The 47,032-nt window shown below is 71.6% G+C and carries 36 protein-coding genes (1 of these 36 running past the window's edge); 15 read left to right on the top strand and 21 right to left on the bottom strand.

Going from position 1 to position 47,032, the window contains the following annotated elements; all coding sequences use genetic code 11:
- Positions 1-223 precede the first annotated feature (223 nt).
- Positions 224-3,259 carry a BTAD domain-containing putative transcriptional regulator gene (locus ADK66_RS10275; RefSeq protein WP_231639993.1) on the top strand — a complete coding sequence of 1,012 codons (3,036 nt, stop codon included), beginning with the start codon at positions 224-226 and terminating at the stop codon, positions 3,257-3,259.
- 8 nt (positions 3,260-3,267) lie between these two features.
- Here the strand turns inward: ADK66_RS10275 and ADK66_RS10270 are convergent, their stop codons facing one another.
- The 8 genes from ADK66_RS10270 to ADK66_RS10235 form a co-directional block, all read right to left on the bottom strand.
- Complete coding sequence (locus ADK66_RS10270; RefSeq protein WP_053653837.1) at positions 3,268-3,822, bottom strand: dihydrofolate reductase family protein; 555 nt, start codon at positions 3,820-3,822, stop codon at positions 3,268-3,270.
- Between the two features lie 71 nt (positions 3,823-3,893).
- Complete coding sequence (locus tag ADK66_RS10265) at positions 3,894-4,448, bottom strand: hypothetical protein (protein ID WP_053653834.1); 555 nt, start codon at positions 4,446-4,448, stop codon at positions 3,894-3,896.
- A 100-nt stretch (positions 4,449-4,548) separates the two neighbouring features.
- Entirely contained in the window at positions 4,549-6,393 is a 1,845-nt protein-coding gene (locus ADK66_RS10260) for a prolyl oligopeptidase family serine peptidase (RefSeq protein ID WP_053653832.1), read from the bottom strand.
- Positions 6,394-8,172, bottom strand: a complete 1,779-nt coding sequence (locus ADK66_RS10255) for an N-acetylglutaminylglutamine amidotransferase (protein ID WP_053653830.1) — start codon at positions 8,170-8,172, stop codon at positions 6,394-6,396.
- Between the two features lie 96 nt (positions 8,173-8,268).
- A complete protein-coding gene (locus tag ADK66_RS10250; RefSeq protein ID WP_197281481.1) occupies positions 8,269-10,938 on the bottom strand; it encodes a carboxylate--amine ligase/circularly permuted type 2 ATP-grasp protein in 2,670 nt (889 codons plus the stop codon).
- 297 nt (positions 10,939-11,235) lie between these two features.
- Positions 11,236-12,621, bottom strand: a complete 1,386-nt coding sequence (locus ADK66_RS10245) for a cellulase family glycosylhydrolase (RefSeq protein WP_053653828.1) — start codon at positions 12,619-12,621, stop codon at positions 11,236-11,238.
- 137 nt (positions 12,622-12,758) lie between these two features.
- Positions 12,759-13,241: an SRPBCC family protein gene (locus ADK66_RS10240; RefSeq protein ID WP_053653826.1), complete on the bottom strand. Its 483-nt coding sequence runs from the start codon at positions 13,239-13,241 to the stop codon at positions 12,759-12,761.
- Entirely contained in the window at positions 13,238-13,588 is a 351-nt protein-coding gene (locus ADK66_RS10235) for a helix-turn-helix transcriptional regulator (protein ID WP_053653824.1), read from the bottom strand. The genes ADK66_RS10240 and ADK66_RS10235 overlap by 4 nt, the downstream gene beginning before the upstream one ends.
- 106 nt (positions 13,589-13,694) lie before the next feature.
- Here ADK66_RS10235 and ADK66_RS10230 point away from each other — a divergent pair, with 106 nt between their 5' ends.
- The gene (locus ADK66_RS10230; RefSeq protein ID WP_053653822.1) at positions 13,695-14,672 is read left to right on the top strand and encodes an aldo/keto reductase; all 978 of its coding nucleotides are present in this window, start codon (positions 13,695-13,697) and stop codon (positions 14,670-14,672) included.
- Positions 14,673-14,740: 68 nt separating this feature from the next.
- On the opposite strand, the gene ADK66_RS10225 is transcribed toward ADK66_RS10230, so the two are convergent.
- Positions 14,741-15,487, bottom strand: a complete 747-nt coding sequence (locus tag ADK66_RS10225; RefSeq protein ID WP_053653820.1) for a YqjF family protein — start codon at positions 15,485-15,487, stop codon at positions 14,741-14,743.
- A gap of 37 nt (positions 15,488-15,524) precedes the next feature.
- Positions 15,525-16,685 (bottom strand): winged helix DNA-binding domain-containing protein, encoded by a 1,161-nt coding sequence (locus tag ADK66_RS10220; protein WP_053653818.1) that lies wholly within the window; start codon positions 16,683-16,685, stop codon positions 15,525-15,527.
- A gap of 193 nt (positions 16,686-16,878) precedes the next feature.
- Here ADK66_RS10220 and ADK66_RS10215 point away from each other — a divergent pair, with 193 nt between their 5' ends.
- Together ADK66_RS10215 and ADK66_RS10210 are read left to right on the top strand one after the other, a co-directional pair.
- On the top strand, positions 16,879-17,823 hold the full coding sequence (locus ADK66_RS10215) for an RNA polymerase sigma factor (protein ID WP_053653817.1): 945 nt from the start codon (positions 16,879-16,881) through the stop codon (positions 17,821-17,823).
- A gap of 113 nt (positions 17,824-17,936) precedes the next feature.
- Entirely contained in the window at positions 17,937-18,815 is an 879-nt protein-coding gene (locus tag ADK66_RS10210; RefSeq protein ID WP_053653814.1) for an alpha/beta fold hydrolase, read from the top strand.
- A gap of 58 nt (positions 18,816-18,873) precedes the next feature.
- Here ADK66_RS10210 and ADK66_RS10205 read toward each other — a convergent pair whose 3' ends face one another.
- Positions 18,874-20,448, bottom strand: coding sequence for a DHA2 family efflux MFS transporter permease subunit (locus ADK66_RS10205; RefSeq protein WP_053653812.1), 1,575 nt, complete (start codon positions 20,446-20,448; stop codon positions 18,874-18,876).
- A gap of 340 nt (positions 20,449-20,788) precedes the next feature.
- Between ADK66_RS10205 and ADK66_RS10200 the strand changes: the two genes are divergently transcribed.
- Complete coding sequence (locus tag ADK66_RS10200) at positions 20,789-22,189, top strand: aldehyde dehydrogenase family protein (RefSeq protein WP_157552383.1); 1,401 nt, start codon at positions 20,789-20,791, stop codon at positions 22,187-22,189.
- Here ADK66_RS10200 and ADK66_RS10195 read toward each other — a convergent pair.
- Positions 22,147-22,950 (bottom strand): AraC family transcriptional regulator, encoded by an 804-nt coding sequence (locus tag ADK66_RS10195; protein ID WP_053653853.1) that lies wholly within the window; start codon positions 22,948-22,950, stop codon positions 22,147-22,149. The genes ADK66_RS10200 and ADK66_RS10195 overlap by 43 nt on opposite strands.
- Before the next feature lie 49 nt (positions 22,951-22,999).
- Between ADK66_RS10195 and ADK66_RS10190 the strand changes: the two genes are divergently transcribed.
- Entirely contained in the window at positions 23,000-23,422 is a 423-nt protein-coding gene (locus ADK66_RS10190) for a DUF2000 domain-containing protein (RefSeq protein ID WP_053653810.1), read from the top strand.
- 55 nt (positions 23,423-23,477) lie between these two features.
- Here ADK66_RS10190 and ADK66_RS10185 read toward each other — a convergent pair whose 3' ends face one another.
- Positions 23,478-26,009: an FtsX-like permease family protein gene (locus tag ADK66_RS10185; protein WP_053653808.1), complete on the bottom strand. Its 2,532-nt coding sequence runs from the start codon at positions 26,007-26,009 to the stop codon at positions 23,478-23,480.
- Complete coding sequence (locus ADK66_RS10180) at positions 26,006-26,764, bottom strand: ABC transporter ATP-binding protein (protein ID WP_053653806.1); 759 nt, start codon at positions 26,762-26,764, stop codon at positions 26,006-26,008. Before ADK66_RS10180 ends, ADK66_RS10185 begins: the two co-directional genes overlap by 4 nt.
- A 146-nt stretch (positions 26,765-26,910) precedes the next feature.
- Between ADK66_RS10180 and ADK66_RS10175 the strand changes: the two genes are divergently transcribed.
- The 8 genes from ADK66_RS10175 (at position 26,911) to ADK66_RS10140 (ending at position 36,059) form a co-directional block, all read left to right on the top strand.
- Positions 26,911-28,110: a sensor histidine kinase gene (locus ADK66_RS10175; RefSeq protein WP_053653804.1), complete on the top strand. Its 1,200-nt coding sequence runs from the start codon at positions 26,911-26,913 to the stop codon at positions 28,108-28,110.
- Entirely contained in the window at positions 28,107-28,745 is a 639-nt protein-coding gene (locus tag ADK66_RS10170; protein WP_053653802.1) for a response regulator transcription factor, read from the top strand. The genes ADK66_RS10175 and ADK66_RS10170 overlap by 4 nt, the downstream gene beginning before the upstream one ends.
- A 107-nt stretch (positions 28,746-28,852) precedes the next feature.
- Positions 28,853-30,256, top strand: a complete 1,404-nt coding sequence (gene sthA, locus ADK66_RS10165; RefSeq protein ID WP_053653800.1) for a Si-specific NAD(P)(+) transhydrogenase — start codon at positions 28,853-28,855, stop codon at positions 30,254-30,256.
- 88 nt (positions 30,257-30,344) lie between these two features.
- A complete protein-coding gene (locus tag ADK66_RS10160) occupies positions 30,345-33,092 on the top strand; it encodes an AAA family ATPase (protein ID WP_053653798.1) in 2,748 nt (915 codons plus the stop codon).
- A gap of 46 nt (positions 33,093-33,138) precedes the next feature.
- Complete coding sequence (locus ADK66_RS10155; RefSeq protein WP_053653796.1) at positions 33,139-33,423, top strand: hypothetical protein; 285 nt, start codon at positions 33,139-33,141, stop codon at positions 33,421-33,423.
- Complete coding sequence (locus tag ADK66_RS10150; RefSeq protein ID WP_053653794.1) at positions 33,420-33,941, top strand: hypothetical protein; 522 nt, start codon at positions 33,420-33,422, stop codon at positions 33,939-33,941. The genes ADK66_RS10155 and ADK66_RS10150 overlap by 4 nt, the downstream gene beginning before the upstream one ends.
- Positions 33,942-33,987: 46 nt before the next feature.
- Positions 33,988-34,572 carry a DUF3558 domain-containing protein gene (locus tag ADK66_RS10145; RefSeq protein WP_053653793.1) on the top strand — a complete coding sequence of 195 codons (585 nt, stop codon included), beginning with the start codon at positions 33,988-33,990 and terminating at the stop codon, positions 34,570-34,572.
- Positions 34,573-34,589: 17 nt separating this feature from the next.
- Complete coding sequence (locus ADK66_RS10140; RefSeq protein ID WP_157552381.1) at positions 34,590-36,059, top strand: hypothetical protein; 1,470 nt, start codon at positions 34,590-34,592, stop codon at positions 36,057-36,059.
- A gap of 53 nt (positions 36,060-36,112) precedes the next feature.
- Here ADK66_RS10140 and ADK66_RS10135 read toward each other — a convergent pair whose 3' ends face one another.
- Both ADK66_RS10135 and ADK66_RS10130 read right to left on the bottom strand, forming a co-directional pair.
- Positions 36,113-37,522, bottom strand: coding sequence for an endo-1,4-beta-xylanase (locus ADK66_RS10135; RefSeq protein WP_053653789.1), 1,410 nt, complete (start codon positions 37,520-37,522; stop codon positions 36,113-36,115).
- A 42-nt stretch (positions 37,523-37,564) separates the two neighbouring features.
- Positions 37,565-38,911 (bottom strand): PHB depolymerase family esterase, encoded by a 1,347-nt coding sequence (locus ADK66_RS10130; protein WP_053653787.1) that lies wholly within the window; start codon positions 38,909-38,911, stop codon positions 37,565-37,567.
- 314 nt (positions 38,912-39,225) lie between these two features.
- On the opposite strand from ADK66_RS10130, the gene manD reads away from it, so the two are divergent.
- Positions 39,226-40,434: a D-mannonate dehydratase ManD gene (gene manD / locus ADK66_RS10125; protein WP_053653785.1), complete on the top strand. Its 1,209-nt coding sequence runs from the start codon at positions 39,226-39,228 to the stop codon at positions 40,432-40,434.
- A gap of 13 nt (positions 40,435-40,447) precedes the next feature.
- Here manD and ADK66_RS10120 read toward each other — a convergent pair whose 3' ends face one another.
- From ADK66_RS10120 to ADK66_RS10100, 5 genes are all read right to left on the bottom strand, one after another.
- The gene (locus ADK66_RS10120) at positions 40,448-42,544 is read right to left on the bottom strand and encodes an alpha-glucuronidase (protein ID WP_053653851.1); all 2,097 of its coding nucleotides are present in this window, start codon (positions 42,542-42,544) and stop codon (positions 40,448-40,450) included.
- 32 nt (positions 42,545-42,576) lie between these two features.
- The gene (locus ADK66_RS10115) at positions 42,577-43,263 is read right to left on the bottom strand and encodes a DUF624 domain-containing protein (protein ID WP_053653783.1); all 687 of its coding nucleotides are present in this window, start codon (positions 43,261-43,263) and stop codon (positions 42,577-42,579) included.
- The gene (locus ADK66_RS10110) at positions 43,260-44,801 is read right to left on the bottom strand and encodes a xylan 1,4-beta-xylosidase (protein WP_053653781.1); all 1,542 of its coding nucleotides are present in this window, start codon (positions 44,799-44,801) and stop codon (positions 43,260-43,262) included. Before ADK66_RS10110 ends, ADK66_RS10115 begins: the two co-directional genes overlap by 4 nt.
- Positions 44,802-44,910: 109 nt before the next feature.
- On the bottom strand, positions 44,911-46,548 hold the full coding sequence (locus ADK66_RS10105) for an extracellular solute-binding protein (protein WP_053653779.1): 1,638 nt from the start codon (positions 46,546-46,548) through the stop codon (positions 44,911-44,913).
- 39 nt (positions 46,549-46,587) lie between these two features.
- Positions 46,588-47,032, bottom strand: the final stretch of a protein-coding gene (locus ADK66_RS10100) for a carbohydrate ABC transporter permease (RefSeq protein WP_231639991.1). It continues 464 nt past the right edge of the window; the window shows 445 of its 909 coding nt (coding positions 465-909); its start codon lies off the right edge, out of view; its stop codon occupies positions 46,588-46,590.

Below are 47,032 nucleotides of genomic sequence, written 5' to 3'. Positions count from 1 at the left end.
CCTCACCCCCGTCGCCCCGCCCCGTCCCGCTCCGCCCCGCTCCGCCCCGCCCCGCTCGTCGATCATGGAGTTGTGGTGGGGGACTTAGTGGATTTCTGCCGGTATTTCGACCACCACAACTCCATGATCGACGGGGTCGGAGGGGGTCGGAGGGGGCCGGGAGGGGTCGGGAGCGGGTCGGAGGGGGTTGGGAGCGCTTTTGGGGCCGCGGGGCGACGTTACGATGACCGCCGTGCAGTTCGGGGTGCTCGGGCCGCTCGCCGTCACCACCGACGCCGGCGAGCCGGTGGTGGTACCCGGCACCAAGGTGCGCGCCCTGCTGGCCGACCTGCTGACCAACCGCAACCGGGTCGTGTCCGCGGACCGGCTCATCGACGACCTGTGGGGCGAGGACTCCCCCGCCAACCCCGCCGGCGCCCTCCAGGTACGGGTGTCCCAGCTGCGCAAGGCGCTCAACGACGCCGAGCCCGGCGCCCGCGACCTTGTCGAGTCCCGACCACCGGGCTACCTGCTGCGGGTCGACGCGATCGACGCCGACAGGTTCGGCGAACTTGCCAGGTGCACCGACGTCGACCGGCTCACCGAGGCCCTCGCGCTGTGGCGCGGCGACGCCTACGCGGACGTGGCCGACGCCGAGTTCGTCCGGGCGGAAGCGACCCGTCTCGCCGAGCAGCGCCTCGCCGTGCACGAGCGGCGGGCCGAGGCCCGGCTGGCGCGCGGCGAGCACGACCTGGTCGCCGCCGACCTCGCCGAACTGGTCGCCCGGCACCCGCTGCGCGAGGGCCTGCGGGCTGTGCAGCTACGGGCGCTGTACGCGACCGGCCGCCAGTCCGAGGCGCTGGACAGCTACACCGACCTGCGCGACCGGCTCGCCGACGAGCTGGGTCTGGACCCTGCCCCGGAGCTTGTCGCCCTGCACCGTCGCATCCTCGAACAGGACGCCGACCTGAGCGCGCCACCGACGGCGACGACCACCCGCGACAACCTCCCCGCCCAGCTCGACGAGCTGATCGGACGGGCCGAGGCGCTGTCCGAGCTGAGGACCCTGCTGCCCCGGCAACGGTTGGTCACGCTGGTCGGGCCCGGCGGGGTGGGCAAGACGCGACTCGCCATCGAGGCGGCCCGTACCGTTCCCGGCGGCGTCCGCATGGTCGAGCTGGCGCCACTGCTCGCGGGGGACCTCGGCATCGCCGAACGGGTGCTCGGCGCGCTTGACGTGCGCGAGTCCCCCGGCACCAACCTCTCCGCCGTCGACAGGCTCGTCGCGGCGTTGCGGCAACGGCACCTGCTGCTCGTGCTGGACAACTGCGAACACGTCATCGAGCCGGTCGCCGAGCTGGTGGCCCGGCTGCTGCGCGACGTACCCGGGCTGAGCGTGCTGGCCACCAGCCGAGAGCCGCTCGGGCTGACCGGGGAGCTGCTCTGGGACGTACCCCCGCTGTCCGTGCCCGGCGACGGTGACCTGGACACGGTCCGGCGCTCGGCGGCGGCCCGGTTGTTCGCCGCCCGCGCCGCCGCGCAGCAGCGCGGATTCCGGCTCGACGCGCGCACGGCGCCGGCGGTGGCCCAGCTCTGCCGCCGTCTCGACGGCCTGCCGCTGGCGCTTGAGCTGGCCGCGACCCGGGTACGGGCGCTCGGCGTGCGGGGCGTGGTGCAGCGGCTCGACGATCGGTTCCGGCTGCTCGCCACACAGCAGCGGGACGTGCCGCCGCGGCAGCGGACGCTGACCGCCGTCATCGGCTGGAGCTGGGACCTCCTGGACGAGGCGGACCGGCTCGCCCTGGCCCGGCTCGCCGTGTTCGGCGACGGCTGCACGCCGGAGGCCGCCGAGCGGGTCTGCGGGAGCGACCTGGACACGCTGGCGCGACTCGTGGACCGGTCGCTCGTGGTGCTCGACGATGCGGGTGCGGCACCGCGCTACCGGCTGCTCGAATCGGTGGCCGCGTTCTGTCTGGACCGCCTCGCCGACGCCGACGCGGTCCGGGCACGGCACGCCGCCTATTACACCGGGTTGGCCGAACGCGCCGACCCAGGGCTTCGCGGTGCCGAGCAGCAGCGATGGCTTGCGGTGCTGGACGCCGAGACTGCGAACCTGCGCGCGGCGCTGGACAACGGCGGCGGGCTGCGCCTCGCTGTCGCGTTGAGCTGGTACTGGTACCTGCGCGGCCGGTTCACCGAGGCACGGCGGGCGCTCGCCACACGCGGCGACGAAGAGCAGGCGGCGCGCTCGGCACCCTGGCGGGTCGGCTTCGCGCTGTTGCAGGGCGACGAGATCCGACCAGCCGACGTACACGCCGCGGTGGCCGGTGGGACAGACGAACGGGCCGCCTGGTTCGCGGCGAACGCGGTGATCGACCACAGTGACCTGACCCTCGCGGCGGAGCTGCTGCCCACCACCGTCGCCGATCCGTGGACCGAGGCAGCGGTGCTCAGCTCCCGGGCCAGGATCGCGCACGCGATGGGTGACCAGGGCGCACTGGAGAGCGCCGCGACCCGCAGCGCCGCACTGTTCGCGAAGCTCGGCGACCGGTGGGGACGGCTCGTTGCGACCGAGTGGGTGGGTGGGCTCGCGGACATGCGCGGCGAGCACGAACGCGCCGCAGCCCTGTACCGGGAAGGGTTGCGCTGGGCCGAGGAGCTGGCACTGTGGCCGCAGGTGGGCAGCACGCTGTCCTGGCTGGCCTGGCTCGCGGTGCAGACCCGCGACTACGCGCAGGGCCGCGAACTCGCCGAACGCGCGTACCAGTTGGCGCTGGAGCAGGCCACGCCCAGCGCCATCGTCTTCGCGCAGATGAGCCTCGCTCTGGCGGCCCGCCGCGACGGCAAGCTCGACGTCGCCGTCACCCACCTGAGCCACCTCGTCGAGCAGGGCCGCGCCGAGCCCTGCCCGGCGTTGTACCTGCCGCTGGTCCTTGTCGAGCTGGGCTACGCGGTCGAACAGGACGGCGACCCGGACGCCGCGCTCGCCCTGCACGTCGAGGCGTTCGCGGCCGCCGAGGCGATCGCGTCGACACGGGACACGATCGGTCCCCTGGAGGGGATGGCGTCGGCGGTCCGCTCACCGGAGGCCGCCGCCCGGCTCCTCGGCGCGGCGGCCGCCGCCCGGCTGGTCACCCGGTCTCCCGCCTCTCCCACCGAACGGGACGAGATCGACCGGGTGGCCGAACGCCTTCTGGCAGTCCTGGGGCGGGAACGCTTCGACGCCCTGGTCGCCGACGGCATGGAGCTGAGCCCGAGCGAGGCTCGCGCTCAGCTCTGACCAGCCGGTCAGGCGGCAGTCCCCGGTCGGTACGTGGCGATGATGACGCCGCTCCTGTGCACCCGGGTGCCGATCAGCTCGAAGGACACCGGGACGTCCTTCAGTGGGGCGGTGAGGCTGGCGCCTCCCTGGAGCACCGGGCAGATCCAGAACCGGACCTCGTCCACCAGCCCTGCGTGGACCAGCTGCGCGGTGACCGAGCCGTAGCCGTACTGGATGATGTCGCCCCCGTCCTGGGCCTTGAGCCGGGTGACCTCCTGCACCAGATCACCCTGGAGCACCTCCGTGTTGTTCCAGGTGGGGTTGGTGAGGGTGGTCGAGGCGACGTACTTCTTGACGTTGTTGAAGTAGGCGGCACCCGTGCTCGGGTCGCTCTCGTCCCGCTGCGGCCAGGCGGCGGACATGCCGTCGTAGGTGACCCGGCCCATCAGCATCGCGTCGGCCTCGTCCGTCTGCGAACCGGCGAAGGCGGCTGCCTCCTCGTCGAAGTACGGCATGGTCCACGTCGGGTTCTCGATGACGCCGTCGAGGGTGATGTAGGTCGAGTTGATGAGTTTGCGCATCGGATTCTCCTGGCTGTCGGTCGTGCTCCGGTGACATCCAGGAGCCTGCCGGCCCGCGCTTACGATTCGCTTCAGGTGCCCTTACCGGCGTCGGCGACCGGATCGGTGAGCGGGATCGGCAGCGCCTGGGTGTCCGCCGTGCCGCCGCCAGCGGAGTGGGCCGGCGCGGGACGGTCGCTGGTGCGGCTGTGCAGGCGTCCCCGCCCGGCCGGCCCGGCACGCCGGGTCACCTCGACTGTCACCATCCGCACCGGCGGTGGCGGTGCGGTGAAGCGTCCGACCCCCCAGCGCACCCAGATGGGGATCCGCCCGGCGTCCGCCTCCGCCCGCAGCTTCTGCACCGTCCGCGCCCGGTCGGTGTGATCGACCTCCACGACGACCGGCGGGCCGTCCGGGCGGGCGCACGCCACGTCGAGTACGGAGTGCCGCTCCTGCATGGGCGGCGGCAGCGGCACCACGCTTGGCGCCCGCCGGTAGACCCGCCAACCCTGCGCCTGCGCCCAGCGCACCACCGCGTCGATGACCCGTGCGGTGACCTCGTCGGTGTCCAGGTCGACGAACGTCAGATCGGCAAGCTGACGGCCCAGGTCCGCGGCCAGCCGCTCGCCCTGCGCCGTGTCGTCCACCGGCGCAGGATAACGCCTCGACCGAGTGCGGCCACGGCCGCGGCGAGGTGCTGGGACGCCTCAGCCCACCGTCGCGATGGCGGCGAGGTGCCCGGACGTCTCAGCCGACAGCGGTCGCGGTGACGGCGAGGTGCTGGGCCAGCCACGCGGTGGTGGCCGTGCGGGCGGCCTCGGCCTTGTCGCGGGCCAGGAAGTCGTGGCCCTCGCCGGCCAGGACCAGATGCCCGTACGGGACGCCGCGAGCGGCGAGGGCCTGCGCCACCTGGGCCGACTCGCCGGCCGGCACGTTCGTGTCGTTGGCGCCGTGGATGAGCAGCACCGGCACGTCGAGGCGGTCCAGGTGGGTCATCGGCGACAGGTCCCGCAGCAGCTCGGCGTCGCGCACCGGGTCGCCGTACTTGCTGACGGCGGCGGCGGCGATCCACGGCTCCGTGCCGGCGAAGAACGTCCGGAAGTCGGAGATGCCACACTCGGCCACCCCGGCGGCGAACAGGCCGGGAAAGTTCACAAGCACCGCGAGGACCAGGTAGCCACCGTAGGAGCGCCCCAGGCAGCCCAGCTGACCCGGCCGGGCCACGCCGCTGTCGAGCAGGAAGTCCGCGCACGCCGCCACGTCGGCGATCGCGCCGTACCGGCCGGCGAGGTTGTCGGCGGCCACGAAGGTACGCCCGAAGCCGGACGAGCCGCGCACGTTCGGCGCGAAGACCGCGACGCCCTGCGCGACGAGGGCCTGGAACAGCGGGTTGTAGCAGGGGCGTTCCTGCGCCTCCGGGCCACCGTGCAGGCTGATCGCCGTCGGCCAGGGGCCGGGGCCGGGCGGCCGGTACAGCCAGCCGGACAGCGGCATTCCGTCGCGCGCCCGCAGGTCCACCAACTGCGGCGCGACTCCACCACCGCCGGCGCGTGTGGCGGCGGCGTCCGGCCGCAGCGGACGCGGCGCGGCTGTCGCCGGGTCGACGAGCCAGACCTCCCGGGGCTGCACCGGCCCCTGCGCGGTGAGGCAGAGCAGGTCGCCTCCGGCGGCGAAGACCGCGCCGTCGAGCACCTCCCCCGGCGCCGCGACGGCCCGCTGCACACCGCCGGGAAGGTCGAACAGGCTCAGCTCGCTGCGCCCGCCGTAGGTGTTCCACAACAGCGCTGCGCGACGCCTGTCGGCGCTGACCGCGACGTACTCCAGCTCGGCGTCCGGTCGTCCGGCGAGCCGCACCGGCGCCGGCTCGTCCCGGGTCAGGTCGACCCGCACCAGCGCGGCCAGTTCGCTGAACACGTCGGTGCGGGCCAGCACGCTCGTCCCGTCCGGGCCGAACCAGCCCTGGTCGGTGCTGCCCCGGCCGGTGTCCGGCAGCAGCCGCCGCCGCTCGCCGGTCGCCACGTCCAGCATCTCCAGCCAGCGGGCGTTGCGCGGGCCACGGCGCAGCAGGGCGGCGCCGGCATCCGCTGTGACGTCCAGCAGGCTGAGCAGGTCGTCCTCGACAAGCACCCGCCGCTGCCCGGTCCCCGCGTCGATCAGCAGCGCCGTACCCCGCTCTGCGGTCTCGGTGACCGCCATCAGCGCGCCGCCGGGCAGCCACCCGGACAGGGACGCCGAGTGGCGGCCGAAGCCGGCGACCTGCCGGCGGCGCGTACCGTCGGGGCGCAGCACCCACAGCTCGGTGCGGGGCGCTCCGCCGGGCGCGACGACGCACGCAAGCCACTGCCCGTCCGGCGACCAGCTCACCGCCAGGACCGGCTCGTCGCCGGTCGGCACCGCGACGGCTTCGGAGGCGTCCACGTCGCGGACCCAGACGCCGGGCGTCCCTGCCCGGTCGGACAGGAACGCCACCCGCAGGCCGTCCGGGGAGGGCGCGGGTGCGAAGTCCTCGCCGACCGGTGGCGACGGCAGCAGCCGGCGACCGGTCGGGCGGCCCCGGCGGGTGGTACGCGGCGCCTCGGTCCGTGCCCTCATCTAAACCCCGATCCGCTGCAACCAGAGCTCCAGCAGCCCGAGCTGCCAGAGCGCGTTCGAACCCAACGTGGTCCGCCGGGCGTTCGGCGCGTCCAGCAACTCCTCCAGGTAGTCCTTGCGGAACAGGCCCCGCTCGCGTGCCTGTCGCGCGGTCAGCGCGTCGCGGACGTCGTCGAGCAGCGGGCCGGAGAGGTGCCGGATCGCGGGGACCGGAAAGTAGCCCTTCGGGCGGTCGATCACCTCGTCCGGGACGATGCCCCGGCTCGCCGCCTTCAGCACGCCCTTGCCGCCGTGCGCCAGCTTCAACGCCGGCGGGCAGGCGGCGGCCAGCTCGACCACCTCGTGGTCGAGGAACGGCACCCGCGCCTCCAGCCCCCAGGCCATCGTCATGTTGTCCACCCGCTTGACCGGGTCGTCGACGAGCATCACCAGGCTGTCCTGGCGCAGCGCCGCGTCCAGCGCGGTGTCCGCGCCCGGCGCGGCGAAGTGCGCGGTGACGAACTCCAGGCTGGCGTCGTGGTCGAGCATCCACTCGGGCGCCAGCTGGTCGGCGAGCGCGTCGTGGCGACGGTCGAAGAACACCCTGACGTACGCCTCGACGGCGTCCTCGCGGGCCACGTTCGCCATCGGTGGGTACCAGTCGTAGCCGGCGAAGATCTCGTCGGCGCCCTGACCGGACTGCACCACAGTGATCCGCTGCGACACCTCCTCGGAGAGCAGGTGGAACGCCACGCAGTCGTGGCTGACCATCGGCTCGCTCATCGCCCCGATGGCCGCGTGCACGGCCGGCACGAACCGGTCGCCGCCGATGCGGATCTGCTGGTGGTCGGTGCCGAACTCGCGGGCCACCAGGTCGGAGTAGTGGAACTCGTCGCCGCTCTCCCCCGCCTTCGCCTCGAACCCGATGCTGAAGGTGGCCAGCCCGGTCTGGCCCTGCTCGGCCAGCAGGGCGACGATCAGGCTGGAGTCGATGCCGCCGGAGAGGAGCACGCCGACAGGCACGTCGGCGACCATCCGGCGACGTACGGCGGTGCGCAGCGCGGACATGATCCGCTCCTGCCACTCGTCCGCGGACATCGGCGGCGCGGCCGCGCGGGTGAACTCCGGCCGCCAGTAGACGGTGTCGGTGCTGCGACCGTCGCCGGTGATCACGCGTACGGTCGCCGGGGGCAGTTTGCGGACGCCGGCAAGGATGGTGCGCGGCGGCGGCACCACCGAGTGGAAGCTCATGTAGTGGTGCAGTGCCACCGGGTCGAGGTCGGTGTCCACGCCACCGGCGGCCAGCAGCGCCGGCACTGTCGAGGCGAAGCGGATCCGGCCCGGCGTCTCGGCGAGGTAGAGCGGCTTGATGCCGAGCCGGTCGCGGGCCAGCACCAGCGTGGACGTGGTCAGCTCGACCAGGGCGAAGGCGAACATCCCAAAAAACCGCTCGACGCACGCCGTCCCCCACCGGTGGTACGCCTTGAGGATCACCTCGGTGTCCGAGGTGGACCGGAAGGAGTAGCCGGCGGCGGTCAGCTCGTCACGCAGCTCCTGGTAGTTGTAGATGCAGCCGTTGAAGACCAGGGCCAGGCCCAGCTCGGAGTCGACCATCGGTTGGGCGCCGGCGTCGGACAGGTCGATGATGCGCAGCCGGCGGTGCACGAGCGCCGCCGGCCCGTGCCGCCACCGCCCCTCGCCGTCCGGCCCCCGGGAGGCGAGGGCGGGGAGCATCCGCTCGACGGCCGCCATGTCCGGCGGCGCCCCGTCGAGGCGGAACTCGCCTCCGATACCGCACATGGCTCACCTCTCATCGGCTCGGGTCGCTCGGGCCGCTGACCGGTCCAGGGTTGGCTGGCCGGGTTGCGTCCCGATGACATCAAGGTCAAGCGTGGGTTACGCGGGTGGTTGATCGGCTCCGCCGAGCAGCCAGGTGTCCTTCGACCCACCGCCACGGGACGAGTTGACGATCATGCTGCCGGCCGGCGCGACCCGGGTCAGCGCCACCGGCGCCACCTCGGCCGTGTCACCGAGGAAGACGAACGCCCGCAGGTCGACGTGCCGGGGTGCGAGGGCGGTGCCGTCGAACACCGGGTGGGTGGTCAGCGAGATCACCTCCTGGGCGATCCACCGGTGCGGCGCGGCGAGGATCTGCTCCCGGACGGCGTCCAACTCCTCCGCCTCGGCGCGCGGACCGATCACCACGCGGTCCCCGCCGTACCCGTCGACGGGCTTGAGCACCAACTCGTCCAGCCGGCCCAGCACGTCGGCGCGCTGCTCGGGCAGCCCGCACAGGTACGTCGGCACGTCCGCGAGCAGCGCCTTCTCCCCCAGGTAGTACTCGATGAGCCGCGGCACGTACGCGTACAGGGCCTTGTCGTCGCCGACGCCGTTGCCGAGCGCGTTGGCCAGGGTGAGCCGCCCCGCGTGCACGGCGGCGAGCAGTGGCCAGCCCAGCGGCACCCCGTCGGCGCCCGGCGCGTGCAGCAGCGCCTCCTCGTCCATCCGCAGGTAGATCACGTCGACCTGGCTGCGGCGGCCCTCGCGCACCAGGCACACCCGGCCGTCCTCCACCAGCAGGTCGCTGCTCCCGATCAGCGGCACGCCCATCTCGTCGGCGAGCAGCCGGTGCTCGAACCACGCCGGGTCGCCGGGGCCGCTGCTGAGCACCACCACGGCGGGGTCGTCGGCGGCGGCTGGCGCGGCGGCGAGCAGCGCCCGGTGCAGCATCGCAGGTGTCTCGTCGGCGGGCAGCAGGTCGTCGGGCACCGGCAGCTCCGGCAACACCGCCCGGGTCAGCCTGCGGTTCTGCACCGCGTAGCCGAGACCCGAGGGAACCCGCAGGTTGTCCTCCAGCACGTACCAGCCGCCGTCGGGGTCGCGCACCAGATCCGTGCCGGACACCTGGGCGCGGGTGCGGCGGCGACCCATCAGCGCGCCGGTGGGTCGCAGGCCGGGTGAGGACTCCACCACCCAGGCCGGCACCACGCCGTCGGCCACGACGGCCCGCTCGCCGTAGACGTCGCGGAGGAAGGCGTCGAGCGCGCGGGCGCGCTGCACCAGGCCGGCGCGCAGCGCATTCCAGTCGGCGGCGGGCACGACCCGGGGCACCAGGTCGAACGGGAAGAGCCGGGTGCTCGCCTCACCGGCCACGCTGAAGGTCACGCCCCGGGCACGCTGCTCCTCGTCGCGGTCGTGCTCGCGTTGGCGCAGACCGACGGTGCCCAGGCCGCGCAGGGCGGCGAGCAGCGGCCGGTACGCCGGCTCCGGTCCGTCCGGGCCGAAGACCTCGTCGCCGGCGTCGACGTACGTGGGCAGGGCCGGCGGTGGCGGTGCACCCGGGCCGGGGGCGCCGGTCCGGCCCCGGGTCTCGTCGAGCAGCAGGTCGACCACGTCGGCCAGTCGGCCGCGCCGCTCGTAGGCCCGTCGCTGCCTGGCGGCGGAGCTGCCGCGCGCCAGCGCGTAGCGGGTCAGCTCGCTTATCTGTTCCCAATCTCCCGTCGCCTCCAGCTGCGGGCGCAGGTCGGTCACCAGGCGGCGTAGCGCCTCGGCGGCCGGCACCGGCCGGGCCGAGCGGGGCAGGTCCAGCAGGTCGCCCTCCAGCCCGGAGCGGGCGGCCCGCCACACGGCGGCGCGCAGCACCGGCGGGCGTACGGCGGTGCGCTCCACGCCGGCGCGAAGCGCGGCGACCTCCCGGCGGACCAACGCCCGGAACAGGCCGGTGAGCAGGACGATGATGTCCACGTCGGAGTTGGCGTCGGTGATCCGCAGCTCCACCGTCGGCACGTGCGCCGACGGCCGCACGTCGAAGTAGATCATGGCGGGGTCGGTGATGGTCTCCGAGGAGATCAGCTCGGCGACAAGCGCCTCGTGGTCGGCAGCGCTTGTCACCTCGCCCGGGTCGCCGGCCGTGGGCCAGCGTTGCCACACCAGCGAGCGGACGCTTGCGTAGCCGCTGTCCTGACCCATCCAGTACGGCGAACTGGTGGACAGCGCGAGCAGCAGCGGCAGCCACGGCTGGACCCGGCGGGTGACGGCGACCGCCAGATCCCGGTCGGACACCCCGACGTGCACCTGCGCGCCGCAGATCAACTGCTCCCGGGCGAGCATCTGGTACTCGTCGAGCATCCGCCGGTAGCGGGAGGTGGGGGTGACACTCGGGTCGCCGTCGGCGCGCAGCGGCACCGTACCTGCCGCCACGATTCCCAGCCCGGCCCGGTCGGCTACCTGGACGGCCGACTGGCGCAGCCGGGTCAGCTCGGTACGGATCTCGTCCAGGGTGCGGCAGACGGCGGTGTTGGTCTCCACCACGCTGCGGTGCAGTTCGGCGGTGAACGACGTGGCCGGCAGCCGGTCGAGCAGTTCCCCGGCCCGGGGCACCAACTCGCGGGTGTGCAGGTCGACGACGTGGAACTCCTCCTCCACACCGATGGTGGCGAGGTCCGCCGGATCGGCGTCGTCGACCGGCGTGACCGGCTGGGCGCGGGATGCGGGCACCGCCCGGCCGTTGCCGGACCGGCCCAGCGGCCCGTCGAACGTCGCCGCGTTCGTGGTGTTCTCGACCATGGTCACCCCGGTTCGCGTATCGGTGTGTCGACTTGTCCGACGAGCGTTCCCAGGATTGGTACCGGGAGTGTTTCCGGCGCGTTAAGGTGACGCACCGTTCTGCCCGGGCCGCTCTGCCGCGCGGGCCATCGGGTGTCACCCGCGCGCGGGCCATCGGGTGTCACCCGCGCGCGGGCCATCGGGTGTCACCCGGGTCGACGCCTGCTATGTCCAAAGGACATGCCGGTGAGTCAGCACTCTGACTCACCGGCATGTCGCACGATTCCTGCCGTCGATCGCGATTGATCGCGACCGAGGTCACCTCATGTTGGCGACCACGAACGGCGCGTGGCCGTGCAGGTAGTTGTCCCATCCGCCGGTGACCGGCGCACCCGGGCTGAGCAGGTTCGTGGTGTCGGTGCCGACGTCGAGCTTCCAGGCCGTCCAGGAGATGCCGTTCGCCTTCATCCAGTCCATCCAGGACTGCGCCTCCGGCAGGCAGGCCCGGCCGTCGAGACCACCGTCGGCGTGGCTGGCACCCCACTCGGTGACGAACAGCGCCAGGCCGGCCCGGATCGCCGCGTCACCCTTGGCGCGCAGCGACGCGCCGTGGGTGCACGAGTAGAAGTGCAGCGTGTACATCAGGTTGGTGCCGGACACCGGGCTGGCCGCCGCGACGTCCACGTCCTGCGACCAGGTCGGGGTGCCGAGCACCACGATGTTGTCCGGGTCGGCGGCGCGGATCGCCGCGACAACCGCCTGGTGGTACGGCTTGATGACGTTCGTCCAGCTCACCTGCAACGGCTCGTTGTAGGGCTCCCAGATGACGTTCGGCAGGTGGCCGTAGCGGCGGGCCAGGTCACCGAAGAAGGCCACCGCCTGCGACTGGTTGTTCTGCGCCTCGTGCGCGTGCCAGTCGACGATCACGTACACCCCGGCGGTGACCGCGTTGTTGATGATGGTCTCCACCTGGTTGCGCGCCCTGGTCGGGTCGCTGAGGTACGCGCCGGCCGGCTCCACACCCATCGCCGCGCGGATCACCTGAAGCTTCCAGTTGTCGCGCATCCAGGTCAGCGCGGACAGGTTCTCGGCGTACGGGGCAGTCTCCCAGTTGAGCCACATGCTGCTGATGCCCCGCAACTGCACACGCGCGCCGGACTTGTCGCACATCGTCGTGCCGCACACCCGCAGCTGCCCGTGCCGCTCGACGGGCGTGCCGGTCGTCGGCGGCGGACTCGTGGGCGGCGGGGTGGTCGGTGGCGGTGTCGTGGGCGCCGGAGTGGTCGGCGCGGGAGTGGTGGGCGTCGGAGGCGGGCCGCCGGCGCAGGCCGCGCCGTTGACAGTGCAGTTGACGGGGGTGCCGGAGCCGTCGACGAGGAAGCCGAACGCCGTCGACGCCCCGGCGGCCAGGGTGCCGTTCCAGGACAGGTTGGTGAAGGTGTAGCGGCTGCCGGAGGTCGTCTGCTGCGCGTTCCACGACTGGCTGATGCTGGAGGAGGCCGGCAGGTCGAACTCGACGCGCCAGCTGGTGATCTGTGCCGACGTGTTGTTGGTGACAGTGACCTGACCCTGGTAGCCACTGCCCCAACTGTTCGTCACGGAGAACACGGCGGTCGCCGCACTCGCCGGCGTGGCCGCGATCGCCACCGCGCCGGCTATCAGGCCGGCGACGGCCAGCGACGTGACAAGTCTCAGTGTGCGCATGCTGAACCCGCTTCGGATCGACGGTGATGGTCTGAGGCGGGGCGGCGCCAGAGCCGACAATATCGATCTTCCACGATGTGTTCAAGGCGTGCGGCCGGTCTTCCGCTCGCCGGGGACAGCTGAGCGGTGTGCGCCGCTCAGCGCACCTTCATGAGATCGACAAGTTGGTCCAGCGCAGCGCCCCATCCCTCGTGGAAGCCCATCTCGTCGTGCGACTTCTTCGCCGACTCGTCGGCGTGGATCGCGACGGCTGTGTACTTCGTGCCCGCGCCGTCCGGCTCGATCCGCACCACAGCGGTGAACGGGAAGCCGTCCTGGGCGATCTGCGGACGGAAGCCGGGCCCCAGGCCGGAGGTGAAGACCAGCGTCGAACCCTCGTCGACCACCAGGATGCAGCCGCTGTTCGGGTACTCCTCGCCCTCGGGCGAGCGCATTGTCGTGTCGAATCTGCCGCCGGGCCGCAGGTCAATCTCGCAGGCGACTGTCGACCAGGGCTTCGGGGTGAACCACTGCATGATCAGCTCGGGCGTGGTCCAGGCCCGCCAGACCAGCTCCGGCGGCACGTCGACGGTGCGCTCCAGGACGAGATCGAGGTCGGGATTCACTGTGTAGACGGTCATCGTTCTTGCTCCTTCAGGTCGTAGAGAAGCGAATCGAGTTGGTCGAGGCGTCGGGTCCATCGCGCGCGCTGCGCGGCGAGCCAGGTGTCGAGGTGCTCCAGCGGCTGGGGCGCGAGCCGGTAGGTGCGAACTCGGCCCGTCTTCTCCGACGTCACCAGACCGGACTGTTCGAGGACGTGCAGGTGCTGCGTGAACGACGGCAGCGCCATGTCGAACGGACGAGCCAGGTCACTGGTCGTGGCCGGCCCTTGGGTGAGGCGCTCGACGACCTGGCGGCGGGTGGGGTCGGCCAACGCCTGGAACACGCTGTCGAGAACGCTGCCGCCCTCCCCCGCATACTTAGCCATGCGCCTAACTATGCACCGAGACATTACTTAGGTCAAGGCCTAAGTATTGCGACCTGGGGCGGGTCACGGATCGCCGGACGCCGGCACCGGTCGTAGCGTAGGGCGTATGCGAACCACCACGCTGGGCAGTGCGGGACCCGAGGTCGGCGTCATCGGCCTCGGGTGCATGGGCATGAGCCACGGATACGACATCACCGGTCCCCGCGACGACGACACGTCGATCGCCGTGATCCGACAGGCGCTGGACCTGGGTGCCACGCTTATCGACACGTCCGACGTGTACGGGCCGTACACGAACGAGGATCTGGTGGGGCGGGCGCTGGCCGGCGGCCACCGGGAGCGGGCCGTCCTGGCGACCAAGGTCGGCCTGGTGACCACCTCCCCCACCGGCGGCCCCGGCAACTCACCGAAGATCGGCAACGACGGCCGGCCGGAGCACATCCGCGTGGCGATCGACGCCAGCCTGCGCCGGCTCGGCACCGACCACGTCGACCTCTACCAGCTGCACCGCGTCGACCCGCAGGTGCCCATCGAGGAGTCCTGGGGTGCGATGGCGGAGGTCGTCGCGGCGGGCAAGGCGCGGCAGATCGGCCTGTCCGAGGTGACTGTGGAGCAGATCGTGCGGGCTCAGACGGTCCACCCGGTGGCGTCGGTGCAGTCGGAATTGTCGCTGTGGACCCGTGACCCGTTGACCGAGGTGCTGCCGTACTGCGCGCAGCAGGGCATCGCGTTCCTGCCGTTCTCGCCGCTGGGCAGGGGTTTCCTCACCGGCCGGTTCACGTCCTTCGACGACCTGCCCGCCGACGACTTCCGCCGTGGCCTGCCGCGTTTCCAACAGGACGCGCTGCGCGCCAACCTGGCCATCGTCGCCCGGGTCCGCGAGATCGCCGACCGGGCCGGGCTCAGCCCCGCGCAGGTCGCTCTCGCGTGGGTGGTCGCCCAGGGCGAGCAGGTCATTCCGATCCCCGGCACGAAGACCCCGAAGTACCTTGTGGACAACTGCGCGGCCGGCGACGTGCGGCTCAGCGCCGAGGACCTGGCCGACCTCGACGCCCTGCCCGCGCCCGAGGGTGGACGCTACTGACCATCGCCGCCCTGACGCCGGGCTGGTCGCGGACCACACTGGTCCGCGACCAGCCCGACCCGCCGTGGTCAGGCGGGCCGGGCGTCGGCGTCCACCGGTGGGCCGAACCGCACGCCGACGCCTGGGGAATACAGCACGCTGACCGGAGGCCCGGCCGGTGTCGGCAGCCCGGCGGCGGTGACCAGTTCGTCGTCAAGGTGCAGCAGTTCGGCGCGGTGCAGTGGCCAGCGCGGATGCCAGTTCGGCAGGTGCAGCGTGCGCCCGTACGCCCGGGTGTGCAGCCCCCAACGGGCCGTGACGAAATGCTCAAGCGGCGTCGGTTCGGCGATCGCCTCCCCCACCCGAACCACCATCCGGCTCGTCGTGCCTGCCGGGCCGGGCCAACGTCGCCGGCACCGGTAGGTGAGCCGGTCACCGTCGCGGTCCACCCCCATCGAGGACCAGAGGTACGGCAGGCGCAGCGTCGCCTGGGCGACAAGCACGGGAACGAGGCGGGACGCGTCAAGCGACCGGAACACCACAGCACGCCGTCCGTTGGCGTCGACCGAGTAGAGCCGGACGTTCGTCTCCCAGAACGTGCCGAAGTACGGCACCGCCGGCCCACGGCCGAAGCCCAGCCCCACCATCCGAAAGCCGATCAGACCGACGTAGGTGACGCCGTCGATGGTGTCCGGCCGGGTCCCGACGGGCAGCAGCGGCGCGACGGTCTCCGGGGTGACCGCCCAGTGCAGGAACGTGAGGTCCTCCCAGCGCTGCCGTAGGACCGCCCACGGGAACGACTGTCGGGGCGCGATGTCGACCGGCTCGATGTCCACGCTTCCATCCTGACTCAGGGCTCGGGCGGGACCGGCATCAGGCGTGCGGGCCGACGCTCACCGTGCCAATGGTCAGCGCCGCCCTGCCCTCCAGGATCTGGCCGACCCGATCGACCTCGTCCTCCAACTCCCGCCGCCGACCCGGGTCGAGTGCCTGCAACGGCTCGACAGTGACGTGGATCGCGCGGCCGGAGCGGCGTTGGTGCCACACGCCCGAGACCACCCCGTCGACAAGCAGCACCGGAAAGTTGCCGGCCTGGCCACGAGCCAGCGCCCGCTCGGCCGCGACGCCCGGATAGAGCCGCTCGCGCGGATGGCAGCCAACCGCGTACGCGTCGAAGTAGGGCAGGAGCCGCAACCCGGACGGCGGGTCGGTCGGGAAGTCGGTGTCGTTGGCGGCCACCCATGCCTGCGCGCCCTCCACTGTCACCTCGGCCAGGTCGATGGAGTCGAACAGCGACGTCGCCCACCGCACCGGCGCCGCGAGCCACTTGGCGAACTGCGCCGGGGTGGCTGGCCCGTAGGCGAACAGATATCGGCGGGCGAGATCGGTCAGGGCGGCGTGGCCGGCCATCGGTGCGAAGCCGGGGAGCCAGCGCGTCGGGCTGGTGTAGGTGATGGCGCGACCCCGTGTCGGGCCGAAGCAGATCACCCCTGCCCGGCTGGCGGTCGCCATCGCCGCCATCCACCGCGGCCACAGGTCCTGGAATGCCTCCATGACCCGCTCACCGGCCCACGGGCCGGTGCGGGCGACGATCTCCTCGGTCAACTCGGCGGTGGTCAACTCGGCCTCGGCCAACGCGTCACCGATGGCGGCGAGGACCTGCCCGGTCTGCTCGGGCGTCAACAGGTGGCGGCTCTGCTCCCACGACGGAGGCGGTATCGCGGTGAGCGCGCCGATCCACATCGGCAGGTCCGCGGCGGCCAGCAGGTGCACAGTCCCGCGCGGTCCACGGGTCTTGACCAGGGTGCGGTCCGTCCAGAGCGCCTGTCGCACAAGGGCGCGGGTGGCACCAGGCACCCGGAGCCCGATCGACAGCTCGGCGGCGGAGGCGACCTGGGCGTGCGCGCCGCACATCGCGGACACCACATCGGCGACGCCCTCGGCGCCCGGTGGCGACTCGGGTGACGTCCGCGCCGAGAGCCCGTGCCGGGCGAGACGCCGGGCCGACACCTGCGCCCAGCTCAGGTCGGTCATCGCAGGCTCCCGCGGTGGGCGTGGCTGTCGGCGCGGATCCCCATGACGCCCACGCTATGGCCGGGGTACGTCAGTTTCCGGCCGGCACCAGCTGACCCGGACCGCGCACCATCACCCGCCGTACGCTGGTACGGGCGATGCGGCCGACCAAAACGCCCAGAACGCCACAAGCGGAACGCCAGGGGGCGCGATCGTGACACAGGGTGACGCGGAGCTGGTCCTGCTCGCGCAGGCGGGCGACGCGGCGGCGCTCGGCGCGCTGCTGGCCCGGCACGAAGCAGCCATGCGGGCCGTGGCGGTGAGCGTGCTCGGCTACGGTCCGGACGCCGAGGACGCGGTCCAGGACGCCGTCGTCGTCGCGCTACGTCGCATCGGTGACGTCCGCGACCCGGCCGCCGTCGGCCCGTGGCTGCGCATGATCGTCCGCAACAACAGTCGGACGGCACTGCATCGGCCCCGCCCGGTCCCGGTGGCCGAGCCGGAGTGGTTCGCCGGTCCCGCCGACACGCCCACCCCGGAGCAGGCACTCGACCGGGGAGCGATGCGCGACTGGGTGTGGCACGCCATCGGGCAGTTGTCCGAAACTGATCGACTCGTCACCCTCCTGCGGTATTTCAGCGACGCGTCCTCGTACGAGCAGATCGCCGCTGTCTGCGGCGTGCCCGTCGGCACCGTCCGCAGCCGCCTCAACCACGCGCGCCGGGCGCTCGCCGGCGGTCTACGAACGGCGGCGACCGCGGCGCATGCCGACGTCACCGCCGCGAACGAGGCCCGGTGGCGCGACGGCCGCGACGTGATCGCCACGGCGATGCGCGGCGACTTCGACAAGGTGGTCCGGGACAGTTGGTGGCCGGACGCCGAGATGATCGTGCCGGGTGGCCGGCGCGGCGGCCGTGACCTCGCGGTCGCCGGCATGACCCGCGACCTGACCGCCGGGGTACGCCAGCGGCTGCGCAACGTGGTGGCCAGCGGTGACGTGCTGATCTGGGAGACCGACCTGATCAGCCCGCCGGACGACCCGGAGCACTGCCCTCCCGGTGCGCTGTGGCTGCAGGTGCTGCGTGCGGGCCGGGTGCGCCGGCTCACCCTCTTCCACCCCGTCCCGGCGCGCGGGGCCCGCCCACCGGCGCTTGTCTGAGGAAGTTTTCCCGACCGGGCGAACTTTCCGCCCGACCCCCGCATCTGGTCTGCGACCAGTCATCACCTGCCGCGTCGGCACGGCCGCGCGGCTCATCGATCGGGGAAAACTCCATGGGTTCCACAGGCCACGACGTCGGCGCGCTCACACGCCACGAGATCAGCGTCGGTGGCGTCCGGCAGGTCTACCACGTCGCCGGCACCGGCCCGATCTGCGTGGCGCACTCCGGCGGCCCCGGCATCGAGTGGGCCTACCTGCGGATGCCGCGCCTGGAAGAGCACTTCACGATGGTGTACGTCGAGCCGGTCGGCACGGGCGCCTCCGGGCGGCTCGACGACGCGTCCGACTACCGTCTCGACACGTACGTCCGGTTCCTCGCCGCCGTCGTCGACGACCTCGGCGAGCCCAGGGTGCACCTACTCGGGCACTCACACGGCGGCTTCGTCGTCCAGCGGTACGCGCTGGCGCACCCGGACCGGGTCGCCGGTCTCGCCCTGTACGACACCTCGCCGGTCACCGGCGCCGAGTTCTGGGGCGAGGCGATGGCCAACCTCGGCGCGTACCCGCTGCGGCACCCGCACCGGCCGGAGGCGGCGGCGATCCCGGCTGCCTTCGGGCAGATCGGCGGCGCCACCGACGACGAGACGTTGGGCGCCGCGCTGCGTGCCGCCGTGCCTGCCTACTTCGCGGACTTCTGGGGCCGGCAGGACGAGTTCGCCCCGTTCCAGGCCGCCGTGCGGATCTCGGCGGCGCCTGCGGACGCGCAGGACCCCACGCCCTTCGACGTACGCGACAGGCTCGGTGAGATCACCGTGCCCGTCGTGGTGATCGTCGGCGCGTACGACTTCATCTGCGGGCCACGCTGGGCCGAGCAGTTGCACGACGGGCTCAAGGATTCGCGTCTGGTGCTGCTGGAGCGCAGCGGGCACTTCGGGCACATCGAGCAGCCGGCGGAGTTCGCTCAGGCTGTGGTGGAGCTGCTGCACCGCTGAAACGGCGCACCGCCGCGCCCGACACCGTGATGGGCGTCGCGCGCGGCGGTGCTGTCGCTCAGTGGATGATGACAGGCGTCTTGACCTGCTCCCCCTGCTCGTCGTCGAGTTGCGCCCGCTGACGCCGACGCGGCAGCAGGGCGGCCGGGATGAACGTGAGCACCACAAGCCCGAACGCCACCCAGAACGTGTGGGCGAACGACTTCGCGGCGAAGTCGAGCCCGCGCTCGATGATGGACGGGTCGACCTGCTGGAGCAGCTCCGGCCGCTGCTGGGCGGCGATGGCCAGCCCCGCCTCGGTGAGCGGAGCGCCGCTCGGGTCCACCGCCCCGGGGATCGGCCGGGAGCCGTTCAGCTCGTTGGTGAGGATCACCGACATGACGGCGGCGCCGACCGAGCCGCCGATCTGCTGGAGGATGTTGACGAGCGTCGAGCCACGCGCCACCTCCTGCGCCTGCAACGTCCGCAACGCCGACGTCATGATCGGCATCATGGTGCCGCCCATGCCCAGACCCATCACGAACAGCGACGCGCCGAGCACCCAGTACGAGGTCTGCGCGTCGACCTGCGTGAAGCTGAAGAACCCGATCACGATCAGCGCCAGCGCGAACGGCACGGTACGGCCGATGGGCACCCGGTCGGCGAGCGTCCCGGCGATCGGCATCGTGATCATCGCGCCGAGCCCCTGGGGTGCGATGAGCAGACCGGCGGCCAGCGTCGACTCGCCGCGCACCTGGAGGAAGTAGCTCGGGAACAACAGGCCGGCGCCCATGAACGCGATGATGAACACGAACAGGGTCACCGAGGCGATCGTCAGGTTGCGGTTGCGGAACAGCCGCAGGTCCAGCAGCGGGTGCCGGGGCCTGAAGGAGTAGAGCACGAACGCCACCACAAGCGCGCCGCCGACGAGCATCGGCGCCCACACCTTGGTTTCGGCGAACGTGCCCGTCTCCGGCAGCGACGAGACGCCGTAGAGGAACAGGGCGAGGCCGGGCGAGAGCATCAGCATGCCGAGGAAGTCGAACGACTCCGACGGCTCGGGCGCGTCCTTCGGCAGGGCCATCTGCGCATAGATCAGGGCGACGACACCGATCGGCAGGTTGATCAGGAAGATCCAGTGCCAGCTCGCCACGTCGATCAGCCAGCCGCCGAGGATCGGGCCACCGATCGGCCCGAGCAGCATCGGGATGCCGAGGACTGCCATAAGGCGGCCGATCCGGTGCGGGCCGGCCGCCCGGGTCATGATGGTCATGCCCAACGGCATGAGCATGCCGCCGCCGAGACCCTGCAGCACGCGGTAGGCGATCAGTTCGCCGATCGAGTCGGCGGTGGCGCACAGCCCGGACCCGATGGTGAACAGCGCGAGCGCCACCATGTAGAGGCGTTTGGTGCCGAACCGGTCGGCTGCCCACCCGCTGAGCGGGATCACAGTGGCCAGCGCCAGCGTGTAGCCGGTCATCGTCCACGCGACGCGCGCGTAGGTCGCGTCGAACTCGCTCTGGAACGTGGGCAGCGCCACGCTGACCACCGTCACGTCGAGGATCGACATGATCGCGCCAAGGACGACGACGCCTGCCACCTTGAGAACTGCGGCGTCGAGCTTGTCCGAGGTCGCGACGGATTGCTGTGTCACAAACTCTCCTGAGGTCGGTTGAACACGCGTTGGTCGGCGGTGGCGGTGCCGCGCCTACCAGGCGCAGGGCGCGGCGTAACAGGACGACGACGCGCGCAGGCAGACTATCCGCCGGTTGTGACGTCGCGCCGCTGGGTTTCGTGACGCCGAGCGGTGACGGATCCGTTCGGCCGTTCGATTACGGCCGGTTGTCGGGGTGTCAATCAGTTGGCGAGGCGATCGAGCCGTCTGCCAGCACCGAACGGCAGGCGACCCGAGGCCCAAGCGCTCAGCCAGGGACCGCGAATCCGTGGATCAACCGCACCTGGTTGGGGGTTCAGGCCGGTGTCACGGTCGGTGCATGACCACTTCCACCCACACCGTCACCGGCCACTGGATCGGTGGCGAGACACTCGCCGGCTCGGCCGGCACCCTTCCCGTCGTGAACCCGGCGACCGGCGACGTCGTCGCCGAAACCCCGGCCGGCACCGCCGCCGACGTCGACCGGGCCGTCGCCGCCGCCCGGGCGGCCTTCCCCGACTGGGCGGCGACCGCCCCGGCGCAGCGGGCCGAGGTGCTGCGCCGCCTGGGCGCCGGCCTCGCCGCCCGCCAGGAGGAGATCGCGGCGGTGATCACCGCCGAGATGGGCTCCCCGATCGGGATGTCCCGGACCGCTCAGGTCGCCTTCCCCGCCGCGGTGATCGAGTCCGTGGCCGGCCTGGCCGACGACTTCGCCTGGACCGAGGAGGTCGGCAACTCGCTGATCGTCCGCGAGCCGATCGGCGTGGTCGGCGCGATCACCCCGTGGAACTTCCCGCTGCAGCAGATCGTCTCCAAGCTGGCGCCGGCGCTGCTCGGGGGCAACACGATGGTCTTCAAGCCGTCCGAGAACGCCCCGTTGACCGCGCGGATCCTCGCCGAGGTGGCCGCGGAGGCGGGCGTACCGGCGGGCGTGTTCAACGTGGTGTACGGCACCGGGGCGGTTGTCGGTGAGGCGATCTCCGCCCACCCGGACATCGACATGATCTCCTTCACCGGCTCCACCCGGGCCGGACGACGCATCTCCGAGGTGGCGGCGCAGACCGTCAAGCGGGTCACGCTGGAACTGGGCGGCAAGGGCGCGACCATCATCCTCGACGACGCCGACCTGCCCTCGGCGGTCACCACGGGCATGCTGATGGCGTTCGCCAACGGCGGGCAGGTCTGCGGCGCGTGGCCCCGGATGCTGGTGCCCGCCTCCCGGCAGGACGAGGTCGTCGCACTGGCCGTCGAGGCGGCCCGGCAGCACACCGTCGGCGACCCGACCGACGAGACCACCCGAATCGGGCCGATGGCGTCCGAGGCGCACCGCCAGAAGGTGCTCGGGTACATCGAACGGGGCATCGCCGACGGTGCCCGCCTCGTGCTCGGTGGCCCGGACCGGCCCGCCGGCCTGCCGAACGGCGCCTACGTCCAGCCGACGATCTTCGCCGACGTCGACCCGACGTCCGCGATCGCCCAGGAGGAGATCTTCGGCCCGGTGCTGACGATCATCCCGTATGCCGACGAGGACGAGGCCGTGGCTATCGCCAACGGCACGCTGTACGGGCTGACCAGCGGCGTCTTCGGAGAGCCGGAGCACGCGCTGGCGGTCGCCCGGCGGCTACGCGTGGGCCAGGTCGACGTCAACGCCGGCCACTGGGCCACGACGCGCCGGACGGTCGCCGTGCGCGCGGCCGTTCACCGGGGCGGCCCGTACCGGGCCGGGCTGACGCCCAGGTGACGCCGGAAGTGCCGGGTGAGGTGAGCCTGGTCGAAGAACCCGGTCGCGGCGGCGACCTCGGCCGGCCGCTGCCCCGCGAGGAGCAGCCGACGCGCCAGCTCGACCCGGCGACCGGTCAGGTACGAGTGCGGCGGCAGCCCGTGCACGTGGGTGAACGTACGGACCAGGTGGGTCGGGTGGGCGTGCAGCAGCTCGGCGGCCTCCCGCAGGGTGACGCCCTCGACCGTCCGGGCGTCCAGCAGCTCACGCAGCCGCGTCGCGAGGCTACGCGCCGCCGGCTGCGCGCCGGCCGGAGAGTTCAGCCGTAACCGTTGGCGCAGCCGGTCCAGGATGAGCGCCAGCCGGCTGTCGGCCTCGAACTCGTCGCCCGGAGCGGCGAGCACCTCGTGCAGGCGGTGGACGCGGTGCCGTAGCTGCGGATCGGCGAGGTCCGGACGGTCGACCGCCCGGCCGACCAGCTCGGCGTCGAGCGCCGTGGTGTCGAGGTACAGGACCCGCTTGCGAAAGCCGTCCGGTGTGGCGGAGCGGCCGTCGTGCGCCACGTACGGCGGGAGCAGGGTGACCGACGTCCGCAGCGCGCCGTGGTGGTGCCGGTCCAGGTCGAAGTGGACCGCGCCGTCGTCGACGATCAGCAGCGTCCACACGTCGTGGGTGTGCAGCGGGTACGCGTGGTCCACGAAGTGGGCGTGGAAGACCTCGGTGACCCCGGCGACGGCGGGTCGCCACGCGCTGACGTGGGAGCCTGCCGCCCGGGTGGCCACGCTAAGAACGTACAAGACCCGGCGGTGCCGGGCGGGCAGGCTCGACGTCATGACCGAACCGATCCGCTTTCCCACGAAGATCGCTGTGCTGCTCCGCGACGACCTGGCCGGCTGGCAGCGGCTGAACGTCACCGCCTTCCTGGTCAGCGGCGTCGCGAACGCCGAGCCGGAGTTGCTCGGCGAGGGGTACCGCGACGCGGACGACACCCGGTACCTGCCGATGTTCCGTCAGCCCGTGCTGGTCTTCGCCGGTGACCGGGCCACGCTTACCAGTGCACACTCTCGCGCGCTCACCCGCGGGCTACGCCTGTCGATCTTCACGCACGAGCTCTTCACCACCGGGAACGACCGGGACAACCGGGCCGCGGTGCAGGCGGTCGGCCGCGAGAAGCTCGACCTGGTGGGGCTGGCCCTGCACGGGCCGCGCACCGTGGTCGACAAGGTGCTCAAGGGCGCGACCATGCATCCCTGACCACACCCCGCCGCGGGCCGGCGCCGAGTCCCCGGCGCCGGCCCGCGGGGCGGGCTCAGCCGTCGGCCCCCAGCGCCACCACCGGGCTGACCCGCGACGCACGCCGGGCCGGCAGGACCCCGGCCAGCGCGGTCAGCCCGACAAGCGTCACGAACAGCCCGACCAGGGGCAGCACCGGTACGGTCAGCGGCGCGTTGATCCCCAGGGACTGGACCGCTATCCAGGCGTACGGGACGCCGAGCAGCAGGCCGATAGTCGCACCGATCACCCCGTAGAGTCCGGACTCCACTGTCAGCATCGTGCGCAGACCGGCGCGGGACAGGCCGATCGCGCGGAGCAGCCCGGATTCGCGTACCCGTTCGACCACCGAGAGCGCGGTCGTGGAGCCCACGCCGACGACAGCGATCAGCACGGTCAGGCTGACCAGGCCGACAGCGATCCCGACCAGGGTGCGCACCACCTCGTCGTTGCGGTCCCGCTCGTCGGCGAGCACCACGAGGCCCACGCTGTCGCTGTCGCCGATCGCTGCCCGCAGCGCCCGTACGCCGGCCGTGCGACCGTCCTCACCGGACCCGGCCGCGTCGGCCAGCAGACCGGTGTACGCGGTCGGCACGCCGAGCCGGTCCAGATCGGCCGGGTCGATGAGAACACCTGCGTGCAGCGGGCCGTCGCCGGGCAGGACCGCCGCCACCCGTACGTCGAGTCTGCGCGCCGCGAGGGCGAGGGTGACGGTGTCGCCGGCCCGCAGACCGGAGTCCCGGGCAACCCACTTGTTGAGCACGATCCTGCCGGGGCCGCGATCGGCGAGACTGCCCTCGGCGACGTCCAGGTCACCGCTTGTCGGCAACCCCGTCAGGTCCAGGTCGGTGGCCGGGTATCCGGACTCGGTTTCGCCCAGCTTGTCGGTGCCACGCATCAGTGTGACGTCATCGACCTGCCGGTACGGCACCACCCGCGCCAGCGCGCCGCCAGCCGCCTCGGCCCGGGTCACGACGTCCGCCGGCAGCGCCGCCCCGCCGCCGTTGACCTCGAAGTCTGCGGGCGCCGACAGCGCCATCTCGCGGTCGGCGAGGACCTGCAACGACGCGCCGCCGATCACCACTCCGGAGATCAGTGTCACGCCGAGCGCTACCACGACGGAGACCGCTGCCGCCCGGCGCGGCGCACCACCGATCCCGCCTACCGCCATCCGCCCGAGCGGCCCGAGTTGGCGCAACGGCCAGCCCACCACGGCCAGCACCGGGCGCACCAGCAGCGGCCCGAGGGCCACGAGCGCGAAGAACGCGAACGTGCCGGACCCGACAAGCAGGAGCAGTGGCAGAAGCGGGTCGTACGTCGTCTGCTCCGGCTTCGGCAACTGGCTGATCGTCGCGACGGCTGCCACTACCGCACCGACGGCCAGGAGCAGCCCGAGCACCAGGCGCAGGACGCCGATACCGCGCCGGCCGGCGGTGGTGCTCGCCGCCCGCAGCGCCTCCAGCGGGGAGACACGGGCGGCCGACAGCGCCGGCGCCAGGACGGCAAGGACTGTGAGCAGGACGGCGCCGAGCACCACCGCGGCAGCAGCCACCAGTGGTGGGGGCGGCGACGAGACGTCGTGGCCGGCGGAGCGCAGGATCGCCGGCACCGCGTACCCGAGGGCGAGGGCACTGCCGACTCCGACGACGCCGGCGACGAACCCGGTCAGGGCTCCCTCGGCGGTCATCGCCCTGACCAGGGTGCCTCGACTCGCGCCGACAGCGCGTAGCAGCGCGAGCTGCCGCATCCGCTGGGCGAAGACGATGCGGAAGGTGGAGGTGACCACAAGCGCTGCCGCGACGACGGCGATCGCGACGAACACGCCGACCAGGATGAAGATCGTCGCAACCTCGTCGACCGCCGCGTTGACCTCCGCCTGGCGTACCTCGTCGCCGGTGCGGATCGGCTGGCCGGGGACCGCCGCGGTCACCCGCTGGTGGACGGCCTCGGTCGACTCCCCGGGAGCGACCCGCACGTCGACGCGGTCCACCGCGCTCAGGCGTCCCCACGAGGTCACGGCGCCCTCCGGGGCGTACGCGTCGTAGCCGGAGTCGGCGTTGGTGTCCACGATGCCGGTCACGACGAGGCGGGCGGGCGCGGTGAGTTCGCCGCCCTCGCCACTGACGGTGCTGCCGACGGAGAGCCCGGCCCGCTGGGCGGTACGGGGGGTGATCGCGATCTCGCCGGGCTGGTCCGGGTAGCTGCCCTCGACGACTGTGACGATGCTCAGCGGGCCGCCGCCCGGGTCGGCCTGGAGGTTGAGGTACGCCTTGTCGACGGCCACCCCGATCGACACCCGGCCCACCGCCTCGGCAACACCGGGCACGGCGCGGATCCGCGTCAGGTCCGCGACGGTGGGTGGAGTCTGGTTCACGCTGCCGATCACCAGGTCGGTGACGGCCGGGGTACCGCTCAGGTTGTCCCGCACTGTCCGTTCGCTGATCCCCTGCACCAGCACGGTGCCGAAGACGACGAACGACGCGACAAGGATCGCCAGGCCGGTCAGGATCAGCCGGCCGGGCCGCCGGGCGGCGGCGCTCGTCTGGGTACGCAGCACTGTCGCCCTCATGCGCGGGCCGCCAGATCACGCAGCGCGTCGGTGACCGAGTCGTGGTTCGGCTTGTCGATCTCACCGGCGAGCCGGCCGTCGGCGAGCAGCACCACCCGGTCCGCGTACGCGGCGGCGACCGGGTCGTGCGTGACCATCACGACTGTCTGTCCGAGGTCGCGGACGGAGTCACGCAGGACGGCGAGCACCTCCGCTCCGGATCGGGAGTCGAGGTTGCCGGTCGGCTCGTCGGCGAACACCACCTCGGGGCGTGCGACGAGTGCACGGGCCAGTGCCACCCGCTGCTGCTGGCCGCCGGACAGTTCGCTGGGTCGGTGGCCGAGCCTGTCGCCAAGACCCAACACCCCCACCAGGTGCGCGAAGAGCTGACGGTCGGGCTCCCGGCCGGCGAGGTCCAGAGGGAGGGTGATGTTCTGCGCGGCAGTGAGCTGCGGCAGCAGGTTGAACGCCTGGAAGACGAACCCGATCCGGTCGCGGCGTACCCGGGTCAGCGTACGGTCGGACTGCCTGGTGAGGTCGGTGCCGCCGAGCAGGACCCGGCCGGAGGTTGCCGTGTCCAGGCCGGCGAGGCAGTGCATGAGCGTCGACTTGCCGGACCCGGACGCGCCCATGATCGCGGTGAACTCGGCCCGGCCGAAGCCCACTGACACCCCGTCCAGGGCGCGGACGGCGGTGTCGCCGCTGCCGTACACCTTCACCAGGTTGACGGCGGCGACCGCGGCGTGGCTGGTCTCCGGTAGGGCGTGGGTTGTCATCGTTCCTCCAGTGGCTGCAATGTGACACCGGAAGCGTCGCCGTCACGGGCGGGTGGGCGCATCGGCCCGCAGCCGGGTATCGGCGGCGTCGGGTCTACCTTTCGGCTGATCTGTCATCTCCTTCCGACTGGCTACGCTGGGTCATCATGAGCGCCCCGGATCTTCGACGTTTGTGGGTACGCCTGGCCCAAGCCACCGGGCTCCTGGTCTTCGGGCTGCTCGCTCTCTTCGACCTCACGGCCACCATGTCGGATGCCTTCGGAGCGGCCGCTCTCCTCGTCATGCTGGTGCCGACGGGGTTGGCGGTCGCGACGGTGCCGCTCTGGCTTCCGGTGCACCGGCTGGGCTCCCGCCGGTTGCCGCTGGCCGCCCTGGCAGTCGCCGCCGCCTCACTGGCAGTGACCGCAGGGGGTGTGGTCCTCACCGGCGGTGGCGTCCTGTTTCCCCGCACCTGGGGGCTGGCCGAGTCGGCCGGGCTGATCGGTGTGGTCTTCGTGGTGAGCCGCTGGGGCGCGCCCCGGTTCGCCGTGTGGGCGGCGGTGGCCGCCGGGCTCGCCGTCGCGGCGATGCCACTGCGTGCCGGCACCGACAACCTGCTCGTGATCTTCGGACTGCTCCAGGCGCTCGCGGCGGTCGGTGCCGCCGGGGTGGGACTCTATCTACGGGTGATCGCCGCCGGTCGGGCCCGGGCGATCGCCCTGGTCAGGGCCGAACAGCGTGCGGAGTTCGCCCGTGACCTGCACGACTTCATCGCCCACCACGTGACAGGCATCGTGGTGCAGGCGCAGGGTGCGCGGTTCGTCGCCGAGCAGGACCCGCGTCGGGTGATCGTCGCCCTGGAGCAGATCGAGCAGGCCGGTGCCGAGACGATGGCCTCGATGCGGAGGATGGTGGGGATCCTGCGCAACCCGGACGCACCGCCGGACGCACCGCTGGCCCCGCTGGCCGGCGTGACCGACCTGGCGCCTCTGCTGTCCGGTTTCAACGGCACGGCGAGCGCGCCGGCACGGCTACACGTCGACGGGGACCTGGAGGGACTGCCGGTGGAGGTGTCGACATCGGCGTACCGGGTGGTGATGGAGGGGCTGACAAACACCCGCCAACACGCCCCGGACGCGCGATCGGTGGACGTGTCGGTGCGCCGTACACCGGACTGGTTGCTGGTCCGGGTGGCCGACGACGGCGCGACCCCACGCACCGCGCCGGCCCGTGGGCACGGCTTCGGGCTGCTCGGCCTCACCGAGCGGGTACGCGCCCTCGGCGGCACGATCACCGCCGGGCCCGGTGTCGCCGGTGGCTGGGTGCTCGACGCCGCGTTCCCGCTGCGCCCGGCGGTGACCAGGTGATCCGCGTGCTCATCGCCGACGACCAGGCGATGGTGCGGACCGGCTTCGGCATGATCATCGGGGCGCAGTCGGACATGGCTGTGGTCGGCGAGGCCGCCGACGGGGTCGAGGCTGTCGAGTTGGCCCGACGGCTGCGCCCGGACGTGGTGCTGCTGGACATCCGGATGCCCCGCCTCGACGGCCTCGAAGCCCTGCGGCTGCTCGCCGGGCCGGGCGTCGCCGATCCGATCCGGGTCGTCGTGGTGACGACCTTCGACCTCGACGAGTACGTGCACACAGCGCTCTCCAACGGCGCCTGCGGCTTCCTGCTCAAGGACTCCGGCCCGGCGCTGCTCGTGGAGGCGGTCCGCGCGGCGGTGTCCGGTGACGCGCTGATCAGCCCGTCCATCACGGTACGTCTGCTGGAGCACCTCAGCCCGCCCGCGTTCCCGCACGACGACGCCGGGCTGTCACCTCGGGAACTCGACGTCGTGAAACTCGTCGCCCGAGGCCTGACGAACGCCGAGATCGCCGCACAGCTCTTCATCGCCGTCGGCACTGTCAAGACCCACCTGGCGAGCGTCCAGATGAAACTCCCGGCCCGCAACCGGGTCGAGATCGCCGCCTGGGCCTGGGAGCGCCGCCTCGTCAGCTGAGGACCTTGACCGCCGAGCGTGCCGGGACCATCGGATCCGACGCGCGTCGGCGGATGAGTGGCGCTCGGCTCTGGCGCGGTCGACGACATCTTGGGACGCTAGCGATCGTGTATGACTACGACCTGTTGGTGCTGGGTTCCGGACCCAGCGGTCAGAAGGCCGCGATCGCCGCCGCCAAGCTCGGCAGGCGGGTCGGCATCGTGGACCGCCGCGACATGATCGGTGGGGTGTGCATCAACACCGGCACCGTGCCGTCCAAGACACTGCGCGAGGCCGTGCTCTATCTGACCGGCCTGAGCCAGCGGGATCTCTACGGCAGCAGCTACCGGGTCAAGGAGGAGATCACGGTAAGCGACCTGGCCGCCCGGACCCAGCACGTGATCACCAGGCAGACCGACGTCATCCGCAACCAGCTCGCCCGCAACCGCGTCGCGATGATCACCGGAACGGGGCGTTTCGCGGACGCCCACTCCATCTGGGTGGACGCCGGGTCGGGCCGCGAGTCCAAGGTGACCTTCGACAAAGCCATCATCGCCGCGGGCACCCGCCCGGCACGCCCGGACAGCGTCGACTTCGACGACCGCACCATCGTGGACTCCGACGGCGTCATCAACCTCCAGGCCGTACCCCGCAGCATGGTGGTGGTCGGCGCCGGCGTGATCGGCATGGAGTACGCGTCGATGTTCGCCGCGCTCGGCACGAAGGTGACAGTCGTGGAGCGCCGCGACCGGATGCTCGACTTCTGCGACGAGGAGGTCGTCGAGTCGCTCAAATACCACCTGCGGGACCTGTCCGTGGCGTTCCGCTTCGGCGAGGAGGTCGCCGCTGTGGAAAAGCACCAGACGGCCGCGCTGTGCATCCTCAAGAGCGGCAAGAAGATCGTCGCCGACACGGTGATGTACTCGGCCGGCCGGCAGGGCCAGACCGACGACCTGGCCCTGGAGGCGGCCGGCTTGGAGGCGGACCGACGCGGCCGGATCGCTGTCGACGCCAACTACCGCACCCCCGTCGACAACATCTACGCGGTCGGCGACGTGATCGGCTTCCCGGCGCTTGCGTCCACCTCGATGGAGCAGGGCAGGCTGGCCGCGCAGCACGCCTGCGGCGAGCCGATCCGAGAGATGCACGGCCTGCAACCCATCGGCATCTACACCATCCCCGAGATCAGCTTCGTCGGGCAGACCGAGGCGCAGCTCACCGACGCCTCGACGCCGTTCGAGGTGGGCATCGCCCGCTACCGCGAGCTGGCCCGGGGCCAGATCGTCGGTGACTCGTACGGGATGTTGAAGCTGCTCGTCTCCCCCGACGACGGACGGCTGCTCGGGGTGCACGTGTTCGGCACCGCCGCCACCGAGATCGTCCACATCGGGCAGGCCGTGATCGGGTGCGGTGGCACTATCGACTACCTGGTGGACGCGGTGTTCAACTATCCCACCTTGGCCGAGGCGTACAAGGTGGCCGCTCTGGACGCGTCCAACAAGATCCGCAACATCACCCGTATCGACGGCTAGTCTCCACCCTCGACCTGGCCTGCGGGCCATCCCCGGTCACCCGTTGGCGGGATGCCCCGGCGGCTGTCCCCGATGCCAGAATTTCCCCATGCGACACGCCATCGTCGGGCGGGACGAGGTGTTCGACCGGGCCTGGCGGCAGCTGGGCCGCCCCGGGCCGGTGCTGGTGGAGGGGCCAGCCGGCATCGGCAAATCCGAACTCTGGCGGGCGCTCGTCGCGCAGGCCAGGCAGGCGGGTTGGCTGGTGCTGAGCTGCGCGCCCACCGAGGCCGAAGCGGAGCTTCCGTACGCCGCCCTGGCCGACCTGCTGCGCCCGCTCGCCGACCGGGTCGCCGCGCTGCCCGAGCCACAAAGGACCGCAGCCGAGGTCGTGCTCCTCGCCGGCGACGTCCGGGAGGCCGTCGACGTGCGAGTGGTCGGGGCCGCGACCCGCTCACTGCTGGAAGCGACGGCGCCGGAGGCCCACCCGGCGGTACTGGTGGCCGTGGACGACGCGCCCTGGCTGGACCGGCCGAGCGAACGCGCGTTGCGGTACGCGCTGCGGCGCGTGGCGGGCCTGAGCGTGTTGGTGAGTCGCCGACGCGGGCAGGGCGATCCCGAGGACGTGCCGCTCGGGCTCGACGAGGGCCGCGACGGCAGCCGGCTCGAACGGGTGGAGCTGCCGCCGCTCGACGTCGGCGCGCTGCACCACGTCCTGCGCGACCAGTTGGGCGTCACGCTCTCCCGACCCATGCTGGTGCGGGTGGCGCGGGAGGCCGGCGGCAATCCGCTGCTGACCATCGAGGTCGTACGCGCCATGCAACGCCTGCCGCGCCAACCCTCGCCCGGCGACGACCTGCCGGTGGCCGCGTCCATGCATCACCTGCTCGCGGACGTCGTCGCCGGGTTGTCCCCCGCCAGTCGTGACGCGGTACGGCTGGCCGCGCTGCTGACAGTGCCCACGCTTGTCGACCTGACGACGGCGGGGGTGCCCGCCGCCGCGCTGGACGCCCCCGAGGAGGCCGGGCTGGTCGTCGTGACACCGACGGGCGTGCGGTTCACCCACCCGGTGCACGCCGCCGCCGTACGCGCCGGCATCCCGCCGGGCGTCCGTCGCCGGCTGCACCGCAGGCTGGCCGACCTGGTGGCCGACCCGGACGAGCGGGCCCGGCACCTGGCGCTGTGCACGACGGAACCGGACCCGGCGGTCGCTGACACACTCGCCGCCGCTGCCGACCGGTGGCACAGCCGGGGCGCGCCCGACCTCGCCGCCGACCTGCACGACCGCGCCGGCCAGCTCACTCCCGTCGACGATCGGGTACGGCTGGGCCAGCGGCGGCTCGCCGCGGCCCGCTGCAGGCTCGACAGCGGTGACCTGCCGGCAGCCCGGCAGGCGGCCGAGGCGGTGGCGGCCGACTTCTCCGGTGACCTGCGCGCCGAGTCGCTGCTGCTGCGTGCCATCGTCGCCTGGTCCACCGGCGAGGCCGGACAGGCGGCCGTGGAGTTTGGCACCCGGGCACTGGCGGCGGCCCGGCCCGACTCGGCACTGGCCGGCCGCATCCACGCCCACCTGGCCGTCTTCAACGACCACACCGAGCCGGCACGGGCGCACGCCGAGGCCGCCGCCGCGCTGTTGGACGGCCGCGACGACGAACACGACCTGCTCGCCGCCGCGCTGGTCCTGCTCTTCTTCCAGGAGGTACGCCTCGGGCGGGCGCCGCGCACCGACCTGTTGGAGCGGGCTCTCGCCCTGGAGGGCGACAAACCGTCGTGGCTGGCGAGCACGGTGCCGGCGATCTGGTGGAAGTCGATGGACGACGCGGAGCGTGCCCGCAGTCGACTGCGCCAGATGCTCGGTCGGGCCGAGGCCCGCGGCGACGAGCCCCTGCAACACGAGTTGCTGTCGCACCTGGGTGAGGCCGAGTTGCTGGCCGGGCGGTGGGACGAGGCCCAACGGCACATCGCCGCCGCACGGGATCTCGGTGACCAGCTCGGCAGCGGTCTGGTCGCCGAGACCTGGCTGGCCGCCCTGCTGGACGCTCACCGTGGCCGGCTGGCCGAGGCGGCCCGGGTGGCCGAGTCCGGTCTGCGGCTCGCCGAGGAACTGGACGACGACTGGTGCCGGCGCATCCACCAGCAGTTGGCCGGGTTCGTGGCCCTGTCGGCAGGCCGGATGGCGGAGGCCGCCGCCGCGTACACCGCCCTGGCCGCCACTATCGACGCGCAGGGCCTGGTGGAGCCGCTCGCGATGCGCTTCGAACCGGACTGGATCGAGGCGTGTGTCGGGGCCGGCGAACTCGACCGCGCTACGGCGGTGCTGCACCGGCTGGACGCCCGGCACCGCCGGCTGCCGCGGCCCTGGACGATCCTGGGCACCGCACGGGCCCGCGTACTGCTGGACAGCGCCACCGGCCGTGACCCCGGGCCGGCGCTCGAGGAGTTGACGGCAGCGCGGAACGCCGTACCTCCGGATGTTCTCCCGCTGGATCGTGCCCGCTGCCTGTTCGTGGCCGGGATGGCGTACCGGCGGTGCCGCCGCAAGCTGCCGGCGCGGCAGGCGCTGGAGGTGGCGGTGGCGGAGTTCAGCGCGATCGGCGCTGCGGCGTTCGCCGAGCGGGCCCGGGCGGAGCTGGCTCGCGTCGGAGGTCGCGCGCCGACACCCCGGCACCTCACCCCCACCGAGGAGCGGGTGGCCCGCCTGGCGGCGCGCGGCCGGACCAACCGCGCCATCGCCGACGAGCTGTTCGTCAGCCCGAAGACCGTCGAGGCCAATCTGGCCCGCGTGTACCGCAAGCTCGGCATCTCCACGCGCGCCGAGCTGGGTGCGGCGATGACCAGGGCAGACGCGCAAACATAGGGAAACGCCCGATTCCTCGCCGGCCGCCGCGACCTAGCGTCAGCTCATGGCCAATCACCTGTTCGTCCTGGAGCAGTACGACAGCTCCTCCGAGGCGGGCACGGCCGCACCGCAGATCACCACACCGGGCTGTCGGCTGGTCGCCGCCATCCGGTTGCCCACAGACAACGTCGTGATCGCCCTGGTCGAGGGCCCCGACGCGGAGGTGGTGGCCGCGGCCGCCGCCGACGGCGCGTGGCGGGTCGACCGGCTGATTCCGGCCCGGTGGATCCGTCCACCTCAGCTCAGCTCCACCAACCCGGACCTCCCACGACAGGTGAAGGAAGCATGACTGTGCGCCGACTGATCGCACCCCTGTGGTGCTCGCTGCTGCTGATTCCGCTCGTCGCCTGCGGCCCCGACGACACCGGCGACGCCGATCCCGCCGCCGGGGCCGGCGTCGAGGTCGACGGCGGCGCCGACCTGCCCAACGTGTCCCGGCCCGCGTGCCCGTTCAGCGCGGCCCAGGTCTCCGACCTCGTCGGACAACCGATGGAGGACCAGGGCAACTGCCTGTTCGGCGACGGCAAGGGCGTCGCCTCGCTCACCATCACCACCGCCTCGCCGCTCGCCGGTGAGAGCACCTACGACTACCAGCGCAAGAACGCCACCGAGGTCTACCGGGAGGTGAAGGACGTCAACAAGGGCCGCAAGGCGTACCTCGCCGTGAAGGACATCGAAGGTGAGGCCGTCGTGGTCAGCGACAAGGGCAGCTACACCGTGATCCTCAGCAGCTTCCAGGCGATCAGTGCCAGCCCCGGCGGGTACGAGCCGACGCTGCGCAAGGTGCTCGACGCCCTCCCGCTGTGACGCGCAGCCACGACCGGCCGACCCCGCGACAGGAAGTGGAGCCACGATGACTCACCTCGGAACCGGCACGCGGCGGCGTGTCCAACTCCTGGCCACCGTGGCCGCCGTGTCGACGCTCACCGCGCTCGGCGGCTGCGGGATGCTCGACGGCACTGACGACGGTGGTACCCCGGCGGCCGGCGCGGAACAGAGCGTGGCGGCCACCCCCGAGGACGACCCGGCCGCGGCGCCGTCGGCGGAGGCGCCGCCGGCTGCGGCAAAGATCGACGCCTGCGCACTGGTCACGAAGGGGGAGGCGGAGAAGCTGGCGGGCACTCCCCTTCAGGACCCACCGGAGAAGCCGGAGGATCGGGACACCTGCACCTACACGGGGGCGCCGAACGGCCCGACCGCGCAGGTCGAGGTGTACGTCGGTGACGGTGCGAAGAAGTTCCTCGACATCGACCGCGAACTCGGGCACAAGTTCACTGCGATCAGCGGTGCGGGCGATGAGGCGTACGCCGAGGACGGCACGGTCTTCGTCAGCAAGGGCGGGGTGTGGGCCTGCATCCGGCTGGTCCGCAGCGAGGACCCGGCGACGTACCGCACGGCTCTGGAGACCGCGGCGCGCACGGCCGCCGGCCGCCTTTGAACGGCGAGGGAGGCGACGTGGTGGCACCGGGGTCGCGGCGTCGCCGGGCGGTGGCCGTGCTGCTCACCGTGACCCTGGTGCCTCTCGCAGCCTGCCAGCGGGGTGACGCCGGCCCGAAACCACCCCGCCCGCCGGCCGGCGTCGCCGCTGAGGACCAGCGGTACGGGGCGGCGCCCGCGCCCGACCCGAAGGTGACCTACCAGCCCGACGTGGTGTTCGTGGGCGGCGGTGGCGGGTCGGTGCGCGGGCTCTCCGAGGACGCGTTGACCTGGCGCATCGACCCCGGCGCCAGTGGCGCCGACAAGCTCGCCCGGGGGAAGGTCATGTTCCTCACCGGGCGGGCGGTGGGCCGGGTGCTCGACGTGCGCCGCGACGCCGACGACCTGGCGGTGACCCTCGGGCCGGTGAACATCACCGACGTGATCCGGGACGGGACCTTCGCCAGTGACGGCCCGGTCTCCCTGGAAAAACCGGTACGGCACGACGCTGGCACGCCCTTCTGGGCCGAGTACGACGCAGCGGATGGCGGGTCGGGTGGCGGAGCGGCTGTGCCCGCGGCGTCGACGCCGTCCTCCTCGACGTTTCGGGTGCGACCGGTCGGCAGTGGTGTCGGCATGTCCCCTGCGGGTCTCTCGGGCGTTCGGCGGATCGGCGGATTCGACGTCACGTCGATCTGTTGCGTGAACGCGGTAGGCGCGCGCTTCAGCTATCACGGCGGCGGGATCCGCATCGTGGGCTTGGCGACATTGCTGATGAAGAGCCCGACGGCCCAGTTCTACCTCGAAATTCGCGGCGCCACGATCCGGAGGGCGGAGCTACGGGTCAGCGGGATGGTCGGGCTGCGGATCGAGATCAAGGGGGCAACCGACAGAGGTCAGAACATCAACAAGCGCATCCCGATCCCGCTGGATTTCAGCGTGCCGGTGGGCAAGATCCTCGGGGTGCCGTTCTCCGTCACCGCCAACCAGGTCATCGGGATACAGACGGCCTTCAGCGCCAAGGACGGCAACATCAAGGCGGCCGGCGAGTGGTCGCTGGGGGGCTCCGTCGGTTTCGGTTACGCCGACGGCGCGTTCGGCGTCACAAAGCCCTGGAACCTCACCGTCCACAACAGCATCACCGACTCGATCAGCGGACCGTCGGTCGGCGTGAACGGAATCATCATCTACTACCAGGCGGCATTCCGGGCTGGCCTCGGTATGTTCGGTCTCACGGCCGGGTTGTACGCGATCGTCACCGCCTCTGCGGGGCTGACTGTCGGTTCCGCTCTGGGAGCGCCGCTCGCGCTGTGCCGCAGCACGCAACTCGGCCTGACCCTGGACTACGGCGTCGGCTACACAATCCCCGGCGGCCTGGCGAGGGTGATCAACAAGTTCCTGGACCTGTTCAACGCGGGGCCGATCGCGGCAAGTGCCGGCATCGGACGAGTCGACAATGTGTTCGACAAGCTTGACGTCCAGCCCGACAAGAAGATCTGCAAAGGCTGACCGGTGGCCGGTGCGGAGGACGACCCTCCGCACCGGCCGGTGTCACGTCAGCCTCACGCGCAGGTCGCGCTCAGGTTGCCGGCGGTGCCGGTGCCCTGGAAGCCGAACTCGATGGTCTGCCCAGCGCCGACCTGACTGTTGTAGTCGACGTTCGTGAAGCGGACCGTGCCGCTGTTACCACTGCGGTTGGCGCTCCAGGCGTTGGTGACCGCGGCGCCCGACGGCAACGTGATCGTCGTCGCCCAGGAGTTGAGTGCCGAGGATCCCGCAGTCACCCGGACGTTGGCCACGAAACCGCCCTGCCACTGGTTCACCGACACCGTCGCGGTGCAGGAACCGGTCGGCGGCGGGGTCGTCGGCGGCGGAGTGGTGGGCGGCGGGGTCGTGGGCGGCGGAGTGGTGGGCGGCGGGGTCGTCGGCGGCGGAGTGGTCGGCGGCGGGGTGGTGCCACCGGCGTTCAGCGCGGCGAGCACCGCGTCGTACGCCGCCTTCTTCGCACCACCGCTTGTGAACAGCAGCGGGCTCTGCTCGGAGCGCCACGAGTCACTGTCGCGGATACCCCACACCGTGATCCCGTTGCAGCGGGGAACGGCCAGGCAGTCCTCGACCACTGCCCGGTAGGTGTTCGCCGGAGCGTTCTGGATGTCCAGCTCGGTGATCTGCACGTCCACACCGAGCGCCGCGAAACTCGACAGCGTGGTGCGGTAGTTGCTCACGTAGGGCGAGTCGTTGTTGAAGTGCGACTGGAAGCCCACGCAGTCGATCGGCACACCACGGGACTTGAAGTCGCGCACCATGTTGTAGACGGCCTGGGTCTTGGCCCAGGTCCAGTTGTCGGTGTTGTAGTCGTTGTAGCAGAGCTTCGCGCCCGGGTCGGCGGCGCGGGCGGCCCGGAACGCGGCCTCGATCCAGTCGTTTCCGGTGCGCTGGAGGTTGGAGTCGCGGCGGGCACCTGAGTTGCCGTCGGCGAACGCCTCGTTCACGACGTCCCAGGCCACCACCTTGCCCCGGTAGTACGTCGCCACCTGGGTGACGTGGTTGAGCATCGCCTGCCGCAACGCGCTGCCACTCATGCTCGACATCCAGCCCGGCTGCTGCTGGTGCCAGGCCAACGTGTGCCCACGCACGCTCATGCCCTGGCTGCGGGCGTGGTTGACGATCCGGTCGGCGTTTGTGAAGTTGAACTGACCCTGCTGCGGCTCAGTCGCGTCGATCTTCATCTCGTTCTCGGGCGTCACCGAGTTGAACTCACGATTGAGGATCGTCGTGTACGCGCCGTCGGAGAGCCGGTTGGCGGCCACCGCCGTACCGAAGTACCGGCCCTTCTCGGCGGCGGAGGCACCCAACGTGGTGCCCGCGCTCGCCGTGCCGGGCAGGATCATCGCCATGCTGGCGGCGAGGGCGCCCGCGCCGGTAAGCGCGAGGGCGGCCTTCGTTGCCGCCCTCCATTTCGGTTTTCTCATCGTGCCACTCCGTTTCTGTGCTGGTGGTGTGGGAGAGGTGGGTCAGGAGACCGAACAGGTCGCCCCGTTGAGGGCGAAGGACGTGGGCTTGCCGGTGCCGCCGTTGTGGGTGGCCTGGAAGCCGATGTCGACCGAGGTGTTCGGCGCGATGGTGGCGTTGTAGGAGACGTTGCGGGCGGTCACCGCTCCGCTGGTCGGGGTGTACTGCGCGTTCCAGCCGTTGGTGATGGCTTGGCCGGCGGGCAGCGTGAAGGTCAACGCCCATCCGTTCACCGCTGCGGTCCCGGTGTTGGTGATGGTCACGCTGGCGGTGAGACCGCTGTTCCAGGCGTTTACCGTGTAGCCGACCCGACAGGAGCCTTCCGATGGCGGCGGCGTGGTCGGGGGCGGCGTGGTCGGCGGAGGCGTGGTCGGGGGTGGCGTCGTCGGAGGCGGGGTGGTCGGAGGCGGCGTCGTCGGAGGCGGCGTGGCGGTTCCGTCCAGGCCGAAGAAGCGGATCACCTGGGCGGCGTCGACAGGCAGGTTGTGCGAGACGCCCTGCATGCTTATCGCCTCGACCGGCGCCATCGGCCCGCTGCTGCCGTACCGGGTCCTTGTGTAACCGGACTGCGGCGAGTCGGTGTACGTCGGGGTCTGGCTCAGCCCGTGCACGTTCGTCCACTGCTTGACCTGCTCACCGAAGTTCGGGTAGCGCAGCGTCTCGTCGTTTGTGCCGTGCCAGATCTGCATCCGTGGTCGCGGCCCGGTGTAGCCGGGGTACGCCCCGCGTACCAGGTCCCCCCACTGCTGCGGAGTCCTGATGAGCTGGCCGTTGGCGCACTCGCTGTTCCACTCCGAACTGCCGCCGGTGGCGAAGCAGCCGAAGGGCACCCCGGCGAAGGACGCGCCCGCCGCGAACACGTCGGGGTAGTCACCGAGCATGACGTTGGTCATCATCGCGCCCGACGACGTGCCGGTGACGAAGATCCGGGCCGGGTCGGCGGCGTACCGCTGCCGCACGTAGTCGACCATCGACATGAGCCCGACCGGGTCGCTGCCGCCGCCTCGACGCAGCGCCTGCGGCGAGGCCACGTCCCAGCACTTGCTGCTGCGGGTCGCGGACGGGTAGATCACGATGAACCCGTACCTGTCGGCGAGGGACGCGTACTGGGTGCCGGAGTGGAACGCCGGGCCTGTTCCCGTGCAGTAGTGCAGGGCCAGCAGGACCGCCGGTCGGGACGCCACCCGGTCCGGGACGTACAGGTGCATCTGGAGGTTTGTGGGGTTGGTGCCGAAGCCGGTCACCTGGGTGAGCGTCGCCGCGGACGCGGGGGCGGCGAACGTCAGAGCGGCTGCGGCCAGTGTCACGACCGCCATGACGACGCCGAGCATCCTTGTCTTCAGTGTCATCGTTCGCGATTCCTCGGGAAATGACGCATGGAAGGGGGGTTAGTCGAGGACTGCCCTTCGCCCGACCATGACCGCGGCTCGCGTGACCAAGTCAGCTTCAATCGAGCGCACTCGATTGTCAAGGATTCCGGAAACCTTTCGGTGCAACGGATTGCGGGCGACCTGCGTACGAAGGCGGCGCCGCCGCATTGGCCATCGTCGACAGGCGGCGGGCTATTATCGGGAGGTTCCCGATAAGCACATCGCGCTTCTCCCGCCCCTCGCGCCACCCCCTGCGGCGTCCACAGCCGACCCGTGGGCCCGAAGGAGATCGAGTGAAGATCGTCGACGCCCGGGTCATCGTGACCTGTCCGGGCCGAAACTTCGTCACCCTCAAGATCGTCACGGATGAGGGCGTCACCGGCGTCGGAGACGCCACCCTCAACGGCCGGGAACTGGCCGTCGCGTCGTACCTGCGCGACCACGTGGCACCGCTGCTGATCGGCCGGGACCCGGCGCGCATCGAGGACACCTGGCAGTACCTGTACCAGGGCGCGTACTGGAGGCGCGGCCCGGTCACCATGAGCGCGATCGCGGCGGTGGACACCGCCCTGTGGGACATCAAGGGCAAGGTCGCCGGCCTCCCGGTCTACCAACTGCTGGGTGGCCGGTCCCGCGAGGGCGTCACCGTGTATGGCCACGCCAACGGCGAGTCCGTCGAGGAGGTGCTGGTGGAGGTTGCCCGCTACCTCGACCTCGGCTACCGGGCGGTGCGGGTCCAGTGCGGCGTGCCGGGCCTGCCGAAGACGTACGGGGTCAGCGCCGACAAGCTCTTCTACGAGCCGGCCGACGCGGCGCTGCCCAGCGAGGCGACCTGGTCCACGGCCCGCTACCTGACGCACGTGCCGACGGTGTTCGCCCGTGTCCGCGACGAGTTCGGCCCCACCCTGCGGCTGCTGCACGACGTGCACCACCGGCTCACCCCGATCGAGGCGGCCCGGCTCGGCCGCAGCCTGGAGCCGTACGCGCTGACCTGGATGGAGGACCCGGTCCCGGCCGACCTCCAGGAGGGCTTCCGGCTGATCCGGCAGCACACCACCACGCCGATCGCCGTGGGCGAGGTCTTCAACAGCATCCACGACGCCGCCCAGCTCATCCGGGAACAGCTCATCGACTACGTCCGGGCCACAGTCGTGCACGCCGGCGGGATCACCCACCTGCGTCGCATCTTCGACCTGGCGGCGCTGCACCACGTACGCAGCGGCTCGCACGGCGCCACCGACCTCTCGCCGGTCTGCATGGCCGCCGCGCTCCACCTCGACATCTCGATCCCCAACTTCGGCCTCCAGGAGTACATGCGGCACACGGCCGAGACCGACGAGGTGTTCCCCCACGGCTACCACTACGCCGACGGCTACCTGCACCCCGCCGAGACCCCGGGTCTCGGGGTGGACATCGACGAGGAGGCGGCGGCCCGCTACCCGTACGCCCCGGCGTACCTGCCGGTGAACCGGCTGGAGGACGGCACCGTGCACCCCTGGTGAGCGGGCAGCGGGGTCAGTAGATGCGCCGGCCGTGCGCGTCCGGCACCCCGGACTTGCGCAGGAAGTACGTGTTGATCTGATCGCGCCACTCGATTGCCGAGCGCACCTGCTCGTCGAGGCGCTCGGCCACCCGCACGTACACGGCCGGGTCGATCATCCCGTTCAGCGTCTGCCAGCGCCGCCGCATCGCCTCCACCTCCTCGACCCCCGCGAAGTGGGTGTCGTAGATGTGCTGGATGACCGTGGATCCGCTGTGCAGCACGTGGGTGTACGACACGTGGTGGAAGAACAGCAGCAGCTCGTCCGGGCAACGCTCGGGCGACTCGTACACGTCCGCCCAGTACGGCGGGTACTGGCCTGCGAAGCCGGTGCCGGACGCCCGGCTGCGGTCCACGCCGACGCCGTCACGGTCGGCGAAGTGGTAGGTGCCCCACCGCGAATACTCGTACCCGTCGACGTCGGGGCCGTAGTGGTCACCCGGGTGGACCATGAAACCGACGCCCAGCGGGGCGGTGTACCGCTCGTAGGTGCGCCAGGAGTCGTCCATGATCTCGTGCAGGGTGCGCCGCACCAGCTCCGGGTCGGCGGTCGCCGACGGCGGGAAGGTAAGCGTCATCCACTCGTCGAGGACGGCCCGGGGATCGAGCCGGGGATCCCAGGCGAGCCGACCGAACGTGTACAGGTTGGCCTGCGCCAACGGGTGCCCGGTCCAGAACGGGTCGTCGCCGGTGTTGGCAACGGCGACCAGGCCGCCGCCCTCCCCCTTCTCGCCCGTGGCCACGTCGGCGATCGTCCGCCCGCCGGGCCCCCACGGCGCGAACCGCAGCACCTCGCTCCACCACGGGCCGAGGTGACAGATGTGCCGCTGCTGGCCCGTGTACTCCTGGGTGACCTGGAACTCCACGGCGACCCGCGTGGCGGGCAGCGCGGCGAGCACCGGTGAGACGGGCTCGCGCACCTGGAAGTCCACCGGGCCGAACTTCACCTGGAGGACGACGTTGGTGCGGAACCGCCCGTCGAGCGGCGTGAAGTGGTCGTAGGCGGCGCGCGCCCGGTCGGTGGATCGGTCCCGCCAGTCCTGGTGGTGGTCGTAGACGAACGCCCGCCAGTGCACCACTCCCCCGTGCGGGGCGAGGGCCTCGGCGAGCAGGTTCGCCCCGTCGGCGTGGTCACGGCCGTAGGTGAACGGGCCGGGTTGCCCCTCGGAGTCCGCCTTCACCACGTAGCCGCCGAAATCGGGGATGCGCTCGTACACCGCCCGGGTCGTGGCGGCCCACCACGCCCGCACCGCCTCGTCGGCCGGGTCCGCGGTGCTCAGGCCGCCGAGGGCCACCGGCGCGGCGAAGGTGACCGACAGGTGCACCCGGATGCCGTACAGGCGCAGGACGTCAGCGATCTCGGCGACGTCGCCGAGCCGGTCGGTGAGCAGCCGCGCCTCGGCCCGTGCCACGTTGACGTTGTTCACCGATATCGCGTTGATCCCGCTGGCCGCCAGCAGCCGCCCGTACGCCCGCAGTCGGGCCAGGTCCCCACGCGGACGGCCGTCGCGCCAGAAGATCGAGCCGCCCGCGTATCCCCGCTCGACCTGGCCCATCACCGGGTGCACCGCCACGTTGTCCCAGTGGTTCAGCATCCGGCGGCGCAGTGCGGGCCGGTGCAGCTCCGGTGGGCGGGCCGGATCGAACGCCGCTGCGCAGAGCCGGACCACGTGGAACAGCCCGTACAGCAGGCCGGCGGGAGCGTCGGCCAGCACGACAGTCACGTCGCCGGCCCGCACCAGCAGGAATCCTTCGTCGCCGAGCGTCCGGCCGTCGTCGATCAGCGCCGCCTCGCCCGCCGCCCGCGCCGCCTGTGCCGTCGAACTCGGCAGCGCGTCCGCCCGGCGCAACGTCAGCACCAGGTCGACGTCGACGTCCCAGGACGGTGAGTGCCACATCCGCCCGCCGTAGCGTGCGCACGCGCGGGCCACCTCGTCGAGGACGGTGTCGACGAGCGGCCCGTCGCCGTGCACGAGAACGCGGCGCGCGCCCAGCGACCGGAACGCCTCCGGCGGCAGCCAGGCGGCGTGCACCTGTGGTTCCTCGACGTCAAACGGATCCGCCACGAACATCGGCCCCTCCACGTCCACGAACTCCGGCGTGCTCACGGTGTGAACTCCTCACGGATCATCCGGACCATCGGGTCGCCGACGCGCAGCAGCGCCAGGGCCGCGATCGACCCCAGCATCGCGAGGACCACCTCGGAGAAGACCGCTGTGATCCCGGCCGCCGCGGCCAGCAGCAGGGCGTTGCCGACGGCAACCCCGGGGGTACGCACGAGGAAGTGCACTGCCAACCGGAGCACGTCGCGGGTGCGGAAGTCGAACAGCGAGGTGATCACCAGGGCGTTCGCCGCGCAGAGCGTCACCGCCGCACCGATCAGGAGCAGCGGCACCGTCCACCAGGTGGCCAGGCCTACCGCGTCCCGGTAGGAGAGGTTCACGGCGAGCACTGTCAGCCACAGCAGCGTCGGCACCCAGACGCGCAGCACGGCACGCAGGTTGGCCCGGTAGCCGCGCCAGAACAGCGCTGCGGGTCGCAGGTCGGTCAGGTCGCAGCGCTGGTGGCGCAGGGCGTACAGGGCTGCCGAGAGGGCGGGACCGACAGGCACCAGGAGGGCCGCCACCAGCGGCAGGTTGCTGGGGTCGCGGCCCAGCAGCACCAACGGCAGCAGGCCGGGCAGTGTGGTGAGCAGGAACAGCAACTCGACGACGAGCAGGATGTAGACGCGGGAGGTGATCCGCGACAGTGGCCCGTCGCCGAACTGTCGCAGGGCTTGTGTGCTGCTCACTGCTGCTCCTTCCGGTCGGCCGCGACCGGGTGCCCGAGCAGACGGTCGGCGTTCCACCACTGTGGGGTCTCGTCCTCGACCGCGCTGAGTTCGAGGAGGGTGACCTCGTGCCGGCCGAGGGTGAGGTCCACCTCGACCCGGCCGGCGGCGACCGGCAGCGCGCGGTGCGTACGCGCCGGCTCGGCCGCCTCCCGCAGGGCGTGGAGCTGCCGTAGGGACGGCGAGCGGGGACAACCCATCTCGGTCCACGCCGCCCATGCGTTGCCAGCCTCCTCGCCTACCGACGAGCGCAGCAGGAACGCCGACGTCGTTCCGGGCGGGCCGAGTGGGATGGACAGCGCCAGCGGGTGCCGGTCGGGTGCAGGTGACCGGCCTGTGACGTCCACGGGCGCCCACGCCAGCACGGCGATCCGCCCGTCGCGGTGCCGGGTGACCAGGTGGTCGTCGCCGCGGGCGAGCACGTCGCCGCCGAGGCGGGCCATGAACGCGTACAGGTGGTAGGTGGGTTTCTTGATCTGGCGGTGGGTGAGCAGGCCGAACCCGCCGTGGAACAGCGCGGTCGGCACCCCCACCTCCTCGAACATGTCGCTGAACGTCCAGTACGAGAACGAGTCGACAAGGTCGCCGCCGGTGGCGAGCACGGGTGCCAGGTACGCGGCGTGGAAAGCGGTGTCGTGGATCGGGTTGTCCGGTCGGTAGGACGAGTTGAACTCGGTGATGTGCACCGGCAGGTCCGCCAACGGGGTGCCGGCAAGGTGCTGGCGCGGAGCGGCGAACTGGGTCAGCAGGTCCGCCGCCGGGGCGAGGGTCTGGTGGGTGCCGAACGGCACGTGCTGGGCCGGCCCGGAGGTGTACGCGTGCCTGCTGACGAAGTCGACGGGCACCTGCCTGTCGGTGACGAACTCGGCGAACGACGCCAGCCAGTCGTCAGCGCCCGGGGAGATCGCCGGCCCGCCGACCTGCAACGACGCGTCGACGTCCTTGACGGCGTGCGCGCTGGCCTCGTACAGGCGGTGGTAGGCGTCGCGGTCCGCGCCCTGCCAGAACGGCTCCAGGTTCGGCTCGTTCCACACCTCGATGGGCCAGCCGCGCACCTCGTTGAGGCCGTACCTGTCGACCAGGTGTGCCACTGTGGCGCGGACCAGGTCGGCCCACTCGGACAGGGACGCGGGTGGCGTGACGTTGCCCTTCCACCAGAACACTGTCTGGTCGCCGGAGGCGAGGCCCGACGGCATGAACCCGAGCTCCACGAACGGCCGGATGCCCAGGTCGAGGTACACGTCGACGACCTGGTCGACGTACGTGAAGGAGTGGTGCACGCGACGCTTGCCGTCGTGCTCGTACGGGCGGTGCACGCCGACGCCGTCGCTGAGCAGACCGTGCCCACGGATGTGCCGGAACCCGATGTCGGCCTGGACGAGGGCCAGCGAGTCCTGGTAGTCGCGACGCAGGGCCAGCTCGAAACGGCTGGTGCCGACGCAGCGTCGCCAGGCGTCCGTGAGCCGGCCGGCGGGCTGGTCGGGAACGGTGATGCGCATCGCTGTCCTCTGGTCGTCCTGCCGGGCGGGTGACGCGCACCGCGCCGGCCGTGGTCGCCGGGATGCCCGGCCGGGCCGCGATCAGCCGCCCGACCGGACTCCCCGCTGGTCAGCCGTTTTTCTTCTGGAACCGCTCGTACGCCTTGTTGACAGTGTCGATGTACTGGTCGGCGTTCTTGGCCTTAAGCTCGGCCACGTACGCGTCCCACTCGCTCAGCGGCCGCTGACCCAGGGCGAACTTCAGCGTGTTCTGCGAGACGAAGTCCTTCAGCGGCGTCTCCCAGAGCGACACCTGCTCGCGCTCCTCATCGGTCAGCGGAGCGGGCGGGGCCACCTCCCTGGGGGTGCGCGCGTCCATCACCTTCTGGAACTCCAACTCCTCCGGGGAGAAGAACCCGCGGACCAGGTCGGGGCTGCCGCCGTAGGCGAAGACGCCGTTCTGGAAGCCGAAGTCCTTCTGCAGGTGCTTGGGCGCCTTCGGGTTGAGGCCGAGGAAGTCGACGCCGGGGTTGAGCGTGCGCTTCCCGGACGCGTCCTTGGTGAACGTGGTGCCCTCGACGCCCCAGCGGGCGAACTCCAGGCCGGCGTCCGAATACCACAGCCAGTCGATGAACTGCATCATTGCCACGAAGTTCTTGCTCTCCCGGGCCTTCGTGGAGATCATGATGCCGTTCTCCAGGCGGGAGAAGGGGTTGATCTCGCCGGCCGGCCCGACCGGCAGTGGAATCTTGGCCATCTTCGCGTTCGGCAGGGTCTTGGCCAGGTCGGGCCGGTGGTTGTTGACAAGCGTCTGTGCGTTGCCGGTGACCACGAAGGACTTGCCGTTGGCGAGCTTCTGGCGGGCCTGGTCGTCGGTCTGGGTGAAGCTCTCCGGGTCGAGCAGGCCCTCGGCGACGAGCTTGTGCAGGTACGTGAGCATCTGCTTGTACTGCTCGGACCCGCCGGTGTAGGTGAACTTCTTCGCCGCCGGGTCCCAGGTGGCGTGCTGGTAGTCCCAACCGGCCCGCGTGCCGAAGGACGCGCTGAGGATGTTCAGCAGGGCGCCGGTCGGTGTGGGCTTACTGAACAGGTCGGAGTACGGGTAGACGTTCGGGTACTTCGCCTTCATCGCCTTGAGCACCGTGTACAGGTCGTCCCAGGTCTTCGGGACCGGGAGGTTCAGCTCCTCCATGATGTCGGTGCGCACCAGCACCGTGTAGTCCTGCGTGGGCTTCTCGTGGAGGCCCGGCAGCAGGTAGAACTTGCCGTCGGACTGCCGCAGGTTGTCGATCTCCGGCTTCAGGTTCCACTTGGCGATCTTGTCCTTGAGGTTGGGCATCAGATCCAGGTAGTCGCTCACCGGAAGGATCGCCCCGGAGGACACGAACGGGTCCTCCTGCGGGTGGTACGTCTTGGGAATGATCAGTGGCGCGTCCCCAGCGCCGATGAGCAGGCTGCGCTTCTGCTCGTAGTCGCTCAGCGGTACGGCGACCGGATCGATCTTGACGTTGGTCCGCTTGGTCAACTCCGACCAGAACAGCCAGTCTTCCTTGAGCGGATAGAACGTGTGGTTGTTGTAGAGGGTCGAGAAGGAGAGCGCCTCGGTGGCCTTGAACTGGTCGCCGACACCGTAGTTCGCCATCGCACCGGCACGGTTCTCCGAGAGGTCCGTCGACTCGCCGGGGTCCTCGGAGCATGCGGTGGTCAGGCTGAGCGCGAGCAGACCCGCGGTGGCTAACGCCACGCGGCGCCACGTCTGGTGGAGCATGGCTGGTCCTTTCGGTGGTGGGGTGGGGGGTTCGGCGGCTCAGCCCTTGACCGCGCCGAGCATCACGCCGCGGACGAAGTACCGCTGGACGAAGGGGTAGACCGCCAGGATGGGCAGGGTGGTGAGCACGATCGTCACGGCTTGGAAGGTCGCCGCCGCCTGGACCTTGTCGGCGTCGGCGGCCGCCGACTCGGCGCTCGTGGCGCCCGCGATGAGGTTGCGCAGGTAGACGGTGACCGGGAGCAGGTCCTGCCGGTCGAAGTAGAGGAACGCGCTGAACCACGAGTTCCAGAAGGAGACCGCGTAGAAGAGCACCATCGTCGCGATGATCGCCTTCGACAGCGGCAGCACGATGCGCAGCAGGATGCCGTACGTGTTGAGCCCGTCGACCGCCGCCGCTTCTTCCAACTCGGTCGGCAGGCTCTCGAAGAACGCCTTCATGACCAGCAGGTTGAACACGCTGATGGCGTTGGGGATCACCACG

The sequence above is a fragment of the Micromonospora sp. NRRL B-16802 genome (assembly GCF_001279555.1).
Lineage (GTDB): Bacteria > Actinomycetota > Actinomycetes > Mycobacteriales > Micromonosporaceae > Micromonospora > Micromonospora profundi.
The sequence above is the reverse complement of the archived record's forward strand: the minus strand, read 5'-3'. Positions and strand labels throughout refer to the sequence as shown.

Bases quoted from the DNA above. Each gene is read 5' to 3' on its own strand.
- ADK66_RS10130 (WP_053653787.1), bottom strand. From the start codon at position 38,911: ATGACACTGAAGACAAGGATGCTCGGCGTCGTCATGGCGGTCGTGACA.
- ADK66_RS10145 (WP_053653793.1), top strand. From the start codon at position 33,988: ATGACTCACCTCGGAACCGGCACGCGGCGGCGTGTCCAACTCCTGGCC.
- ADK66_RS10255 (WP_053653830.1), bottom strand. From the start codon at position 8,172: ATGTGCGGTATCGGAGGCGAGTTCCGCCTCGACGGGGCGCCGCCGGAC.
- ADK66_RS10200 (WP_157552383.1), top strand. From the start codon at position 20,789: ATGACCACTTCCACCCACACCGTCACCGGCCACTGGATCGGTGGCGAG.
- ADK66_RS10185 (WP_053653808.1), bottom strand. From the start codon at position 26,009: ATGAGGGCGACAGTGCTGCGTACCCAGACGAGCGCCGCCGCCCGGCGG.
- ADK66_RS10270 (WP_053653837.1), bottom strand. From the start codon at position 3,822: ATGCGCAAACTCATCAACTCGACCTACATCACCCTCGACGGCGTCATC.
- ADK66_RS10210 (WP_053653814.1), top strand. From the start codon at position 17,937: ATGGGTTCCACAGGCCACGACGTCGGCGCGCTCACACGCCACGAGATC.
- ADK66_RS10275 (WP_231639993.1), top strand. From the start codon at position 224: ATGACCGCCGTGCAGTTCGGGGTGCTCGGGCCGCTCGCCGTCACCACC.
- ADK66_RS10245 (WP_053653828.1), bottom strand. From the start codon at position 12,621: ATGCGCACACTGAGACTTGTCACGTCGCTGGCCGTCGCCGGCCTGATA.
- ADK66_RS10160 (WP_053653798.1), top strand. From the start codon at position 30,345: ATGCGACACGCCATCGTCGGGCGGGACGAGGTGTTCGACCGGGCCTGG.
- ADK66_RS10230 (WP_053653822.1), top strand. From the start codon at position 13,695: ATGCGAACCACCACGCTGGGCAGTGCGGGACCCGAGGTCGGCGTCATC.
- ADK66_RS10220 (WP_053653818.1), bottom strand. From the start codon at position 16,685: ATGACCGACCTGAGCTGGGCGCAGGTGTCGGCCCGGCGTCTCGCCCGG.
- ADK66_RS10120 (WP_053653851.1), bottom strand. From the start codon at position 42,544: ATGTTCGTGGCGGATCCGTTTGACGTCGAGGAACCACAGGTGCACGCC.
- ADK66_RS10110 (WP_053653781.1), bottom strand. From the start codon at position 44,801: ATGCGCATCACCGTTCCCGACCAGCCCGCCGGCCGGCTCACGGACGCC.
- ADK66_RS10260 (WP_053653832.1), bottom strand. From the start codon at position 6,393: ATGAGGGCACGGACCGAGGCGCCGCGTACCACCCGCCGGGGCCGCCCG.
- ADK66_RS10235 (WP_053653824.1), bottom strand. From the start codon at position 13,588: ATGGCTAAGTATGCGGGGGAGGGCGGCAGCGTTCTCGACAGCGTGTTC.
- ADK66_RS10180 (WP_053653806.1), bottom strand. From the start codon at position 26,764: ATGACAACCCACGCCCTACCGGAGACCAGCCACGCCGCGGTCGCCGCC.
- ADK66_RS10175 (WP_053653804.1), top strand. From the start codon at position 26,911: ATGAGCGCCCCGGATCTTCGACGTTTGTGGGTACGCCTGGCCCAAGCC.
- ADK66_RS10155 (WP_053653796.1), top strand. From the start codon at position 33,139: ATGGCCAATCACCTGTTCGTCCTGGAGCAGTACGACAGCTCCTCCGAG.
- ADK66_RS10190 (WP_053653810.1), top strand. From the start codon at position 23,000: ATGACCGAACCGATCCGCTTTCCCACGAAGATCGCTGTGCTGCTCCGC.
- ADK66_RS10250 (WP_197281481.1), bottom strand. From the start codon at position 10,938: ATGGTCGAGAACACCACGAACGCGGCGACGTTCGACGGGCCGCTGGGC.
- ADK66_RS10105 (WP_053653779.1), bottom strand. From the start codon at position 46,548: ATGCTCCACCAGACGTGGCGCCGCGTGGCGTTAGCCACCGCGGGTCTG.
- ADK66_RS10135 (WP_053653789.1), bottom strand. From the start codon at position 37,522: ATGAGAAAACCGAAATGGAGGGCGGCAACGAAGGCCGCCCTCGCGCTT.
- ADK66_RS10240 (WP_053653826.1), bottom strand. From the start codon at position 13,241: ATGACCGTCTACACAGTGAATCCCGACCTCGATCTCGTCCTGGAGCGC.
- ADK66_RS10150 (WP_053653794.1), top strand. From the start codon at position 33,420: ATGACTGTGCGCCGACTGATCGCACCCCTGTGGTGCTCGCTGCTGCTG.